The organism is Flavobacterium hauense (genome assembly GCF_054457175.1).
The window spans coordinates 1-57,671 of the sequence record NZ_JBTKVX010000023.1 but is presented as its reverse complement, the minus strand read 5'-3'; the positions used below and the strand labels follow the sequence as shown (position 1 = coordinate 57,671).

Sequence of the window (57,671 nt, the reverse complement as noted above, 5' to 3'; positions counted from 1 at the left end):
TAATATCGGTTACAGCGTTTGTAGTGTTTACCGTGATACCTGCCACAACCATGTTTATGGTGTTCGACTGCGAAGTACAGGTTCCTCCGGTCACGATAAGATAATAGCTGCCACCCTCGCTAACAGTAAGCGAAGGCGTAGTTGCTCCCGCTACGGCAATGGTGTTTTTATACCATTGGTAGGTATAGCCCGGATTTGTTACATTTGACGTTATTGCTACTGTCGATCCTTCACAAAGTCCCGATGCATTGGTAATAACCACTGCTTCTGCAGCAAGGTTTACCACAATATTGTTAGAAACGATCACACCAAAAGAAGGCACGGTAGCCTCAAGCCTGTAAGTGCCGTTCTGCGAAGCGCTGCTGATAATTAGCGAAGCCGATGTTGCCCCGGCAACAGCCACATTGTTCCTGTACCACTGATAGGTATAACCAAGCCCGGCAACGTTTACGTTTCCTGATGGTGTGGTAGCCGTAAAAGTAGTAAGGCTCACTGTAGTGATCGTGCTGCTGCATGATGTATAAGCTGCATCCACAGCTATTGCAAGGCTGAACGCCGATGGGTAATTCAGTACAAAAGTGCTTTCGGCAGTTGCCGCACAACCTGACCCCTGGGTTATAACCACTTTATAAGTACCGTCCTGTGTCGCGCTATATGTTGCCGAAGTGGCACCCGGTATCACGACACTGTTTCTGTACCATACAAATGTTGGCGCAGCAGCATTAGTGGTAACAGTTATGGTTTTAGGCTGACCCGGCAGTATCACGTCGGTAGCCGTTACATTAAGATTGATCGAGATGGTAGCTTCCTGAAGCGCAAACACAGGAGATTGTGTAGAACACGTACCTCCCGTTACAGCAACATAATAGTTGCCAACAGTATTTGCCGTATAGGCAGCAGCCGTTGCGCCCGGTATCAGAACCGTATCTTTATACCACTGATAGGTATAAGCAGAACTGTTTACGCTAGCCGACAACACCACCGATGACCCTGTACAGAACACACTGTTACCGCTAACGGTTATAGGCTCCATAGCAAGGTTAATTATATAATCGTTAGATGTCACAACCGGCACATTAGGTATAGTCGATACAAGTTTATAAGTACCATTAAGAGATGAGCTGTTGATTGTAAGCGTGGCACCAGTTGCTCCCGGCACGGCAACGTTGTTCCTATACCATTGGTAGGCATAACCCATTGCGGCCACATTTACGTTTCCTGATGGGGTCTGTGCTGTAAAGCCTGTTATGTTAAGAGTTGCTGTAGTGCTTGTACAGGCGGTATAGCCCGGAATAGGTGCTATAGTAAGAGTAAAGCCTGATGGGTAGTTAAGCACAAAACTTGCATTATTGGTAGCATTACAGCCTATAGACTGGGTTACCTGTACTCTATATGTGCCATCCAGTGTTGCCGTATACGATGCCGAAGTGGCACCCGGTACTACCACATTGTTCCTGTACCATACATACTGAGGGCCTGCGGCACTTGTAGTAACGGTTAATACTTTCGTTTGTCCCGGAATGATAACATCCGTCGAAGGGTTTGTACTGCTTATTGTTATTCCAATAACCGTAACATGTATTGTGTTTGACTGGGTTGTACACCCTGTAGAGGTAATTCTAAGATAATAATCACCGGCAGCATCTGCAGCTAGTGTTGGTGTCGCTATGGCAGGGATCAATACACCATCCTTATACCACTGATAGGTGTAAGATGCATCTGTTACCCCCGATGTCAGCGCTGCTATGGCTCCTTCGCAAATAGTTGTTGGTCCCGAGATCGTAGCATTGGCAACACCAAGGTTCACAACAACGGCATTAGAAGTGATCACCCCAAAATCCGGCAGGGTAACCCTAAGTGTATAACTGCCATTATTAATTGAATTGTTTACGATCAGCTGGTTGGTTGTAGCACCCGGAACCGCAACACCATCTTTGTACCACTGATATCCGTAACCGTAAGAATTACCAATAAGATTAGTAACTCCGGCTCCAATAACAGCCTCGAACTGAGAAATGTTCAGCGTAGCCGATGTACTGGTACAGGCAGTATAGCCTGCCGCAGTCTGTATGCCAAGGTTAAAGCTGTCAGGATAATTTACTATTACAGTATCTTCTTTTGTAGTATTACACGGGGTTGGGTCATTGACCGCTACTTTATAGGTGCCTGCCTGCGTAACGTTATAAGTCATTTGGGTCGCTCCCGGAATCTGGGCAGCACCCTTATACCATTTATAGTTTGGATTTACTGCATTATTGATTGCCGTAAGGGCTGTTGATTGCCCGGGAATGATGACCAGCGGCCCTGCCGGATCGGCATCCAGATTAAAATCTATAAGATCCAGATCAATATCGTTAGTCACAAAAATACAGCCGCCACCTGCGATCACGAGGTGGTAAATTCCGTCAAGGGTAGCATTATATGTATGCTGTGTCGCTCCGGGTATCACTATGTTATTCCTGTACCAGGTATAAGTAAAACTGGCATTCTGCACATCGCTTGTAAGCGTTTTTGTAGCCCCGGGGCAAAGTGTAGTTAATCCGTCATTAGTAGTTATGACGGGCGTAAGTATACTCTGTATATTAATAGTTACAATATTAGAATAGGAATTAAGGACACAGCTGCCATAATTAGTAACCACGTGGTAGCTGCCCGACTGGGTTATGGGCAAAGTAGCTCCGGTCTGTCCCGGTATCACCGCCATATCCTTATACCATATATAAGTAAGCTGAGGATAATACAGCGGCGATGCCGGTGTACCAGTATTATCTATACTTAGCGTAAAATTAGTTCCTGAACATACATTTACAGTACCTACGTTATTATTTATAGAGAATGGCTGGTTATGTATACCATAATAGGCAGGAAAAGCAATACTGGATGCGCTGGTCTTGGCAGGATTAGTGCTTCTTACCCTTATTCTGTAGTTTTCACCATAAACATTGGTAGGTACACCAAAACTTCCGTTCACGACCGTCGCAGTTGCATTAGGCAATGTCGCTACTGTCACAGGCGCAGTGAAGGTTCCTGCAGCGTTAGACATTTCTACGATAAATACATTATCTGCTGCAAGGTTTGCGATAGGCGCTACCGAAAAAGAAAAATTAAAGGTGTTAAATGAAGCAGATGCACACGCTTGTGTGAATCCGAAGGTAGGCTGGGTAATCGTAATTTGAGAATATCCGCATACGCTAAAGCCAAGCCCTACCAATAAGCTAAATATTAAATAAATTATTTTCATTCCTTTCTTCATTTCAATAATTGATGACGACACGAATATCAACTTTCGAGACTAAACCTATGTAAACAAATTCTTAACAAAAATTAAATTCGATAAACGGAAATAAAAATCCGTTAAAACTGAATCGATATTCATTTTGTAAATTATTTTTTTACAAATTTTTAGAATTTAATTAACAATTGCTTTTTTTTGCAATGTTATATTTGTAACACAATGTTGCATAAAAGCGTAAAAACTGTAAGTTTTTTATTCGGTCTGTTAAATTTCTATTTTTGAGCATTATGCCGGATTTCTGTTAAAATATTTAATATTTAAATAACTAACACCCCGAATATTTGTAAGATTTTTTAGCATAACGCATTAAAACAGTCAATCTCAACATAGCTATTACATCTAATTCTGTCGAGTTACCGACAAAGTTATTAACAATAAAAAACGTTGTTAATGAACGCTTTAAGCTTTAAAACATGGAGAACCTGCGAAAAAACGGGGGCATTTTTTGGGCAGAAAAGCTTTATACCAAGTTAATAATTTTTCAGAATTTTCTGCATAATTATTAATTAAAGTTTTTTAGTTGCTTCTTGACTATTGTTAACAATTAAAATGTGCATTTTAAAAATATGTTGATAAGTTTTCTTACACTTATGTTCATAGAAATATTTTAAATAATTTTTCCCACAAAAAAGCCGCTTCAATTAGCATCAAAATTCTTCTTACATACATAAAACCTTATTCACCTAAAATCAAATTAGTTATATAAAAAGTTCTGACAAAAAAGGTATTTCCCTCTATTCTATTTTCATTTTAAAAATAAATACGGTTATTAAATTTCATTTTGACAAAAATTGACCCTGATGCAAATTTTAACGTACAGGTAATTTAAAAATGGTATACATTTGCACCCGATGAATAAAACTGAATTGCATATAGCAAATATGTCACGGACAAACACACTGGCTCCCAGCCGGATCGTGCGGTAATACATACCGCTTACGTTTTTGTCCGAGTAATTCACTTTTATTTATTTTCCTGAATTGAAATCACAATCCTTTTTTATTGGGAAACCTGTATACACAGGTACCGTTATCATTACATCTCTTAATTTTCTTTTTAGTCCGCGGTCGTTCCGGCCCTAGGTCTGCATATTCCTTCCGAACCGTTCCGTACGGTTCCTACCCCATTTATAACACTGTTTTATAACTAATTACATTTTTTAAAAATGAATGTATCTATTGTGATTGCTCACGACGGGCATTACAAATTTGCGCAGCAGATATGCGACACCATGGAAGCTTCGGCGATTATCAGGGGGACAGGCATTGCCAAAAGGAGTCCTGATTATATCATCAAAAAGATGGAGAACCGCGATGCGGTAATCGCTTTGGCCAATGGAAAGTTTGCAGGTTTTTGCTACATCGAGAGCTGGTCCCACGGAAAGTTTGTGGCTAACTCCGGGCTGATCGTGCACCCCGACTTCCGTAATCTTGGCCTTGCCAAGAAGATAAAGGAACGCGTGTTCGACTATTCGCAGGAAAAGTATCCCGGTGCCAAGATATTTGGCATAACCACAGGCCTCGCCGTAATGAAGATCAACAGCGAACTGGGTTATAAACCAGTGCCTTTCAGCGAACTGACCAACGACCCGACCTTTTGGAACGGCTGCCGCGGCTGCACCAACTTTGACATACTGGAGCGCAAGGAATATAAAATGTGCCTTTGTACCGGCATGTTATATGACCCTGCCGACAAGAAGCAAAATGAAGAGAAATACAATTTTAATCAAAAAGTGCTGACCAGGCTTAAGAGCATTAAGCAGGCACTTTTCCTGAAAAAAGAAAAAGCATAATGAAAAAAGTAGTTTTAGCATACAGCGGAGGCCTTGACACCTCTTACTGCCTTAAATATTTAAAGAATGAGCTTGGTTATGAAGTACATACCCTGCTTATAAATACCGGTGGCTTTACTCCTGAAGAGCTTAGCCATATCGAACATAGGGCCTATGAACTGGGCTCGGCACAGCATACCAACCTTGACATTATTGACAAGTATTATGAAAAAGCCATTAAATACCTGGTATTTGGCAATGTGCTTAAAAACAATACCTATCCCCTGTCGGTAAGCGCTGAAAGGGTTTTCCAGGCACTGGAGACCGTAAAGCACGCCAGGAAACTGGGAGCCGATGCCATTGCGCACGGCAGTACAGGAGCCGGCAACGACCAGATCAGGTTTGACCTTGTATTCCAGACTATTGCACCCGAAATGCAGATCATTACCCCAATACGCGACCTGAAGCTTACACGCCAGCAAGAAGTGGAATACCTGCAGCAAAACGGTGTGGAGTATTCCTGGGAAAAAGCACAATATTCCATAAATAAAGGAATATGGGGCACGAGCGTAGGTGGAAAGGAAACCCTTACCTCCGGCCAGCCGCTACCCGAAGAGGCCTACCCTTCTCCCCTTCAAAACACAGGACATGAGAAGGTTACCCTTCATTTTGAAAAAGGGGAACTTACCGGACTTAACGGCACATTCGAAAAACCATCGCTGAACATCCAGAAACTGGAAGAGCTTGCTTCGGCCTATGCCATAGGGAGGGATATTCATGTGGGTGATACTATTATAGGCATTAAAGGGCGTGTAGGTTTTGAGGCTGCTGCTCCGCTAATTACCATAAAAGCACACCACCTGCTTGAAAAACACGTGCTTAGCAAGTGGCAGCAGTACTGGAAAGAACAGCTGGGTAACTGGTATGGAATGCTCTTTCACGAAGGGCAATACCTTGACCCTGTTATGCGAAATATAGAAACCTTTCTTACCGACACCCAAAAAACAGTAACCGGAACAGTAACCGTTACCCTCAAGCCCTATCATTTTTCGCTTGACGGCATCGAGTCGGCACACGACCTTATGAATACCGGTTTTGGCCAATATGGCGAAGTGAATAATGCCTGGACAGCCGATGATGCCAAAGGGTTCATTAAAATAGTGGGTAATGCCCAGAATATTTATGCTAACGTTAACCAGGAAACGTATGATTAACATTGGCATAATAGGAGGATCGGGTTATACTGCAGGCGAATTACTAAGGCTTTTAACATATCATCCTAAGGTAAAAATAGATTTCGTTTATAGTACGACCAATTCGGGCAGGCCGGTGGCTTCTGTTCATCAGGATTTGCTCGGCGAGCTTAACATTAAATTTACTGAAAACGTGAATCCTGAGGTTGATCTTGTATTTTTTTGCTTAGGCCACGGCCAGTCGAAAGCCTTCTTAAAGGACAATAACTTCTCAGAAAAAACGAGAATAATCGACCTTGGCAATGACTTCAGATTAAGAGCCGATGCCAGTTTTGAAGGCAAAGAATTTGTTTACGGACTACCCGAACTCAATCGAAAAAAGATTCAGCAGGCAAGCTATATTGCAAATCCGGGCTGTTTTGCCACAGCGATACAATTGGCTCTTTTGCCATTGGCTCAAAAAGGACTGCTGCAACATGATGTGCATATCAATGCCACCACCGGAAGCACAGGTGCAGGTGTTCAGCCCTCGGCAACCTCGCATCACCCGTGGCGCACAGGCAATATGTCGCACTACAAGGCTTTTGAGCACCAGCATCTTGGCGAGATCGACGAAAGCATGAAGCAATTGCAGCCGGATTTTGAGGGCGAGCTGCTTTTTATCCCTAATCGGGGCAACTTTACACGAGGCATATTTGCAACACTGTACACAAAGCTTTCAGGAGGTTTTGAAGAGGTCGTGCGCATGTATAAAGAGTACTATGCTAATGAGCCTTTTGTAAACGTAACTACTGATGCCATTAGCCTGAAGCTGGCCGTGCAAACGAACAAATGTTTCATCAGCCTGGAGCAAAAGGGCAAGTACCTGCTGATCACATCAGTAATCGACAACCTTGTAAAAGGAGCATCGGGACAGGCAATCGAGAACATGAACCTGATGTTTGGATTTGAAGAGACAACGGGATTGAAACTGAAACCGGCGGGGTTTTAAGAGTAATATTTATTAGTATCATAAAAATATCCTCACCCCTAACCCCTCTCCAAAGGAGAGGGGAGCGAGAAGTCTAAAGCTGGAGTGAAGCTGCTCCCTCTCCTTTGGAGAGGGTCGGGGTGAGGAAAACAAAAACAACAATGAGTAATTTATTTGACGTATATCCAATATATAATATAGCCCCGGTAAAAGCGCTGGGGGCAAAAGTGTGGGACGATAAAGGACAGGAATACCTTGACTTTTATGGTGGACACGGCGTGATTTCGGCAGGGCATTCGCATCCTGATTATGTACAGGCATTAAGCGAACAGGTGGCCAAGATTGGATTCTATTCTAACTCAATAGCCAACCCAATTCAGGAAGCATTGGCCACAAAACTGACGCAGCAGTCAGGCTATCCCGACTATACGCTTTTCCTGTGTAACTCAGGAGCTGAAGCCAATGAGAATGCACTAAAATTGGCATCATTCCATACACAGAAGAAGAAAGTGATTGCCTTTAAAAAGGCCTTTCACGGAAGGACTTCGGCAGCCGTTGCAGCAACAGATAATCCATCGATAGTAGCCCCGATCAATGCAGGACATGAAGTAGTTTTCCTTCCGCTGAATGACTGTGCCGCTTTTCAGGCTGAGATTTCCAAAGGCGATACCTGTGCCGTGATCATCGAAGGGATACAGGGTGTTGGCGGACTTGACGAAGCCACGACAGACTTTTTTCAGCATATAGACAAAGCCTGCACTGCAACCGGAACCATATTGATTCTTGATGAGATACAGAGCGGCTACGGACGTTCGGGCAAGTTCTTTGCGCACCAATACCATGGCATTAAGCCGGATATCATCAGCCTTGCCAAAGGTATGGGGAACGGTTTTCCGATCGGGGGCATCCTGATCTCGCCAAAATTCAAAGCTTCCCACGGATTGCTGGGCACCACCTTTGGCGGTAACCATTTAGCATCTGCGGCAGCATTATCGGTGTTGGAAATTATAGTAAACGAGAATCTTATTGCTAACGTAAACGAGATAAGCGCTTACTTTAAGGAGCAGGCAGCCCAGATTCCGCAAGTTAAAAACCTAAAAGGACGCGGACTGATGCTGGGCCTTGAATTTGACTTTGAAGTCGGAGAACTGAGAAAGAAACTCATTCATGAGGAACACATTTTTACCGGCAATGCTTCGCAAAAGAACCTACTGCGCATACTGCCACCTTTATCGATAACCAAAGCAGATGTTGATGTGTTTTTTAAAGGTTTGAAGAAGGCTATTGAGGCTGTGAGCCTTACAGTCGTATAATTAATTCACTAACGGAAAAAAAGGTATGGAGTGGTATCGCGTAGCGATTGAATGTTGGTAGAAATGCGGTATCATGAAGTAGAATTTTTCCGTAGGGAATAAATAAACGCTATATCTAAACCTACAAGGTTTTGGAAACCTTGCAGGTTGGTTAACGTTGATTAAAAAATGAAAAATAATGAAAAAATTCACAACTGTTGATGACATTCAGGATCTTGACGACCTGATCTCATTGGCAAAAAACATAAAAACGGCTCCCTTTGCCCATCCCGAAAAAGGGAAGAACAAAACTCTTGGGCTGTTGTTCTTTAACCCTAGCCTAAGAACAAGGCTCAGTACCCAGAAAGCAGCACTTAACCTGGGCATGAACGTCATAGTAATGAACTTGAATACCGAAGGCTGGGCACTCGAATTTGAAGACGGTGCCGTGATGAATGGCAATAGTGTAGAGCACGTTAAGGAAGCTGCACAGGTGGTTTCGCAATATTGCGACATCATTGCCATAAGAAGCTTCCCTACCCTGACAGATAAGGAAAAAGATGAGGCCGAATATGTAATAAGTGCTTTTCTAAAGTATGCATCAGTTCCTGTAATAAGCCTTGAGGGCTCTACAGAGCATCCTTTACAGGCTCTTGCCGACGCCCTTACTATAGCCGAGTACAAGACTGTGACACGACCAAAAGTGGTGCTTACCTGGGCTCCACACCCCAAAGCATTACCACACGCCGTGCCGAATTCATTCGTGAAAATGATGAAAAAAGCCAATGTGGATTTTGTGATAACCCATCCTGAAGGCTATGCACTGAACCCCGAATTTACTGAAGGAGTATCCATTACCCATGATCAGGAGGCCGCTTTTGACAATGCTGATTTTATTTATGCCAAGAACTGGAGCTCCTATGGCGAATACGGACAGATAGTGAGTAAAGACCTTTCGTGGACGGTTACACCTGAGAAAATGGCACTGACCAACAATGCTAAATTCATGCACTGCCTACCGGTGCGACGAAACATGATCGTAAGCGATGCCGTGCTTGACAGTGAAGCATCTATAGTGATACCGCAGGCTAACAACCGTACGTTTGCGGCACAGGCAATACTTACCAAAATACTTGAAAATGAGTAGTAAACCACCGCTTACCGTAGTAAAAATAGGAGGCAACGTAATAGATGACCCTGTTGCCCTTGACAGTTTCCTGAAAGATTTTGCCGCCATCAGGGGGGCTAAAATTCTGGTGCACGGTGGCGGAAAAATGGCTACCAGAACTGCCGAAAGCCTGGGCATTACAGCCGTTTTTCATGAAGGGAGAAGAATTACCGATGCCCCAATGCTCGAGGTGGCAGTAATGACCTATGCAGGATGGATCAACAAGAATATCACGGCTAAACTTCAGGCATTGGGCGATAATGCCATGGGCTTTACAGGAGCCGACGGAAACCTGATACAAGCTAAAAAAAGAGAAAACGCAGCTGTAGATTTCGGCCTTGTAGGCGATGTGGTTTCGGTAAATACCGAACTGCTGAAAACACTTTTAAAGCAGGATGTTGTACCCGTATTTTGTGCTGTAACACATGATGGAAACGGACAACTCCTGAACACCAATGCAGATACCATTGCCAGTCCATTGGCAGTGGCCTGCACTGGTCATTATGAGGTAAAGCTGCTGTACTGTTTCGAGAAAAAGGGCGTACTGCTTGATGTAAATGATGAGGATTCAGTTATAAAAACTCTTACTTTTGAGAGTTATAACACTCTAAGGGAACAAGGCGCCATACATAGTGGCATGCTGCCAAAACTCGAGAATTGCTTCAATGCTTTAAATCAGGATGTTGTACAGATAGGTATAGGCAGTCCCGCCATGATAAAAGGAGAGAGCTATACCATAATAACCAAATAACACAATTATGGCCAACAAATCCATACAGATACTGACCCAGGAGGCCATTGCGCTGCTCAAACAGCTGATTGCGACACCTTCTTTTTCTTCTGAAGAACAGGGTACTGCATTGCTTATAGAGGCCTGGTTTACGGCTAATACCATACCTTTTGAGCGTGAGAACAATAACATCTGGGCGTACAATAAGCATTACAATGAAGCTCTGCCTACTCTGCTGCTCAACTCCCATCACGACACCGTAAAACCCAATCAGGGGTATACCATCGACCCATTTGACCCTATAGTAAAAGAGGGCAAACTATACGGACTTGGAAGCAATGATGCGGGGGGTTGCCTGGTGTCGCTAATTGCCACGTTTACTTACTTTTATGAGGCGGACAACCTTCCTTATAATATTGTTATTGTGGCATCTGCCGAGGAAGAAAGCAGTGGTCCCAACGGCCTGAACAGCGTTCTCAAACACCTGCCTGCGCTGGATTGTGCCATAGTTGGCGAACCTACCGAAATGCAGTTGGCTATTGCCGAAAAGGGCCTGCTTGTGCTTGATGTAGTTGTAGCCGGAACACCCGGACATGCCGCCCACCCTAACGATAACGTATCGATTTACAATGCATTAAACGTTGTAGAATGGTTCAGGGACTACCGTTTTGAGAAGGTAAGCGAAGTGCTCGGGCCTGTGAAAATGACCGTTACGGGCATCAGTGCAGGCAAGCAGCATAACGTTGTCCCTGCTGAATGCCATCTGGTTGTAGATGTAAGGGTTAACGATTGCTATACCAATACTGAAGTACTGGAAATCATACAACAAGGGCTTGAAGGCAAAGCAATCGTAAAAGCACGTTCGCTGCACCTAAACTCCTCATCCATAGACAAAAATCACCCTATAGTGCGGGCAGGGATAGCGTTAGGCCGGACTACCTATGGCTCGCCTACGCTGTCAGACCAGTCGGTACTGTACTGCCAGTCACTGAAGCTGGGGCCGGGCAGCTCGCCACGCTCCCATACGGCAGATGAATTTATATATATTAACGAAATTGAAGAAGGAATTAGCCTGTATATCAACATACTGAGGAAATTCCTGAATCAGGAAATACCACAGGAAGCATAGCTTCCGCACTTAAAAGAATTACCATGAAACTCTGGGAAAAAGGAATACCTACCGATGTAAAAACCGATATTTTTACGGTGGGAAACGATCGCGAACTCGACTTGTTACTTGCTGAATATGATGTAGTTGGATCGATGGCCCATGCCAAGATGTTAGGCAGTGCAGGCCTGCTTACCAATGAAGAAGTACAGGATCTTGTAATGGCTTTGGAAGATATACTCACTGATATTAAAAAAGGCGACTTTTTTATTGAGCAATCATTTGAGGATGTGCACAGTAAGGTAGAATACCTGCTTATAGAAAAACTGGGCGATACCGGCAAAAAGATACATACCGCACGCTCCAGAAACGATCAGGTTTTAGTCGATGTACACCTGTTCTTAAAGGCGGAACTAACCGCTATCAAACAGCAGGTCAGCGGGTTATTTGACCTGCTCATGGCTAAAGCCGAGGCACATAAAGACATCCTGATGCCGGGTTATACTCATTTTCAGGTGGCCATGCCGTCATCATTTGGAATGTGGTTCTCGGCGTATGCCGAAAGCCTTGCAGATGACGTAGTTATGCTTAATGCAGCCCTTTCAGTAGCCGATCAAAACCCTCTTGGATCGGCGGCAGGATATGGCAGTTCGTTCCCAATAGACAGGTCATTCACTACTCAGGAATTAGGATTCAAAACACTGAAATACAATTCGGTAGCCGCACAAATGAGTCGCGGAAAGGCCGAGAAAACAGCGGCTTTTGCGATGGCTTCGGTGGCGGGTACGCTATCAAAATTAGCTATGGATATCTGCCTGTACCTCAGCCAGAATTTTAGCTTTATTACTCTGCCACAGCATCTTACAACAGGAAGCAGCATCATGCCGCACAAGAAAAATCCCGATATTTTCGAGCTTATTAGGGGGAAATGCAATAAAATTCAGGCATTACCCTATGAATTAACACTAATAACCAACAACTTACCAAGCGGCTACCATCGTGACATGCAACTACTCAAGGAAGGATTGTTCCCGGCGCTGCAAACTTTAAAATCGTGCATTGAGATGGCTGTTTTCAGCATTAAGGAGATCATACCTAACGAAAACATCCTTGACGATAAAAAGTATGATTACCTTTTTACCGTAGATGCACTCAACGAGCTGGTAACTAACGGAGTGCCTTTCAGGGATGCCTATAAAATAGTGGGTGAACAGGTCGAAAATAATTCTTTCCACTCCCCAAAAGCCACAAAACACACCCACGAAGGCAGCATTAACAACCTGTGCCTTAATGAGATAAAAGAAAAAATGAATACCGTTTTGGGCTTGTAATATTGCACTTTTGGTATGCCAAAACACGGTTTTTGTGCGTAATAATAGAGCAGTCTAACAGTCTGAAATCCAGTAATCTAAAAATTAATATTGCACTTTACGCTTTTGAGTGAACAGGTAAAATTTCCGGATTGAAAAACAGGTATTTTTACCTGTTTTTTTTTGATTGGGATGTTTTAGATTTGTCGCATCCCAACCAACCAATTTTTAAAAGTGCGGAGGTTATGTATCGCAATTTAAATTGACCGACACAATCCAATTATAAAATGAAAGCCCCTTTGCAGGGGCTTCGTTATTTTTATTAAGGATGGCTACTCAAAATTAAAGCTCAGTACAGCCCCAAGGCCAAACTGATAGAGCGCAACATAATCATAATAACCATAGTAGTAATAGCCATCGCTCACCGCGGCCGATGCCGATTGCATATAGGCATTCAGGTTTACAGAAACCACAGACTCTGTCTTGATCTTCAGGCCTACCTTAAGATCCCAGGCAAAGGTGGTGGCGTTTCCGCTTTGTGGCGACTCTATGATACCAACTCCAAGGCCGGCGCCTACATAAGGCAAGGCTGTCTGGGAGCTGCTCCCAAAGTAAGAGGTTCCGCCAACGAGTATGTAGTTTACAGCACCCTTATCATCGCCCTGGTTAAGCTGTGCACCCAAGGGACCATATACCGGCATGTGGTTATCTGTCCTCAGGTACTTCAGTTCTATCGAATTATTTTGGTAATAGAAATATTCAAGCCCCCCGCCATACTGAAAGGCTTCTTCTACATACCCGTATGAATTGTTATAATCTACCCTGTCAGAGAAGGTATAGCCACCATAGAGGTTAAGTGACATCGTACCGCTGTCCTGGGCAAATGCCATTGGCGACAGCAGTAATGCGAAAAGTAAAAGGCTGAAATGTTTCATGCTAGTGGTTTTTGATTTACAGTTTAAAATTAGGTTTTTATAATTCAGAGCACTGTTTTGTAGCCGTTTAAGATGTTGCATTTTATAATATGGAACAAAACACTCGCTCTCTGGATTTTTTTTATTGGGTTAAAGTTTCAGGTTTTTGGAAATATATGTAGCAAATTATAAGATGCTACATCATATAACACCATGTCTATCAACACATAACCTAATTCATTGTAATTTTATTTCTGATACGTTAAAAACACAGGATTAATCCTGCAAGCAATTCGCGAGAAAAAAATCAAAGTTTTGGGATCATCACACTAATTATATAATGCTTATAACTATGAGAGTACTAAAAATTACATTGAAAGTTGTCCTTCTGCTCTTTGCAGCAAATATGCTGCCCGTAATGAAAGGATCAGCACAGTCTGACCCGCGACAAGTGAGGAAAGAAAATTTTAAGGGAGTGATAAAACTCGATGTCCGCGATTCAAAAGCAGACTGGGCACCTTATACTCCAAAAAAAGCACCCGAAGGGGCACCAAACGTATTATTTGTACTATATGATGATACAGGGCTTGCCGCATGGTCACCTTACGGAGGGGCAATCAACATGCCTACCCTGCAAAAACTGGCCGATAATGGAGTTATGTATTCACAATGGCATACCACAGCTCTATGCTCACCAACCCGTTCTACTTTATTGACCGGACGTAACCATCATTTAACCGGTAATGCAGCCATTACTGAAACAGCAAATGGTTTTCCGGGTGCACATGGACGCATACCGGAGCAATGCGCAACCATTGGACAGGTATTGCAGGAAAATGGATGGAGCACCTTTTGGATAGGAAAAGACCATAATGTACCTGAGCAGGATGTCGCATCGGGAGCGAGCCGCAAGCAATGGCCGTTGCAATTAGGCTTTGACCGTTATTATGGCTTTCTTGGTGGTGAGACCAACCAATGGTATCCTGACCTTGTAGAAGATAATCATTTTATTGAACCTCCATACAGCCCAGAAGAAGGATATCATCTTTCTAAAGATTTGGCCGACAAGTCAATTGAATACATACGTGACCAAAAAGCAACAAACCCCTCTAAACCATGGTTTCTGTGGTTCTGCCCGGGTGCTAACCACGCACCTCACCATGCACCGGCAGATTATATTGCCAAATACAAAGGTAAATTTGATGAGGGCTATGATGCTTATCGCAAATGGGTATTGCCCCGCATGATCGCGAAAGGAGTTTTACCGGCAGGTACAAAACTGACGGACTTTAACCCATTACCTCCTAACGTATCGAATCCGGCAGATTATGTTCGCCCCTGGAATGAACTGAAACCCGATGAGAAAAAACTGTTCTCAAGGCTTGCCGAAGTTTATGCAGGCTTCTCTGAATATACTGATGCACAGGTAGGACGAATTGTTGACTATCTGGAACAAAGCGGACAGCGCGAAAATACTGTAATTATTTATGCAGCAGATAATGGAGCGTCGGGCGAAGGTTCGCCAAACGGATCGGTTAATGAGAATAAATTCTTTAACGGCTACCCTGATGAGCTTGCCGAAAACCTTAAATATCTGGACAAGATGGGTGGGCCTGATACATACGAGCATTATCCGACAGGATGGGCAGCCGCTTTCTCTACTCCGTTTAAGATGTTCAAAAGGTATAGTGAATATGCAGGAGGCACCTGTGACCCGCTTATCATTTCATGGCCTAAAGGGATTAAAGCAAAAGGACAGGTGCGCAACCAATACCATCACTCTACCGATATTGTTCCTACAATACTCGATATCTGCGGACTTGAAATGCCTAAAGTACATAATGGTGTAGGACAGTATCCGTTATCAGGGGTGTCTATGCGTTATAGTTTTGATGCACAGCCGGATGCACCAACCCAAAAACACGTGCAGTATTATGCGATGCTGGGCAGCCGTGCCATCTGGAAAGACGGATGGAAAGCAGTGGCTTTGCATGCCCCTCTTGTTGGTAAAGGAAATTTTGATAAAGATGTCTGGGAATTGTATCATGTAGATGTAGACCGTTCTGAATCTAAAAACCTTGCAAAAGAAAACCCTGAAAAACTAAAAGAGCTTATTGCAGTATGGAATGAGGAGGCTGACAAGAATCTTGTACTTCCACTTGACGACCGCACAGCTATTGAGATTATTGGCCTTGAACGCCCTTCGGAAGAAGCTCCCCGCGAAAGGTACGTGTACTATCCAGGCACTGCGCCGGTACCTGAAGGTGTGGCTGTAAACGTTCGCGGTCGTTCTTTTAAAATCATCGGCGATGTAGATATTAAAGATACATCTGCTTCAGGTGTTATTTTTGCCCATGGATCGCGTTTTGGAGGACATTCATTATTTGTCAAAGACAAGAAACTTTACTATGTATATAATTTTCTGGGTATTAAACCCGAACAAAAACTGGTTTCTTCTGAAGACATCAAACCAGGTAAACATACCCTTGGTATGGAATTCATTCGTGAAAAAACAGGCGAACACGGAGAACAGATAGGTAAAGCTGTACTGTACATAGATGGCAAAAAAGTTGCCGAAGGCCCTATGAAAACACAGCCCGGTAAATTTACATTATCCGGAGACGGATTATGTGTAGGCTATGACAGCGGCGATGCAGTTAGCAGTGAATACAAAACACCGGGCACGTTTAAAGGTGGGACAATCCTTGGAGTAGGTGTTTCGGTAGAAAAAGCACAATACATTGACCTCGAAAAAGAAGCGCAGCGCGCAATGAAAAGAGATTAACCGTTAGTATCAAATAAAAACTGAGCCTCCCAATGGGAGGCTTTTTGTTGTCAGGCATCCTTAATTTACATAAGTATGTAGCAGATTATAAAATGAAACACGAAGGCAAATTATACCAATAAAAAACCCCGCATAGTAGGGCTTTTTATTGGTATAATTTGTAATCACCCTTAATAGAACAACTCCACATTTACCATCCATGCAACTCCTTTTGCACCAATAACAGTAGGGTAACTGGTATAACCAACAGGCGAATAGTGTTCGAACATCACCTCGGGATTTACGCGTAAAAACCTGTTCTTGAACGGAAACCAGTTTAACCCGCAGGTTACTTCCCAGGGTTTGCCATATTCGCCATCTATATAAGAATAAGTACCGTACAACTGCAATACTTTATTGAGAAGCATAGCCGATCCCTGCAATGCGATCCCTGAGTCATACAAGTTAGAAACCGGTATCGTACCGGCGGTTTCAAATTTATCAACCCAACGCATAAAATATTCCGCATCGAATGAAAAGCCTTTGTATTTAATACCTCCGTTAAAAGCTGCCATTTGATAACGGGCAGAAATCACCTGGGTATCGGGCGCAAAAGCATTAAGCCCAAAGACTCCCGTACCGTCTGACAGGCGTATCTGGGAATTTTCAGGTGCCTCTTCTCCGGGCTGCGACTGACGATTTTCGTCACTGGCAGTATATGAGCCTCCCAGTACTGTCGCTATTTTTTGGTGTTTTTCATAATCCCCGTAGGACAGTGTTCGCCCAAAATCATTGGTCGTCCACCACAGGGCAGTACTCCAGGTATTAAATCCATTATCGAGTTGGCCAGCATCTACCCCAAGCTGACTCAGGTTATTACCTATCATTGTTTTGTAGTACAGCCCATCGGTTATTTCTCCCTGTGCCCAAAGACCGGTCGTAAACGATCCCCTGAAATACTCTTCGGTCATAGGTCTCGCATCCTGCCTTAGCCAGAAAGGCCAATTCCCTATAAGGGAGCGGTTTGTTGGCAGGGCACCAATACCGGCACCAACATCAAGATATTTATTGATCTCATATTGCAGGTTTCCGGCAACGACCACCTGGGCTCCCTGTCCCTGGTTGGCGTTAGAAGTCCATACATATATAAAGTACCTGAATTTAGGATCACCAAGCCAGCCCTTGAAATACAAGGTCACCTTTTGAAACTGAAGATCATTACGCTTGTCAATCTCACGGGTTACCCCTTTATGATCGGTATAACTATCATCAAGCCCCATTTGGTCAAGATACCTGACCGTAATATAAGGTGAGAATATTAGCGTACCTTTTTCGCTTTCGATGATTTTAAATCCCGAACCCGAACGATGGGTCTCGATAGGTCCCGGGCCGGAAATGCTGTCTGCTTCTCTTGGATTAGATGGAATCTGAGCTAACAGATCTGTACAACAAAAAAAGCTTAAAAACACAAGTAGTAGTTTTTTCGGCATATATGTTTTGTTTAGGGTGTTCGTATTAGTAATTCAGTTCCAGGTTTATCATGCCAATTATCCCGTTTGAGCCTACCTGTGTAGGATAGCTCAGGTAACCAACAGGAGAATGGTCTTCAAACATAACCTCAGGATTTATACGGAAACACTTGTTTTTTAACGGAAACCAGTTAAAGCCTACGGTAAATTCCGATGGCTTGCCGTATTCTCCGTTTATATAAGCATATGTACTGTACATCTGCAGGGTTTTGTCAACGATCATTGCAGATGCCTGTAAGGAATAACCCGAATCAAAAAGCTCTGAAACAGGAATTACTCCTGCAGTTTTCTCGATAGATACCCAACGCATAAAATATTCCGCATCAAGCGAAAAACCGTTGTACTTAAGTCCTCCATAAATGGATGTCATTTGGTTTTTGGCATCTATAACCTGGGTATTGGGAGCAAATGCGCCTATAGCAAATATGCCCGTACCGTCAGATATACGTATCTGCGAATTTTCGGGAGCATCCGCATCGGGTTGTGACTGTCGGTTTTCGGTACTTGTTGTATAAGCGCCTCCTAAAACAGTAGCGATTTTTTTGTGCTTTTCATAGTCTCCATAGGTTGGTATATTTCCAAAACCATTGGTTACCCACCATACCGAGCTGCTCCAGGTATCCAGCTTATTATCGAGCTGTCCTGCATCTACACCCATTGTACTCATGTTATTACCTAGCATGGTTTTATAAAACACGTTGTCTGTAATTTGTCCCGACATCCAGACTCCCATTGTAAAGGAAGCCCTGAAGTATTCATCGGCAATAGGCCTGGAGTCAGACCGAAGCCATTGCGGCCATTGGCCTAAAATGGACCTCACAGACGGGAGACCGTTAACACCAACCCCCGCTTCTATGTACTTGTTGAATTTATACTGTACATTTCCTGCAACAGAAATCTGGGCACCCTGCCCCTGTGTAGCATTAGAGGTCCATACAAAAATGAAATACTTTAATTTAGGATCGAGAGCCCATCCCCTGAAATAGAGGTTTGATTTCTGGAACATTATATCGTTGCGTCTGTCTACATTAACGACATTTCCCAAATGATTTGTATAGGTATCATCCAAGCCCATCTGGTTAAGGTAACGGGCCAGTACATAAAATGAAAACGTCATCGATCCATGCTTGTTTTCAATTATTTTAAAGCCGCTGCCGCCAACATGTCCATCTTCCGGTGTTTTTGCAGCAAGAGTATCAGCGATAGAGTTAGTTACCTGTGCCAGGGAAGAGAGGGAACAAAATAGTAATGCTAATAATAAATATCTTAATTTCATGGGATAGTTTTTGGTTAATGGATTTTACACTATTGCTTAATATTGGCGGCCTCCCATGCCCTTACTTTTTTGCGTGCGGTATCAAAAAGGCGTTCATAGTTGCCTTTCCTCACCTTTTCGCTGGTTTCAGGCTTCAACGCCTTCCATAGCGGCTGGTACATATCGTATACCGCCATGTAAAATTTCTGGTCGGGGGGCGACACTACATCTGTGCCAAACAGGAAACGGTCAGGATACTTATTCATAAGTTCGGCCGTCGCCTTTATGGTCTGCGGGCTTGCTACAATATATTTGGCAACCTCATCCCATGAGATATCAAAGTATATGTTAGCCATGGCAGGGTCATCAAGTATCTGTTTCACAATATCAATATGGTTAGGCGGCCTTTCACTTGTGTTTTCAGAGCCATAGCCATAACCTACAGGGTGTACTATGCGGCCTAAGCCAATATGAGCCCAGATGATGGTGGTCTTAGAATGGCGTTTTACCAGGTCTTTCATATCGTTAAGGTAAACAGGAGCCGTACCTTTTTTAGCCATTGGCATATCCATGTCGTTATGAATAAGCACTATGAGCCCTGATTTTCCGGCAAAGTCCATAATGCTATCCAGTGCAGGATTGGTAAGGCTTGCGACCTCTCCCGATACTTTTGACGAAACAAATTCCTTGTGTATGGTAAACTCGCCTATACCCGTAAACACGCCCGGAAAAATTTTAAGCACGCGTTCTATGTGCTTTGCGGCATACATATCGGCCGGATTGAAACCCGTTATCATTGGGTCAAAACGTGCCTGCTGCTCTTTGGTGAGCGACTTGTACTGCATGGCGATATAGGCATCGGTAAACGAATAGTAGTATAAAGGGGCATCAGTCTGCAGGTAGTAGGTTGGCCCAAAATTTTTGGTATTCTGGTACGACCATTGCTGCTGCAGCGGAATGCCAAACAAGGTGGAACGCCCCACTTTATTCCCCATGATCTCAAGGAATTTCTGGGCAGTAATACCCTCCTGGATGTAATTGGTCAGGTGAAAATGGGTATCATTGAACAGGTAGCTGTCAGCCTGAGTTTTTGCCTGCCCAAATACATTTATCTGGGCAAGCAGTACACTCATCACAATAACTAACTTATATATTTTTAGAATCTTCATCTTTATAGCTTTAATAAAAGATTAGGCGAAGTGAGCTGTTATTTTTGCGGGGTAACAATAAAAGGGTTAGCACCAAGCTCTTTCACGATTTCATAGATCGTTTTCTGTGCTTTTACGCTATTCCCAACCTCATTAAGCGGAGGAGAAATTACCGCAATACCGAATTTGCCCGGGCATACGGCAATGATGCCACCGCCCACGCCGCTTTTTGCAGGAAGTCCCACAGCATACAGCCATTGCCCTGAATCGTCATATAAACCGGCTGTAGACATTACACCCATGGTAAATGCTGCCGTATCCGGCGATACCACTTTTACTTTTGTAACCGGGTTTGTACCTCCGTTGGCAAGTGTTGCTGCCATTACGGCCAGGTCTTTTGCATTTACATTTATTGCACATTGTTTAGTGTATACGTCGGTAGACTGTACCGGGTCGAAATACATACGCCCGTAAGCCAATAATAAGTGAGCAATGGCCTGGTTACGAAGATTGTCTCCCGCTTCGCTGATGTATACCGGCATATTAAGCTTCAATTTTGTGCCTGCAAATGCATTATGGGTTTCCAGTACGTTTTTCCATTTGGCTACAGAGTCATTCCCTTTTATAAGGCTCACCGCAGCGATAGCTCCGGGATTTACCAAAGGGTTGATCTCTTTACCTTTTTGCAGCTCTACCGCCACGATGGAGTTAAAGCGCAGTCCGGTCGCATCGACACCTATCTTATCGGCTACAGCCCTTGGCCCCTGCTCTTCGATAACTTTGGCAAGCGTGAATACTTTAGATATCGACTGGATAGACACCCGTGAAGTCAGGTCGCCTGCAGTATATACCTTACCATCGGCAGTTACGATGGCGATACCGTAGATGTTAGAGTCTACTGTTGCAAGCTCCTTAATATAGTCGGCATTTTTACCCTCTTTCAGGTTTTTATATTTGGCGTATGCCTTGTCTATTGCCCCCTGGTAATCCGGAGTTACTGATTTAGCCTCTTTTTTTTGCGCAACAGCGCTGTTGAATGATGCCGACAATACGGTTACTGCCAGCATCATGTATAGTTTTGTTTTCATCGTAAGGTTTTTATATTATTGTTTTTTGTAGAACACCTCTGAGAAGTTGTATTTAAATGAGAATTGAAGTTTAGTGATCGATGTATCCCATCCGTCGCTAAAGTTTTCGCGGCTACCGTACTGAAGCTCTACCCCTGCCATTACATTCTTTACAGGAGTATACAATAGATTCAATGCTGCATATTGTCCTTTTTTAAACGCATCGGGAGCCTGTCCGTCGGAGTTATCAATGTCAAGCATCGAATACCCTACGGCAGTGCTGAACTTTTCATTCCAGGTATGGTCAAGGAAAGCCACTACTCCAAGCACCGGAAGCGCAACCCCTTTTACAGGCGATGTGGGGTTCGAAAAATTATTCTGGATCCCGATATCTACCGGCGCGTCATTCATGTAGTTCTGAATACCTTCTCCATATACCACCTGACCCCTGAAAATATCTTTGCTTCCAAGCTTAACATTGGTACTTAAGTTAAGTCCCCAGCCCGTTGCATCACCGGATAGGTCAAGCCCGTCATCATTCTGGTCTTCCCATTCTATCCTTCTCAGCATACCCGCGATCTCTACATAACCCCATTTGGCACCGTGGCGGTATTCGACAGAAAGATCAGGAAGCGGAAAGTGCGTATTAACACCTTCCAGCTCTACACGGTTATCATAAATACCCTGGTCGGCACTGGCGCCCGGCCTTTCTAAGGCAATGGTCAATCGGGTATCGCCCTGTATCGGCATATAGCGTATCTGCACATTACGGAAGAACACCATACCGTTGGGTCCCCAGTATTCGAGTGTATTAGGGAATACATCAATATCCATGAATGGGCTCCAGGTTTGCCCGGCCCCAAATTTGCCCAGCTCGGCATAGGCGTGACGCAAACGGAAGGTTGTCTGGCCGGCATCTACACCGGTACCAAAAAGCTCAAATTCAAACTGGGTTTTCAATTCGCCTATTCCTGTGTCAAAATAATTTTTGAAGCCAAGACGGGTCTGACGAACGGAGAAATAGGTGTTCCCATCAGTACCATACTGGTCTTCGAACGATGGCAGCTGCGTAGGGCGCACCACATCGAACCAGTTTGGATTTATCTGGTCAAAATTATAACCTACATCGGTCATGATATGCCCATAGATCTCCATGCTCTTCGACTGGCCGTCGTCCTGAGCGTGGACTTTAGCACCGAAGGCTAAAGAAAATAGGATTGCCAGGGATAAGGTCCCGGCCTTTGAACGTAACATTCTTTTCATACTTATGGTTTTTATTGATTATTAATGCTCAAAAAATCTGTGATTTATTCCGGGGGGAATAATAAACAGGCAACCTAAAAATCTAAAAACAAGATCTGCGTAATGAAAATGAACGGCTGATAAAATTAATTCAGATGAAGTGAGGGGGCAATGCCCTTGATAATAGGTGTGGCATATATTCTGAAAGTGACCCAAAGGTATTAAATATTGAAAATCAGCACTTTTTTAAAAGGAATACGTTGTAGCAAATTATAAAATGGAACAATTTTGTTTAACCTTTAACTTGTAGCCAAACATCTACACCCAGTAGCCATAGGGGTTTATTTACAGACCATACCCGGATTGACATCTTTTAAAAAAAATTGTAATTCATCTATAAACTGTTAAACAAAAATTGTTTCTGTGATACTTCTTCATTTGTTTACACAGGCATAACACGGCGAATTATGTAGCAGATTATAAAATGGAACATCTTACAAGTATCTAAAAAACATAGCGCTGTTTAATTAGCATAACTTTATACTGAGTAAGTCCTTAGTGCTAACCCATATCCAATAACGATGAAAAAAACTATACTACTGTTCGCCTTATTTTTTGCAGCAACGATTGCTTATGGACAGGTATATTCCGATAAAGTTGTCGGGAAAAAGAATGCGGCGCTCAAAGACAGTCTTGAGATAGCCGATTATCCTTACATACTCCCTATCTGGGGTAAAAAAGCAACCGAAAAGGGCTTTCAGTTACCCTATTCGGCGGGGGTGTCGGTCAATTATTTTTGGTCAAAATCAGATATTGTGATCCAAAATCTTAAAGTAGGCTTTAATCACGGTCCAATGTATGACCTTGACGAGATTGTAAGGTTCAACGGTGCAGAGGCAGAGGCTTCTGCTGTTACCATAAGGCCGGATGTATGGATACTCCCTTTTCTTAATATTTACGGGATATTTGGCAAGGCCAAAGCCAGCACCTCCATAAATGCCGGTATATGGGTGCCGGATGGCAATAACAACTGGAGCGAAGTAACCTCTTTTCATACAAAAGCCAATTTTGATGCAGTAACCATGGGACTGGGCATGACACCTACCATAGGGATTGGCGGTGGCTGGCTCGCACTGGACATGAACATGGCCTGGACCGATATTGACGAACTGGACAAACCGGCCTTTAGTTATATTTTTGGTCCAAGGCTTGGTAAAACCTTTAAATTCAATAAACCCGACACCAATATTGCCGTATGGGTAGGTGCCTTCAGGGTACACCTGAAAAGTGGCACCAATGGAAGCATTAACCTGAGTGATGTTATTAATCTTGACGGCGCGCAGGAAAAAGTAGATAACGGACTGGCAACCGTAGCCCAAAAACAGCAATCGGTAGACGATTGGTGGGCAGGCCTAAGCACTGTTGACCAATCAAGACCTTCTAATATTGCCAAGCACAATACAGCAAACCGCGCTCTTGAAAGTGCCGGAAACCTTCTAAATTCTATTGACGGTGCCCTAAGTACTGCCGAATCGTCTTCGGTACAATACTCTCTTGAAAAAGCGCCTAAAGACATGTGGAACTTTATCATCGGTACACAATACCAGTTTAGCAGGCACGTAATGTTCAGGGCAGAAGTTGGATTCCTGGGAAGCCGCACCCAGGCTTTGGGAAGCTTACAGTACCGTTTCGGACTATAAAATCATCTACATGAAAAAGATACTCCTTCTGCTGTTTATGCTGTTGAGCATGACTACATCCCATTCACAGGTCCTGATTTCGCTTGTGTTTGGCGACAAACTCAATACGGGATCTATCGAATTCGGACTCGAAGGCGGAGCTAATTTTTCTACCTTATCCAATGTTGACGATGCAAAATATAATCCGGGATTCAACCTTGGATTCTATTTTGACTTCCTTATGAAAAAACATCCCGGCTGGATGATTAACACCGGAGTGATCGTAAAATCGCCACTGGGTGCCAACAACCTGCCGGTATACTCACTTAACAATGCCGAGCTTGACAACATATACCAGGGTGGGCATGTAAACAGGGAGATACGTTATTTTAACGTGCCCATACTCCTGAAATACCAGTTTAAAAACCACATTTTTGTAAAAGCCGGGCCGGAAGTGGCTCTATTGGCCAATGCTTTTGACGAATTCATAAAGGAAATAGATGATGACGACCTGCGCTACAAGAACAACATAAGGGACAAGATACATGTAATAGACGCCGGGCTTTGTTTTGGCACCGGCTACAGGCTTATGGGTGGTAATGGCATGAATATAGGGCTAACCTATTACCTCGGGCTTGTGCCGGTAATGAAAGGCGACGGCCCCAGGATATACAACCGCAGTTTTTATGTTACTGTCGGGATTCCCATAGGCAAAGGCAAGGCCATGAAAAGAGCCGCAGAGAAAAAAGCAGAAACCGAAAAAGCAGGTACCTTACCGGAACAGCCATAAGTACTTTATAATAAATTATAAATAGGCTATATTTGTGCATCACACACTATATGCCTTATGAAAAAGTTTTTTTTATTCCTTTTATTAGCACTTAATCTCTATACAATAACTGCCCAAACCAGAAAGGATTTTACCGGCTGGGGGGCAGTTTTTGCATCATATAAGCTCAATGATAAGCTGAGCATCCATTTTGACGGGCAGCTGAGAAGTTCTGACGAATGGGAGAAATTCCAGAACGTGCTGCTTCGCCCGGGGCTTAACTACCACATTAACAGCAAATCGATTGCCACTGTGGGATATGCCTTCGTGGGATCTAACAGGACCGTAAGCGACATTTCGGGGTGGATTCCGGAGCACCGCATTTGGGAACAGTACATCTACAACCAAAAATTTGCGCTTGATGCACGAAGCACTACACTACAGCACCGTTTTCGCCTTGAGCAGCGATTTATAGGCACGCCAATGGTAGAAGGCAGTGAGCTTACCACTGATAATTTTGAGTTTGCCCTGAGGCTGCGCTATTTTGTACGCATGATCATGCCGCTGCAAAAAACGGAAAGCTTTACCAATGGTGCATTTGTAGCCTTTCAGGATGAGGCTTTCTTTAACCTAAAGAACAACGATGTGGTAACCAACGGAAAAGTATTTGACCAAAACAGGGCTTATGTGGCTTTGGGCTGGCGTTTCTCTTCTAAGTTTGACCTTGAGGCAGGCTACATGAACCAGTATGTTTTAGGCAAAAGCATAGACGTTTCCAACAGCATCATACAACTGGCAGGATATGTGAGGCTGTAATTTAGAAATAATAAAAGAGGCATGAATTCGAGCATATATACTGATAAATTTAATGGACTCCTGATTACATCCAGATTTGAAGATTGGGAGGAAAAAATAAAATTAGGGATATTTCCTAATTTTGAATATGCTCAGATAGACATATTAAATCTTAAAAATAACATTCAAACAATAGATTCTGTTGCTTTTGATAAAGTTTCTTCTGATGACTTTAATCTTGTAAACTCTATTTTAAAACAACAGCGCCTTGGAGCAATCGCAATTCACGAAAGTGATATATCAAATTCTTCAGCACTTTATTGTCAACATCTGGTTATAGGTGACAAAGTGACACTCGACTTAAAAAATGAGATGCTTATTTCTGTCGAAGGGATGACTTTCTTATCTGTAAAAACTTATAAAGGAAAAGTAATTGATGATCTGAAAAACATTAAGAATCTTACAGTGTGGCATGATAAAGGATATGCAAATAGCTTATTCAAAAAAACTCCTGCTCTCGAATCCTTACAGCTTTATGACACAAATGTTGAAGTATTGGATCTTTCTTTGAATCCATATTTAAACTCAGTTGAATTTTACACGAGTAAAAATTTACAAAAAGTTCTTTTCTCAAAAGATAAACTACCGAAAAAAATTAATTATGAAGCATGTCCAAATCTGAATTTGCAACGTTTTCCCTTAAGAAAAGACCTCACTAAAGAAAGAAATCTACACCCGGACATTCTTAAATTGAAAGCAACTTTTGAATTATTCTTAGAAAAGAATTTGAATTACTCAACTATGTCTAAAATGACTTTTGAAGAATACAAGTCTTTTGTTTTTGTTGTATTTGATAGGCTAAATGAATTAAGGAATCTTGGCATTATTCGAGAAGATATTACCCCTTTTATTCAGGCTTTCTATTATAATGAATCATTCAATATAGATGATTCTGACATACTATTTGAAAGAAGGTTTTCAGCAATAGTCGAAGAAATTGAGGAGTTTTGCTCCGACCCCCATTTTTGGGAAACAGATTACGAAATATACCTCCAAAAATGGAATAGATTTTTTCAGTATGATTGGCTTAAAAAGATATAAAAACTGCTGGCATACCCATCGCTTGCGTAGCATCACGCTTGTGTCTAATCATAATTTTATATATTTGGCTAACCAAAAATCCAACCACTAAAAATGAAAAACCTAAACGAATTAACCGACCTGGAACTATTGCAGGAATCAAAAAAACTGAAAACGGCAGCTGTTATTAATGCGGTACTAATTGGGTTCATGTTTGGAATCGTATTTTACAGCGTTGTAAAAAACAGCTTGGGATGGTTTACCCTGATTCCGTTGTTTTTAGCGTATAAACTGATCAATAATTCGAAATACAAGACTAAAGAAATAGACAATCTTTTGAAGGAGAGGAATCTTAAATAAGTCTAAAAGCTGCCTTAACATTTATTATGTTTTGTCATTTCGACGATAGGAGAAATCTCTAATAATGAATCGTTTAGATTTTTTCGATTCCACTACGTTCGCTCACAATGACATCCCGGAGACAAACCCTCTACTATCTAAAAAGCCGCATACTGGTAGGCAAGCGAAAAAAGATTATACTTGAATCCCGTATGGGAAAAAGCCCCAACGTGAAACTGGAATTTTAAAGACTGTTTTGCATCGATTGGCGATGAAAAGGTTGCTCCCATACGCCAGTTATTAGCAAGATTTCCTGTAGCTACGCCGTCTACAAGTGTTTCTCCCCCTGTAAACCAGTTGCCGTTTACCCCAAACCACATATGGTTCTTTAGATAGTACGAAAGGTGTACCTGCGCGCTGAATACCGGTTCCTGCTTTTGGGTTTTGACAGAGAGGTATTCTTTATTTTCAGTGTAGAACCAAACCCCTGTATAGGCTTCGGCATAAACACGCTCAAATCGTTTTGATATACCTACCTCAGGTTTAAAGCCCCAGCGGTTAGTACCAATATTAAATAATCTGTCTTCAAAATATTGCCCTGTAGGTATGGATGTGACAAAACTGAACCCGATAATTGCCTTTTGCTGATAGTTACTGAATTCTTTTGCAGGCAGTGCCGGAGAGCCGGTAAGGTTTATCCCGAAGCGTATGCGTGTATCACCTAAGCCATTACGCGAAATAGTCCGGTATTCACCCAGATAATCGCCTTCCCCATGCATAAAAGTAATGGGCTGGGTAAGCTGTATCCTTGCCAGTTTTTTGAAAAACCCGAAGGTATGTACATAGCCTAATCCTATATTGTGCGAATTTAATTTGGCATCCTGGATGGGCTGTGCCGCATCTGAAATAATATTACCGTTCGAATAGCCGTAGACAACTGCAAATACATTTGCATTTTTAGGCAGCGCCGCATAGGCTCTTGGCTCAACCTCCTGGCCATAAACGCAATGATTCAGCAGCAAAAACAGGTATATCAGTGGTAGTCTTGATTTCATTGAAAACAACTATTTGGCATTTCGGACAATAGAGGCGGTCATTTTCAAATTTAAGAAAAGAGCAGCTACAGCAATTACCAACTCTGTAGCAGATTATAATCTGCTACATCAAAAAAAAGGCAGCCTCAACGGTTGCCTTTTATATGATTAACGATAGCGGTTACTGCTTATCCAGCGGAAAAGAAAAACCTACCGCCGCTGCACCTGAGAATTGCTCGACTGCATTATGGTAGTAATAGGTGAATTTTATCTCGGTCGCGTGCTTACGCCCTATTGCCAGGCCTAAAGAAAAAGGTATATGCAAAAGTGCTCCGCTCTTCTTAAGCTGTGTATATTGTGTATCGGTTTCAAAAGAACCTATAGACATCCCTACGCCAACTTCCACAAAAGGCGCAACATACGGAATGGGTGCCGCCAGGCGAACTTTTGCACCAAGCAAAGCCGCATTTGACTTGATGTATTCTTTTACTCCTGCTGGCATATCCTTTTCATCAGATTCTCCCGAAGCAACAACAAGGCCCACGTAAGGCCTCACGCCAAACCAGGTATTGGGAGCCCAGACATATTCTGCCTGTGCATAAAAACCATTTCCTGTTGTTTCCGATTCGTCGTAGGGTGCTGCCAGGCCGATACCTACCGAAGCATTGATGAATTCACCTTTTCTTGGCTGGGCAAATGACAGGCATGTAAATAATAATGTAATGACAGAAAAATAAAGTTTGCTCATGTAGTAATTTTTAGTGCGGCAAACTTATTAAAAAAAGTCGTAATCATCTTGTAATACTGCTGTGTTGCTGACCGGTTTCCGCAAATTGCGCCGGCGTAGGCTTTAATCATGTACGAACGGGCGGAAAGTACATGAGCCCGCTACAGCCTCCTCAACAGCCTGACGGCCCGTCATCTTCGTTATTACAAAAGATTACGACTTGTAGTATTTCCAAAATTATAAAATGAAAAAGACACAAAGTGACAAAGGAATCATAAGCTTATATTAATTTATTATAAAATTTTCTTACCATATTTGTTTTAAAACAACACGTTAACATATTATTTGTTATAAATTTACACAATCGACAATAATTAACTATATACTGTCTATTTTTAGCAGGATTTCATATACTTATGCAATCGCTAAAACCTAATTAAGCTATAAACTAACAAAAAAAATTCATGAATTTGTCAATTACTAATCTAAGGGGTAAATTAAAAAAAACGAGCTTGCTGCTGTTGTGCCTGGGGGCATGGCAGGCAGAAGCCCAGGAAACCATTACCGTTTTTGACGGTGTACTATATTATGACGGCTATGCCGGTTTTGTGGAAGGCGCTGATCTTTTAGAGCCTATTTCATCCGACATACTTCGTTTTAGCAATGCGGTGTATGCAAAAAAACTTACCGATGCACAGCTAGACCTTATAGGGAACACGCTTGACATAGACGTTAAGCTTGAAGCAGCCTGTGATAATTATGACCGTCTTGGACATGTTACCCTTGCTTTCACACCAAAAGGGGTAGAAACTTATGTGCAGTCTGAAGTGCAGCATATTGAGGTTTCCCGTTTCATTACTCCTTTTATGAACAAGAACAACAGCCCTAATAACGTTAATTACCACTTTAAGTCGGACAACGTGGCTGATATACTATCTAACACAGCCCTTCGCGAGCAGTATGATATATGGGTAGAGTTTGAGGTATTTGGTACTACAGGCGCAGGCCAGACACAGGTATCAGGCTGTTCAGGCCACAAAGATACCTTCAGGGCTACCTTAAAACTTACAACCTCAGAAGATTCTTCGATCGTTAATACTGACCCGTTGTTCTTCAAGCCAATTCTGAGCAGGGTAAACATGAACAACTATGACGCAACAGATGTACCTGGCGAAACTACAAAACTGATAAACTTTCACCTTGACACACAGGTTGAAAATTTAAAGCTGTTCCTTATCACTTCTAACCATGGTTCAAATAGTGGTGGCGAAGAATACATCCGCCGCCGCCATAACGTATACCTGAACAACACCCTGATCTATGCTTATGCACCGGGAGGAAAATCATGTGAGCCTTACCGTCAGTTCAACACTCAGGGTAACGGTATTTATGGAGTTAATCCAATGCCGGTTCGAGGGTGGATCTACTGGAATAACTGGTGCCCGGGCGACAGGATACCGATTCACGAAGTAAACCTTGGAACCCTGCCTGCAGGTGACTATACAGTAAAAGTTGATGTCCCGGATGCCGTATTTAATGGCAGTCAGGGTAACTTCCCAATTTCGGCTTACCTGGAGAACAGGGCGAGCGGCGATGTGCCTGCGTGTGTAATGCCGGTCAATCTTTCTGCTACTGCAACGAACTATGGTATAGATGTAAATTGGGACGAACTGGGCTCATCTGACGAATGGGAAGTGCTTTACGGAAAAGTAATCGTTAATGGCCAGGGACAAATAACCAATGCAAGTCTATTGGATGAAAACTATCATTCTGTTAGCGGTGAAACGGAAGGATCACTTAGCGAAAACCTGTTAACCAGCACACAGTACCAGATATTTGTAAGGTCTAATTGTGATGAAGAGAACAACAGCAACTGGTCGCTGCCAACTTACAGAACGACTAAGGCAACGATATTGACATTGGCTGAAAACACGATCAATCCGTTTACATACTACCCTAACCCGGTAGAAAACAACCTGTACATTAAATCAGACAACAGGGAAATCAATGGGATATCAGTTTATGACATGAACGGAAGACTGGTAATGACCAAAGAAATTACAGGTCTTGAAGGCATGGTTAACATGGAAAGCCTAACTACAGGAATCTACCTGCTAAAGGTAAATGTACAAGGAGAAGTGCAAACGTATAAGTTCCAAAAGAAATAAGCAGATAATACGGATCTGTAATCCGTATACTTTAAAATTAAAACAAGGCAGCCTAAGGGTTGCCTTTGTTGTTTTAGTATATTTTAAAGGCTATCTTTTTCTTGTAATTAGCAGCATTGGGAAGAGTAATTTTAGGTTTGAGATTCCTTGGTCATAATATAATCTATATGAAATCGTATACGATAACCTGCAAATAAAAAAAGGAAGCCTATAGCTTCCTTTTAGTACCTGGAGTGGGAATCGAACCCACACACCTAAGTACACGAGTTTGAGTCGTGCGCGTCTACCAATTCCGCCATCCAGGCTTGTTGATTGTGGTGTCAATCTATACAAAAACAGCTACAATGTTACTGTTTCGTGGGTGCAAATGTAAAAATAAATATTTAATTTCCTTGAAAATACATTGAAATTTCCTTTAAGAGTTAAATTAAATTCCTAAATTTGCACCCTCGTATACAGGTCTAAAGACTAACTAACTACAAAACAACAAATTAAAATGTCATACAACGAGCCCGAAGCAAAAATATTTGCATGTTCTCAAAGTGTGTACCTGGCCGAAAAAATAGCCAAAAGCTATGGCGCGGAACTGGGTAAAGTTACGTTCTCTACATATAGTGACGGCGAATTCCAGCCTTCATTCGAAGAATCAATCAGGGGATTAAGGGTTTTCCTTGTGTGCTCTACATTCCCGAGCTCAGACAACCTGATGGAACTTCTTCTTATGATCGACGCTGCCAAAAGGGCATCGGCAAGGCACATCACTGCTGTTATACCTTACTTCGGTTGGGCAAGACAGGACAGAAAGGATAAACCAAGGGTTCCGATAGGGGCTAAACTTGTTGCCAAGCTGCTTGAAACAGCAGGTGCTACAAGGATCATGACCATGGACCTTCACGCTGACCAGATACAGGGCTTCTTCGAGAAACCGGTAGACCATCTATTTGCTTCTACTATTTTCTTACCATACGTTAAAAGCCTGAACCTGGAGAACCTTACTATAGCTTCTCCTGATATGGGTGGCTCTAAGAGAGCTTACGCCTACTCTAAATTCTTAGGGTCTGACGTGGTGATCTGCTATAAGCAGCGTAAAGAAGCTAATGTAATCGAGACGATGGAGCTTATCGGTGATGTAACCGGAAAGAACATCATCCTTGTTGACGATATGATAGATACGGGCGGTACGCTTGCAAAAGCAGCCGACCTAATGATAGAAAGAGGCGCACTTAGCGTAAGAGCTATATGTACGCATGCTATACTTTCAGGTGGCGCTTATGAGAAGATAGAGAACTCTAAGCTTACCGAACTGATCGTTACAGACAGCATCCCTTTAAAGAAGCAGTCGCCAAAAATTAAAGTTATCACATGTGCAGACCTGTTTGCAGATGTAATGCACATGGTGCAAAACAACACTTCCATTAGTGGGAAGTTTATAATGTAAGTTTTTTTATTATTAATTATATAATTTATTTCAAATGAAATCAATTACGATCAAAGGATCTGAAAGAGAAAGCGTAGGTAAAGCGGCAACGCGTACGATACGTAATGCTGGAATGGTTCCTTGCGTGTTATACGGAGGAAATCAGCCAGTACATTTTACTGCAGAAGAAATAGCATTCAAAGGCTTAGTTTACACTCCAAACGTACACACTGTAGTAATTGACCTTGCCGGTACAACTTACAACGCTATCCTTCAGGATATCCAGTTCCACCCGGTATCTGACAAAATTTTACACATCGATTTCTACGAACTTGATGAGAAAAAAGAAATCACTATGGAAGTTCCTGTGAAAGTTACAGGTAATTCTCCAGGTGTTATGGCAGGTGGTGTTTTACGTCTTAACCAACGTAAACTTAAAGTTAGAGCTTTACCTGCTAATCTACCTGACTATGTTGAAGCAAGCATCAGCGAACTTCAGATGGGTAACAAACTTTATGTTACTTCTCTTCCAACTGAAAACTATAAGCTACTTCACCCGGACAACACTGTTGTTGCTCAGGTAAGAATTTCTCGTGCTGCTATGAAAGCTGCTCAGGAAGCTGCAAAAGCTGCAAAAGCTCCGGCAAAAGGAAAGAAAAAATAATTTATTATTTTTCCAGCATACAGAAAGCGCTCCCAAAAGGAGCGCTTTTTTTATGATCGGGATTGTTCGACTGCCGGATTTTTCGAATCACCTAAGTACCGAAACCGAAGTATCCAAAAATCCAACCATCAAATTATCAAATTATCAGAATCGAAACTTAAAGCTCAGCAAAACATATCTCGGCAGCAGCCTGAACGAATTTGTCGCATAGCCATAATCAGAAACACTATAGGTATCGAAAGTTTTAGTATTGAAAAGATTTCGCGCATCAAGCCCAATGATATATTTTTTATCCTTAAAAGAGTAAGCACTTTCTAAATCGGAGAAAAAATAATTATTATGCTCATCAAGTCCTCCAAAGTTATAATGCTCGGTAGTAAGCTTCATTGTAAAATTATCTCCTGTTTTATACAACAAGTCTAAAAAACTGGTTTTGGCACTGTTTTTAAAGGTAGTTTCAGATTTTGCCTGATTAAAGCTCCACACTGTACCGATATTAAAATCAAAATCGCCCTTCAAATCGCTTCGCCACCCAAAGGTATAATTCTGGGCATAGGATGTGTTTTTACGCAAACCCGAATCGTTTATGATGTTATAGTAAGCCCTCATATCAGCTCTTATGCCTAGCTGAACACTCCCTTTTAATTTCCTGACCACAAAATGCGAGTTGAACTTCCCACTAAAACTGTCACCACCTTTCATAATAAAAGCTTCTGAAAGAGAACTATTCTGATCGAGTTCACTGCGATAGCTCACAACGTCATTCTGTTTTGAATAATCAACCCCCCAGGAGAAACTGTAGCGGTTCAGGTAATGCTTGGTAGAATAATTTAGCCCGGCAAAAGAACTCTCCAGCTGCTCAAAATAGCCAAGCCCTTTAGCAAAACTACGCGAAGAGACAAGAAGATATGCATCGTTAACCTGTATCAGGTTCGTGTTGGTCACCCTATAGCTATAATTGGCCGAAAGCGTATTCTGCGGATTGAATTTATACGACGCAAAAAGGCTTGGGGTTACATAAAAAGGGTTCTGTTTTTTGGTGCTGCCGTTCTTATTCTCAAAGCTATTAAAGAGCTGGTGCACGCTGGCATTTGCCGTAACCGAAAATTTACCCACGTTCCAGGTATAAGCACTACTGGCATATAGATCGCCCACATTAAAAGCCGAACGTGACTGAAAGTCTTCGGGCAATATAGTTCCCGAATCGGAGTACAGGCTGAAACGGGTAGCAAGATCATCATGGTTATTCTCATAACCCACCGTAAAAGCTATGAGGTCGTTGTTTTTCTGTTTCAGTTTAAAATCGGCCTCCAGGCCCATGTATTGTTTTTTGTTTTTAATAGCATTGCCAATAGCGTTGATACCATCATACGGAAACAGGTCGCCCATAAGATAATCATTGATCCCGTACTGCTGCGGCAGCCTGTCACTCAGAAAACGTCCTTTAAGCAATACGACATTACGTTTATCCCACTGATGGGTATAGGTTAATTTTTGGTCGAAATAACTGTTCTGGGTATCTAGCTTTTCCCTGCTGCTTGTACCGTTAAAAATAAGATCGTTCCTGAAATCATCACTCCCACTATTAAGGGTTGTAGACGATTGCAGCATTTGCGTAGCCGATACATCATAATTGAAGTAGGCGTTGATGTAGCCTCTTTTCAGGTAGTTTTTTGAGCTGTTACTTTGTATATTCTCAAAGTAAGTCCTGGGTATATCTACGACCGAATACGAATTATTCCACGCACTCAGTTCATCAAAACCCAAAAAGCCTTTTAACGTAAGCTTTACCTTTGAACCTAACGGAATTATAGTGCTCAGCGAAACCATCTCGGCATTGTTGAAATTAGAACGCTTTTCATCAAGCCGTGGCACGCTGAAGCTCATATCCATAAGTGCCGTAGCATTGACACTCCTGCCCACAGACTCCAGTTCACTGGAATTATAGATCATATCGTTAATAGCTCCTGTTTTATCATACCCGGCATTGTTCAGGTTACAGGTCAAAAAGTTTTTATAGGCCTTGCTGAAATTCATAAGGTTACCACCTGCATTATAGCGGTTATCATTGCCATAAGCCAGCGACACATCGCCAAACCACAGATTTTTGAATTTCTCATCAACCGTTAAATTAAGCGCCACCCCATCAGAATCCTCAATACCTTTAAGGAGTTTATTATTAGAATAATTCCGCAGTACCTCAACTTTATCCAAAGGCTGGGTAGGCATATTGCGGGTTAGCAGTGAATACCCTTTATTGAAGAGGTCGTCTCCATCGACCATAACCTTTTCTATCTCGTTCTCGCCATAAAATATTTTACCGTCTTTCTGCACGGTAACACCAGGTATATTCTTCAGCAGGTCTTCAACCACTACTTCGTGGCCGGTAGCTAGTTTCTTTGCATCATATACAAGGGTGTCACCTTTCAGTTTCACAGGCGCTTCGGCCTCTATAATGACCTCTTTAAGCACCTCCTGCGACTCTTTCAATATAAAGTTTTGTGTAATATCCTTACCCTCAGTAACCGAAATTTTATGGCTTTGCTTTTCATAACCCAAAAAGTTAGCCTCGAGGATATAGTCGCCCGCATCCTTTACCGTTATGGTATAATTACCATTTTCCTGGGTAATGCCATAGGCTATAAACTTTCCTTCATTATTTTTTATAATGACAGAAGCCCCGGGTAATGTCTCACCCGAAGCTGCTTCTATTTTACCCTTTATGGCCGTTTGTCCAAATACAGGCAATGATATTATAAAAAATAAGGCAAATACAAGTTTTTGAAGCACTAGTTAGAATCAATTATTTATTGTTCCCATTCATATTTTAGTTCGTAGCCGCCTCTTGACACTTTTACGGATTCACCCATTCCGGGATTTGCCTGCCTCATCTCAGCTTCCATATTGGCTTCAAACTCATCTTGCTGCTCAATAGACTGTCTTTGTGATATTGGCTCTTTATTACTTGTTTCAACTAATGTGGCAAATTCTTTGTCAAATATAGCATCTCTTTTAAATTCTATTTTTTCAACTACCCATGTAAATTTTTCACCCGCATCATGGGCTTCTATGATTAATCCCGGAAGTCCATGCAGCTTCCATGGGCCGTATGGCAACGCTATATCAGGTGTAAACCATACAATCCAGTCCATGCCCCGATATGAAGTTGTTGCTTTAGTACACTGATAATTACCAATGACTTTTTTCTCTTCAGTTATATTCCACTTGAGATTATTATAATCATCTTTCACCAAAACCAGGTTAAACCCTAAAGTCTCAAATGAAAGAATTTCTTTCTTTTTATGATCTATTTTTAGATATCGCCAATCAGGGATTACTCTTTTGTTTTGTTTTCTTTCCTCCGTTTGATTATCATTTACCTGAGTCGAGTATTTTGGCAGGTAAATGGTAACTGCCTTATTCACAAACAAACTGGCATTTAAAGAATTCGGAATATCTGTATTATTATGAATTCTATACTCAACCACAGCATTGTTTTCCTTTGGCTTTTGAGCAAAAGCAGACACAAAAATCAGATTCAGAACTATATATATAATTGCTTTCATTCATTATATTTTAAAAACAGGTGAAAACTAATTGTTCTCACCTGTCATATTAATCAGCACTCTACATTCTTATCTACATCCCGGAAGATCGTGTGTAGCAGTATAACCTGACATTGGATTAAGCATGTTAGACTGAGCAGTAACTTGAGAATCAGCCCATTCACAACACGATTGTGCAGTAGGAGCTGTTCCATTGTAAGAGATTTTTTTCACAACCTCATTTCTTACATTCCTGATAAAGATGGTAAATCCACATGGCAGGACATCTTCATTGTCTGTACACTCAGAAGATTCTTTGGCAGCCGGCTCATTTTTTTTGGTTTCTTTTTCAGAACCTTCAGCGAAGGAAATTGAAGTCATTGCAAAGCACATGATAGCGCTTAATAGAACTTTTTTCATAATTAATAATTTTAAAATTGGTTTGTAAATAAATTAACAATAATACAAGCTTGCTTATTACCTTTACTGAGACACAACCTAATGTGAATCAATTTATTACTAAAAGTGCAGCAGGAAAGTAGTAGTTACTGCACTTGTTAATTTTATTTTTTATTAAGTCAAACTTAACAAGATAAAGATCAAAAAAAACTTAAAATTTAGTTAATTTTTTACAAACCCTTTTTTATATTAATTTACAGCTTTTCCCATTCAAAACTCAGCTCTTCTCCACTACGGGGCACAGGTGTTCTTGTAATAGTACCACCCATACCTTTCAGTTTCTGCGCTATTTCTGCATGGGCATTATCCATCGCTTCTTCATTGTCCTGCAAAAATTTTTGGTAGCTCATTGGCTTACTATTCATGGTTTCATAGATCTTCGTGAAATCTTTAGAAACCATATCGCTTTTTTTATACTCTACTTTTATGGCTTTCATAGTATACTTATTGGTACTATCATAGGCTTCAAGTATAATGCCCGGCAATCCCTGCAGTTTCCAGGGGCCAAAGGCAAGTGGCACTTCGGGAGCAAACCATGCTATCCACTCCCTCCCCCTGAAATTAGTAACCGCTTTTATGCACGATAACCCCGCCACTGTTTTAGTTTCATCCGTTATCTGCCATATAAGCTCGGGATAGGTATCTCTCACAAGCATTTTATTACTCATGATATTATCATAAAAGAGTACCTCTTTTTTGTTCCGGTCTATTTTATAATAATCATCATCGGCAACAGTTGCCTTAGTTGTAGAAGTATAGGCTCCGGGCGGCAGAGGTTCCTGGGGCTTTACTTTTTCTGTCCATTCTTCTTTGGTACTGTACTTTTCACGATATACGGCCACATTACCGCTTACATATAAGGTGGTATACATTTTCATAGGCATATGGGTATTAAAAAAAGCCTGGTATTCTACCTGCACATCGCTGCCCTGTGCAAATGTTAGCACTGTATTGAGCAGTAACAAGAACGCTGCAATTTTTTTCATGGTAATTATTTTAGTTGTTTGATAGTCAATTATTGTTTTTTCCAGTCATACACCAGTTCCATACACTAATATTTGTAACCTTAATGCCAGCCACAGCAGCGTTTTTCAAAATCCCTTTCAGCTAATAAATAAAAATGCGGCGGGTGTTTTCATAGCTATATTTATACCGGATCGTACTCAAAATTAACGACATAACGAATCAAAAATTAGAATCAATTTGTTAAAATAAGGTTAAAATTCTTACAGCATGCTGTTTACTGCTACCTGTTGTCAAATTATCTTACCATAGAATAATGGAATTCTCCAAATCAAACAAATAATCTTATTTTTGCCCCATGAAATGGTTAACCTCCCTCTTTAGTAATACAGCAGAGGAAAAAGAACATACAGATCCCATGAAAAAATACCTTATCGTTGGCCTTGGCAACATAGGCGCAGAATATGTAAATACCCGCCACAACATAGGCTTTAAGGTAGTAGACCGCATCGCACAACAGGAAGGTGCATCATTTGAGACTGCTAAACTGGGTGCCATGGCCAAAGTGAGCGTAAAAGGCAGAACGCTTTTCCTGCTTAAGCCCAACACCTACATGAACCTTAGCGGAAAAGCCATAAAATACTGGCTCGAGCAGGAAAAGATCCCGATGGAGAATCTGTTGGTAATTACCGATGACCTCAACCTGCCGTTCGGGACCATCCGCATCAAAGCAAAAGGCAGCGATGGCGGCCATAACGGACTCAAAAGCACACAACAAGTGTTGAATACGGCCGACTATGCCCGTTTCCGTTTTGGGATCAGTGATGATTTTAAAAAGGGTAAACAAGTAGATTATGTGCTTGGCGAATGGGATGCCGAAGAAACCGCAAAACTATCCGAACGCCTTGACATGTCGTCTGAAGCTGTGAAGTCTTTTGTCCTGTCCGGACTTGCCAATACCATGAGCAGCTATAACGGAAAGTAAAATGGTTAGCCACGAATTAGTATAATTCGTGGCTGCAATAAACAAAAAGGGACGCTTACGCGTCCCTTTTACTATTCTATGATTATCTTTTTAATGACTATATTGTCTCCATCATGAATGTTTACAAGATAAACCCCTGCCTGCGCATGGGATAATGATATTGGCTGCTGTATAAGGCCTGTATTGGCAAACGTTTCGTTCAGCAGTCGCCTTCCCCCTATATCATATACAGCAATCTGTATATCATTACCTGTAACCGATGTAAACTGTACCATAAAGTCGCCCCTGTTAGGGTTTGGCGATACTGTAAGTCCTGCAAAAGACTGCTCAGCAACACCCGATACAGGAAGTTCTCCGGTACTGCAAATATTTAGTCCCCAACTCACCAGCTGTCCACCAACGCCGGCAGTAGTATCACTCACGGTAAGCGTCCATGTTCCTTGCGGCGTCTGTCCGTTCAGCACGCTCAATGGCGATGCAGGCATAACGTGGTATCCTCCTATCGCAGGGTTTGTACCGCAATCCATCAGTGCATGTCCATAATCATCGAAAAACGTTGCTATATTCATAGCACCATCGTGACAAACGTTCTGGAAAAGCGTTATCTCCGTACCGGCAGGACTCTTAAGCACAGCAGTAAGATCCTTTACACGATTATGGTTTATCGTAAGATATACCATTACCTTGTCTATTGGGTTAGTACCTGTTGCCATAACAGCAGAGGTTATTGCAGCTTCTTCGTCGCTGGAAATTGTTGCAGGGACATCTCCTGACATATGATCATTACAGGTCGTTACTCCTGTCGTAAAGCTGAAGACTTCGCTGCTGTTACCAGTACAGGTAGCATTAACCGGCTGTATCTTCCAGTAATATGTGGTATTATTTTCAAGGTAGTCCATTGATCGGTTACCTATTCCTACTGCATGCAAAACAATATTTTCAAATTGCTCGTCGGTAGCTATCTGAATGATATAACCTCCTGCATCTTCTATAGCATTCCACTCAAAATGAACTATACTGGGTATATCTGTAACGCCATTAGCAGGTTTCATAAGTACAATCTCACCAAAACTACTATCAATTATCTCAAGGTAAACCGAAACCATCTTACTGATACTACCCGACGTAGCCGTAACCGTCATGGAGTAAAAACCGGGAACTGCATTTGCGGGCGTTGCAACTGTTACATCTACACCGTCTGTTTCCGAAATTGTATTCGGGGTAAAAGTCACTACTGAGCCTTCGGGGGCACCCGTAAGTGCAAAGGTAGTTTCCCCTGTAAATCCTGACAGCGCCTGATAAAGCATATTATAAGTCACCTGGCTGCCAATACAGCCAACCCTGTTTTGCAGGCTGACAACAGATATCGCCATTGTAGACGGCGCCGACGTGACCGTAAAATTACTATTCGAAATATCGTAGAAAATATGGTCATAGCCTCTCACCATTATCCTTTTATTGTTACCGTTGCCTGTAGGCACCGTTATTATCTCGCTGCCATCATTAGGCACTTTGGCTGCCAATACTACCGGATAGGTAAGCCCTCCGTCGTTAGACATCAATATATCTACGTAAGCAGCATCAACGCCATTGGCAGTAGTTCCAGCAACATTCCAAGTTATGGTCTGGTTGCTGCCTGCCTGCCATGACACATTAGTGTTAGGCGAGGTAACCAAGAATGGCCCAGCCACACCCGACACATGCACCAGTACATCGTCATAGGCCGTTTGTCCGCCAAGAGGATCATTATCCCTTACCGTAACTACAAAATTAAAATCGCGCTCAACATTAGAAACAACCTCCCATGTTGGTGCAAGGTTATTAGCAAGTACCGAACTAAGTGATGGCATATAGCGCACGGGAGAAGTTGTTGGAGGCAGCGAACGGAAGTTTGGTCCTTCCGTAGCATCGGCCACGGGTGGCTGAAGCGATATTTCAAGATCCATCTGCTCCCAGCAATAGGTCAGTGCGTTTGGTATAACACTAACATCACCACCTGTTGCTTTAAGCATAAAAGGTGTTCCTTTGGGTATCGTACGGTCAGGCCCTGCATCGACAGTTGGCTCAAGGTTACCGGTTTGTACATTTACAGAGCAATCGCCCCAGCCCTTAATGAAATCCGTTATCTCAACAATGCTGTGCTTGTGGAAATGTGCATCAGAATGGTCCTGCACATTCGGGGAACAAACGCCGGCATAAGCCATGATCGTGCTTCCGCTTCCCGGCTCATAGGCTGTTTCATCGCTACGGTTACCGCCACATTCGTTATTAAAGGTATGGTTACCACCAAACTGATGGCCCATTTCGTGTGCTACGAAGTCAATATCATACGGATCGCCCACCGGTGCCCCAAGCCCCGTGATGCCTCTTGCCTTACTGTCTGAGCATGGCGACCATAACTGCGCCACACCGCCACCACCGGTACTCACCACGTGGCCGATGTCGTAGCTGTCAAAGCCTACTATACCATCAATAACGCCCTGGCTTGCATTAAGCAATGCATTATCTGTGTTTTCATTATCATAAGTATCAGCCGTAATAAAGATAAGCTCATCGTTATTATCTATCAGCTGCAGTGAAACTGCAAAATCTTTTTCATATACACTGTTTACCCTTGTTACGGTAACCACCATTGCCGCAAGCACGGCCTCAGTCTGTTCTTCAATGGTTCCGGCAGTAAGATCTGCCTCCTGAATATGGAAAGCCGCATATTCTACAGTACACGACATTGCTAGCCTGTAGGTGCGCAGCTGCCCATCGGTAGCCGTAACGCTGAAAGGAGCCATTTGCGGTTCCCTGTCTTTTTTAGACACTTCGGTAACATCGCAACGGAAAGTCCTGGGTGTTACTGCCGCCCTTTTATACGATATGCTTGTAAGTCCGTCTTTGGTATAAGGATCGGTATAGGCTGTACCTTCGTCGGTAGAGAGCATGGTATGCAGACCATAGCGGGTAATGCTCAGGCGGATAACCTGCGACGGGTTCTCTATCCCCTGCCCTACGTATGATTTTGAGTTCGGATATTTTGCCGCAAGGCCCGGCTGCATAACCGGAGCTTCATAAACCTTAAAACTTTTCAGCTGTCCATTACCGTCCGGGAACTGTATCACTACAGCCGAAGACACATTGCTGCCTCTCATAGGCGCATTGGCCAGCTTTGATTTCAGACCCTGAAGATCAAGACTGAATAAATGATACTGCGAAGGCACTGATGCCCTGTCCATAAGGGCAGACTGTGGTATGCTTTTGCCATCAGCCCTGTTCCAGATAGCATTCTGGGTATATCCCGCACTGAAAAACATGGCCGAAGCCATTACCATAAGTAAGCGTTTTTTCATAAATTTTTCTTTTTAACAGAAGACGAAGATACTAATTTAGACTACATGACATAATTTTAACATTGTGATATGGTTATCATTATTCCGAAATTGCTTATGAATTTTTGTGGTAAAGGAATTTTCGTACCTTTCGTTTATGAAAAAAATATGCTTACTGCTAATTGCCTCGTTATTTTTAGTTTGCTGCAAAGCCGGAAAAGAAACTGTCTCCGAGTCCATGAAGGGTGCCGAAGTAACTTCTCCCTGCCCTGAGAGGGCTGTTTGCAACTTTGAGATACTGAAGGACAAGAGCCTTGACATAAAGACTGACGATACCGGCCATACCTACTTTAACCTGAAGGATGCCCCCGGCAAAACCGTATTTAAATATACCCACAAGAAAATTACAGACCCTAACCTTATGGATGCCGGCTACAGCGAAACCATCATTTTTGAGACTGATGGCAACGCCAAAAATCTCAACTATTCAGGTGCGGATATCCAAAAAGTAAAGATGCTTCTTAACGTGCAGTGCTATTGCCCCGGCAAAGCCGGAATTTATATCATAAAAGAAGGCACCCTTAACTATAAGGACAACAAACTGCATATCGAGATACCTCAAATTGTTCACGGACAAAAGACAAAAATTGTGGATGTTGTGGTGAGGTAGCTGGATTATTGGATTATTAAATGACGTCGATTGCAATTCCCCATCCAGACACTACTAAATTCCAGAGAAAATTATGAAAAAAATAATTTTAATAGCAATCCTTTTTTGCGCTTGTAGCCCCAAAGAAAACAACCTGAAATATTTGATTTGTAAGGATTCGATTCAATATTGGAACTATGAATGGCCAAGAGTTCGATCTGAATATTATGGTTTTACTTTTAGCTTCGATAAGAACGGTAAAGTAGTCAAATATTCATATGACAAGGAAAAAAACATAAGAAGGCTTTTTACTGACGGAATTGATATGTCTAAGGAAAAATGGAGTATATCAGAGGATTCAATTTTTAAATTTATGAAAGACTCTGAGAAAATTATCAAATTTAATGAAGATACTATATTTGCAATTGATTTATTGACGAAGCAAAAGGTTTATTATGTTAGAGTAAAAGGGGATCTAAATATAGTTCCAAATCCTGTTTTTAAAGCAAGGGATAAAGATTCTATTGATTATAAAATCATTGATATATAATTTTCTTTCACGCGAACGCGAGCGTCACGCACCAGATGGCTCGGATATGTTGTAAATATCTCGCGTACGATAGCGCGGATTTGCAATCCGTGCCGGTAAAGACAAAAAAGATTTATCAGTTTTAAATCTTAGATATTTATAAGTTACACGGATTGAAAATCCGCGCCATCGGCTACCGGTAATCACGAATTTGCCCACATCAAACAAGGTAAACGTATCTGCAACATCAGAACTTTATAATAAGATAGGTGGTACGATGGTAATTCCATGTACAGATATTAATAGTAATAAATATAAAAGAACAAAAGATTAAAAATGAAATATCTGTTAATATTATTATTGTTTTTCTTCTCGTGTAAAAAGATAGAAGTAAAATATTTAGAAATATATTACATGAAAGAAAACGCATTAACTTCTTTCAGTATACCATGTGATATTGTCAAGCCAAAAATTTATGGCACAAAAAGCATGCATATTCAAGATGAGAAATTTATTAAAAAATTTATGATCTTATATCATGAACTGAAAGATTCCGAAGAAACAAGGAGTATTGATACTAGAATCAGAATTGTCTATCATCATGGAGATATTACCGATACAATTTGTATGGGCGAGCATTTTACAATTTTTGTCAATGGACAGATTAAGGAAGATTCTCCGGAATTGCTAAAACTCATTAAGGACAAGATTTACCGAAACAAGGGGTGATTATAGATGGATGATATGATACATTTTTTTCGGAGAATCGTTGTCCAATAGCGCGGATTTGCAATCCGTGCCGGTAAAGACAAAAAAAGGAATTGTCAGTTTTTAAAAACAATCGTTCAAAACTAATGAAGTTATGACACACAAAAATAGTTGCGCAATTGGGTTATTGCTGTTTACATTGAGCTATGTAATGTTCTCGCAGGGCGCTAAACTGTCCTGGTTTCAGGAGCCGATAGATTTTGCACACTGGTTCAATTTAACAGGCGCAGTATTACTGTTTTCCTTTAATAACGTATTCCCGAAGAACAAGCTTAATTCCGTGGCGTCTGTTGTAACCACTTTAGGCATTATCGCCCATATAGGCCTCTGTACCATTGACTTTATAATGTGGAGTTTTGGCAATGATGAAGCAGCCAAAGAACAATTAAGCGAACACATAAGCAATACCCCGTCAATCTTATATCCTTTTATCATTATTGGCCCGTCTTTGCTTTTTTTCGGACTGGCATTACATGCCGCAAATTTCATTAAAACCAACACCATAAGTTCCTTAATGGTCATACTTGGAGCGCCCGCTGTAGGCTTCTCTTTTTTTATACTGAAAAACGGAATACTCATGGTACTAAGCTGCGTAATCTTTGCTTTGGGACTGGCTTTGCTTCTTTACAGGAAAGAAAGCGGCAAAATAGCTCCGCCGATGCGAGCGTGACACAACAACACGGATGGCACCTGAGGGCTTCGCCCGAACCGACAAAGTAAATCCGCGCCATCAGGTAAATTTACCAAACAGCCTTATACTTATTTTGTATCTGTTTATTTTTATACTTTATGTAAATATATTCACTATTGCTCCTGGAGTTTAATACAACGAGAGTATCTCCTTTGATCTCAATTTTGTTCGATTTGATTCCTAAATGATATAATTCATTAATAGGCACCGCCATATCCAGTACCCTTTCATTTTTCTTTACAAATGATACACCTCTGTACCCCCTCACTTCGGGATCGAGTTCGGGCAGCTGTTCCAATTGATTGTTTCCTATAAAAAATTCATTAACACATCCGTTGGGGTAAAATTTGATTACTGACAACAGCTGCCCTTCCCTGTCTTTTCCCTGCTCAAACACTTCTCCCCCGAAACCTACATAATAGCGTTCTACATAAAGGGCTGTAGTATCTGCCCCCTCAGGCATGCTCACATTATATTTATCTCTGTACTGTTTATCAAAGAAAGTAGCGTCTCTGGGAACTTTTGTAATTCCGTCACTAAGCAGCCTGTATTTTATAGATGCAATACTGCAAACAGCCAACACCAGAACTAAAAAGGATTTTGCCATATCGTGAACAGATTAAGTTAAATGTTGAATCAGAAGATTATATCAAAAATATATCCACCAAATTAATTCTTTTATTATAACATTGTATTTCCTTACTTTTAAATTTTCACATATCTGTTGCCACAATTGCCGTGCTCCGTTGCCTTCACTCGCAGTTAATACACAGAACCCACCATTGTGACCTCCGACAACCATCAACCTACAACCAACAACAAAAAAAACCAAAGAAGATAATTTAATTGGATTCAGATAGTTAAATTTGCGGAACATATAGAATAGGTTTGAAAATTTTCAATTCAATACAGGAGTTTACCTCAACCACAAGGACCATTGTTACCCTGGGTACTTTTGACGGCGTGCATAAAGGCCACAAAAGCATACTGGAAAAACTCATAAACAGCAGCAAATCATCGGGGTGCGAAAGCGTTGTGCTTACTTTTTTCCCGCATCCGCGAATGGTTCTGCAGCAAAACAGCGACCTTAAATTACTCAACACCATAGATGAAAAGGCGGCCCTGCTTGAAAAAGCGGGTATCGACAACCTTATCATCCACCCGTTCGACATGGTCTTTTCCAGGCTTACCGCCGAAGAATTTGTAAAAGATATTCTGGTAGACAGCCTGAACATCTCTAAAATAATCATAGGCCACGATCACCGTTTTGGCCGTAACCGCACTGCCAACATAGACGATCTTATCCGTTTCGGGCAGGAGTATGGTTTTGAAGTAGAGAAGATATCGGCACTTGAGATCAACGAGGTATCGGTAAGTTCGACCAAAATACGCACAGCACTTAATGAAGGGCATATAGATGTTGCCAACGATTATCTTGGTTACCCATACTTCATTAACGGCACCGTGGTTCACGGCAAACAGCTGGGCAGGACCATCGGTTTCCCTACGGCTAACATTGAACCAACAGAAAGCTATAAGCTTATCCCCGCCAATGGCGTTTATGTGGTATCATCAGAGATTAACGGCAAGACCGTTCAGGGCATGATGAACATTGGCACCCGGCCTACTGTTAGCGGCGTGGGCACTACCATTGAAGTGCACTACCACGACTTTAACGAAGACCTGTACGGTAAAAAGATAACCGTGAGCCTGCACCACAGGCTGCGCGACGAAATAAAATTCGAATCGTTTGATGCCCTGAAACAGCAGCTGGAACAGGACAGGCAGGATTCGCTCGCTTATTTTAAGACCCATAGCCTATGAAACAGCGCCTGTTCCTCCAAATAGATAACGCCCCGTTAATTATTTTCAGGATCTTTTTAGGTTTCCTGCTGGCCTGCGAAACCTTTGGCGCCATACTTACCGGTTGGGTAAAAAGCAATTTTATAGACCCAACCTATACCTTTTCGCATATTGGCCTTGAGTGGCTGCAGCCGCTTCCCGGTTATGGCATGTATGCTTACTTTGTCGTAATGGGAATTTTAGGCGTGCTGGTCATGATCGGCTACAAATACCGCTGGACACTGGGACTATATACATTGCTTTGGGGCGGTGTATATTTTATGCAGAAGACCTCCTACAACAACCACTACTACCTTTTGCTGCTGGTATGCCTTATCATGCTTTTCCTTCCTGCAAACCGTTATGCATCGGTAGACGCTAAACAAAACCCATCCCTTCAAAAGCTTACGATGCCCGCGTGGTGCTCGTGGGTAATGATCCTTCAGGTAACCATCGTATATTTTTATGCTACCTTGGCCAAATTTTATCCGGGATGGCTGAGTGGCACTTTTGTACACGACCTGCTTGACCGGTCGGTTACCAACCCCACGCTGAATGAGATCATGACGCAAAAGTGGTTCTACCTGTTCATCACTTACTCGGGTATGGCGTTTGACCTTCTTGTAGTTCCGCTTATGCTGTTTAAGAGAACGCGCACCATAGCGTTTGTGGCTTCCATCATTTTTCACATCTTCAATTCGATTACCTTACAGATAGGTATCTTCCCGTTTTTTGCCCTGAGTTTTGCCGTTTTCTTTTATCCGCCGGATACCATTAGGAAAATTTTCTTTAAAAAGAAACCCTTCGCAGAAGACGCAGGGCAACCAACTACAGAAGGAAAGAACATACTGCTGTATTTCTTTGTTCCCTACCTTATCCTTCAGCTGTTACTGCCGCTGAGGCATTACCTTATTAAAGGCGATGTGCTGTTGACCGAAGAAGGCCACCGCCTGAGTTGGAGGATGATGCTGCGCTCCCGTGGCGGATCGACAAACTTTAAGGTGGTTAACAAAGCCAATGGCGAACTGTTGTTCTTTGACATCCACAAGGCTTTTACCTACAAACAGATAAGCAGCATGGAAACCAAACCCGATATGATCTGGCAGGCTGCCCAATACATACACAGGCAGTTTGCATCACAGGGTAAAGATGTAGCAGTGTATGCCGACACCCGCGTGAATATAAACGGCGGGCCTTATGTTACCCTGATAGATCCTAAAACTGATCTGGCAGCCGCCAAATGGGATTATTTTTTCCATTGCGACTGGATACTTCTTCCTGAAAATAAATAAAACACAACCGATAAGGCAATTTGCCAATTTTATCTTAATTGTTTTATTAAATTTTTATTAATCTTCATCTACATGTGCCGTTTTATGCCTAAATTCGGGTATAAATACATCACGGCCCATAGCGTGTTTGTGGTGTATTTTTAACCAATATATTGTCACACAATTTATTAACTGAATATAAACACAAAACAATAAAAACTATGAATTTTTCAAGAATCACGATAAACGGTTTTATCATTTATGTGGGTATAGCTTTATTTTTTCTGCTTGTAGAAATGATAGGCTGGTCGGACCAGATCTATGTAAGGCTTCTAAACTTTGTATTTGTTATCTATGGTGTAAACAGAACGATAAAAGGCAACTATGAGGAACATATTTATGGATATTTCACGAACCTTGTTTCGGGTATCTTTACAGCGATCATTAGCCTTGCGCTGGGACTGTTCAGCTTTATCGGCTACATAGAATACATGGGCAAGGATCATGGAGGCGCTAACGAATACCTGCAAAAATATGCGGGCAGTTACATATTTGGCGGAGAACCATCACTGTACCAATTTGTCACCGGACTTACGGTAGAAGGTGTTGCAGCATCGGTAATAGTATCGTTTGCACTGATGCAATATTGGAAAGACAAGGTAGAAAAAATCAACAAAGTAGACGACGTTGCGCATAACAGGCATTAATCTTTACTGCAGATATTTCTGTACATAAGAGGAATTTGCTACTTTTGACGCAATTTAATTTACCAATATGACAACAAAAAGGCACGACTGGACTAAAGAAGAAATTATAGCCTTATATAATAAACCGATGATGGACCTTCTATATGAAGCGGCATCGGTACACAGGGTAAACCATGACCCTAACGTGGTACAGGTTTCGACATTACTGTCTATAAAAACAGGAGGATGTCCCGAAGATTGCGGTTACTGCCCTCAGGCTGCCAGATACCACACCGGTGTAGAAGGCAATGACCTTATGGCGGTTCAGCAGGTAAAAGCTCAGGCACTTCGTGCTAAAGCAAGCGGATCATCACGTGTTTGTATGGGTGCTGCATGGAGAAACGTAAAAGACGGACCGGAATTTGACCAGGTACTGGAAATGGTGAGAACCATTAACAAACTGGATATGGAGGTTTGCTGTACTCTGGGCATGATTACCGAAAATCAGGCAAAACGCCTTGCAGAAGCAGGACTGTATGCTTACAACCACAACCTTGACACCTCTGAAGAGTATTATAAAGAAGTTATCTCTACACGTGGTTTCGAAGACCGCCTGCAGACCATTGAGAACGTAAGGAAAACTAACGTTACCGTATGCAGCGGCGGAATCATAGGTATGGGAGAGAGTGTTGCAGACAGGGCAGGAATGCTTGTTGCGCTTGCTTCGCTTAACCCACAGCCGGAATCAGTGCCTATCAACGCGCTTGTAGCTGTAGAAGGTACTCCGATGGAAGATGAAAAACCAGTTGAGATATGGGAAATGATACGTATGGTAGCTACTACCCGTATCGTAATGCCTGACACCCAGGTAAGACTATCAGCAGGTCGCACACAAATGAGCCGTGAAGGCCAGGCGATGTGTTTCTTTGCTGGAGCCAATTCTATTTTTGCAGGAGACAAGCTGCTTACTACCCCTAACCCGGATGTAAACGAAGACATGAAAATGTTCGAGATGCTTGGCCTTATCCCGCAAAAACCATTTACAAAAGTATCACAGCCTAAGACGGTAGAAGCTGAAGATTCTGAGTTTGCACCGCTTGGCGAAAAGCCAAAATGGTCGCGCCCGGGACACAAAATTGAGCGTAACCTTGAAGCCTCTGGCAAAAAAGCATAATAAAACATTTTAAAAAAAGCCCTTCACTTTATCGCGAAGGGCTTTTTTTATTGCTGAAACTTATTAACTATCTTTGAACTGAAAAAAGATTTTTTTGCGTGAGTATACATAAGCATTACCGGCACACCAAAGCAGCAGTAACTCTGCTGTTATTACTGTTTTTATACATGCCGGCTCAAGCCTTTACCATAGCCCAATGTGACTCCCTTATCGTAAAGGGGGTTGATGCCATGTGGAAGAAAGACCACGTGAAATCACTGGAACTGCTTACCCGCGCACGCTCAATGGCCGAAAAGAACCATTGGCATAAACAGTTATTCCTGGCTACAAATAACATAGGTGCCAACTATTTTGAAATGCTGGACTATGGCGAAGCGCTTAATTATTATTTGGAAAGCTATAATATCGCGCTGCGATACCTGGAACCTACCTCTGAAATGGTAGTTTTGAATAATATTGCTATTTTATATTCTAAAGAGAACAATCATCAGAAGGCCAGGGAATATTTTAAAAAAGCATACGACATTGCTAAAGAAAACAAAGACTCTATAAAAATTGGCCTCTATGCCATGAACCTTGGCAGTGTACACAATGAGATAGGCGAAGCCGCTACAGCAAAAAAATACATACTCGAATCGCTTCCTTACTTTAAGAACGAACCCAACCTTTTTAATATGGCCCAGATAACACTGGTCCAAAACGATTTGCTTACGGGCAATGCCCGCCAGGCAAGAGAAAAGGCACAAGACCTTTACAAGACTGTTCCCGACAGGAAATTCAACAACATTGGTACCCAGCTCCTGCTGGTTATTGTTGAAGCCTATCTGAAAGAAGGCAATTATAAGCAGGCCGAAACCGAAGCAAAGAAGATACTTGCCGATGCTGCCAACCCCGAAACCAAAAAAACTGCCTTCGGGTTTCTTTCTCAGGCATACGCCAAAACCAAACAGTTTGACCTTGCGCTACAATACAAAGACTCTGTAATGAAAGCCGAGGAGAACCTGAACAACATTAAAAACGGAAGGCTCTTTGAAAACAGCAGGGTAAAATTTGAGATACAGGACTATAAGAACCAGATAACCATTAACCGCGAAAAACGCACCAGCGAACGCAGGCTGTTTTACTACATCATAGGTTTTATTGTAATAAGCGTAACTCTTGTTATTCTGAGTTTACGCAATATGCTTGCCAAGCAAAAGCAAAAAAAGGTAATTGCCGAACGCAATGAACAGGTAATCGCCCTTGAGCTTGAAAAAGAAAAAACAGAACATCGCGAAAAAGAAACTGCAGCCCTGCTTGAAGAAGAACGCCTTAAAAACGAGCTCGAAGCACGTAACCGTAAACTGTCGGCCAAAGCCCTGTATTTATCAGGCAGGAATCAACTGATAGAAGAAGTGATAAACACACTTTCCGGTTCGCCCGAGGTGGTAAAGAATAAATCGCTCGCAACACAAATTAAAATGCTGGAAAGCCACCTGAAAACCGATGACGAATGGGATAGCTTCATTACCCATTTTGAAGAGGTGAACCACGGTTTCATAAGCCAGCTGAAAACACTGCACCCATCGCTTACTGCAAACGATATACGCTTCCTGTCGTACATCTACATGAACCTTAGCACTAAGGAAATTGCATCGATGCTGAACATAACTGCCGAAGCATGCCGCAAAAGAAAAGAGCGCATCGCTTCTAAAATGAGCCTTCCCGAGAACACTTCGCTATTCGACTACATTTCAGCGCTATAAAAAACCTGTCGCTGTTTTTAGGGTTTTATGTCACACTAATTCCATGTTATTTTTTTGCTTTCGACGCAACTTTAAGACAACCTTAGCACCTACAAACAAATACTTAGGTGCGGGTGTTTTCATTTTGAAGCGCTCATGCCTTTTTGAACTAACAAAAAGCTATGAAAAAACTTATCTTATTCATCACCTTCTTTATTCTATCCGTGTGCTGTAAAGCGCAGCTGGCACAAGAAGGATTTGAGGGTACCTGGCCACCGGCAGGATGGGGCATTACCGACAATGGTATAGGCACCAATGTTACCTGGGCAAGAAGCCCTGCAAACAACGATTTTTTACCACCATATACAGGAACCTATGCCGCTTACCTGAACAGGGAGAATGTATCTGTAGGTATTCCCGAAGACTGGCTTATAACACCACAATTTACTGTTCCGGCAAATGCACAGCTACGCTTTTTCTCGCGGCTGACCATGACCCTGGATCAGGGGAGTATTTATGAGGTGAGAATATCTTCGGCTCCGGGACAGACCACAATGGCGAACTATTCGCTGCTGCAAACCTGGACTGAAGACGAAATTAATCCAGGACTGCCCGATTATAAAGAGCATATCATAAACATTCCGGAAGAGTTTGAAGGCAGCAATGTTTATATTGCTTTTATAATGAAAGGCGACAACATGGACCGCTGGCTGTTAGACGATATAAGGGTAGCCGAAAAATGCCTTATGCCCGAAAATCTTAATGCTTCTGACATTACACTAACAACGGCCAACCTGACCTGGGATACACCTTCGGGTTCTACACAATGGGAAATACAGGTGTTACCGGCATCTGAAGTACTTACAGAGACGGGCGAGCCCTACAACGGCACCCTGCCTTATCATGCCGACGGACTGACCGAAGGCACACCATACAAATTTTATGTAAGGGCAATATGTACAGGAAACGTACCAAGCGACTGGGCAGGGCCTTTCCTGTTCAACACCGTGATTACGGGAGCAACCTGTAATGTACCTAAGCTGGTTAACGTTATGCCTTATACCGATGCCGGAAATACTCTGGCCTATGGTAACGACTATTCCGGCAGCACGGGTACAAGCTGCGGCACACCTGACTCTGAAGAATACCTGAGCGGCTATGAGGTAGTATATGCATATACACCTGATACCGATAAAATAATATCGGTTAGCGCAAATGATCTTAGCGGTACGTATGCCGGTTTATTTATATATGATAGCTGTGCCAATATAGGCACCGAATGTTATGCAGCTGCTTTTAACGGAGACTCAACGGCAAACCTTTCTATAGGACAGATAAATGTTACTGCAGGAACAACTTACTACATAGTAATTTCGACATCATGGGCTACTGAAAACACTGCCTATACATTGAACATAAAGGAAATTTTATGTCCTTACCCTGTAGCTGTACAGGCCGTTGATGCGACAACTCAAAGTGTAAACATCAGCTGGTCTGAGTATGGTAATGCTACATCGTGGCAGTACGTACTGCAGCCTGCCGGTACTGGTATACCTTCGGGCGGTACAGATACCAGTTTTCAGAGCTACAACGCCAGCGGTCTTGACCCGAACACACCTTATGAGTTTTATGTAAGGGCGAACTGTGGGTTCATGTTTAGCGAATGGGTAGGCCCTGTAACATTTTCTACATTATGCCCTGCCATAAATGCTCCTTTTACCGAAACTTTCAATAGCGATTCTGCAACGCAGGGCTGCTGGGTAACAAGAAATGTGAGCGGTGCCGCTGTGTGGAATCTTGACAATGTAAGCCAGCCTTTTGAAGGTGATGAAGCAGCTGCTTTAGATCCCGAATTTGTAAATGGCAATATCGACTGGCTTATAACCCCTCAAATTGTAATACCGGCTAATCAGCGCCTGCGCTTTCATCAAGCCGTTAACGGATTTTGGGGTGCTAACAGCCGCTTTAAGGTAATGCTTTCGACCACAGGTAACGATCCTGACGATTTTACCACTGAGCTTTTGCCTTCGGCTACATACAGCAATGGCAATTATCAAGAATATGAGATTTATATGAATACCATACCTGCCGGCAGCACCATACATATTGCATGGATAGCCGAAGGAGGTATAGGCACACTGCTTATAGATAATGTTATTATTGACAACATACCGCCATGCCCCGAGCCTGATGCCCTTACCGCAGGTAACATCACGACGACCTCGGCACAGTTGGGATGGACTGCAGGATTTATGGAAACATCGTGGAACATAGTTGTGCAGGCACCCGGAAGCGGAGTACCAACAGGCAACGGTGTAACAACTACTAACCCGTATAACGCTAACGGACTAACCGCCAACACACCTTATGAATTCTATGTAAGGGCTGCTTGTGGCGGAACGAACGGCAACAGCGAATGGGTAGGCCCGTTTGCTTTTGCCACAGCCTGCAACCCTCTTGATGTACCTTTCCATGAAACATTCAACAGCGATTCGTCGACTACCAACTGCTGGAAGATTTTTGATGCTAACGGCGGCGATGACGGATGGCAGCTAAGCAATCCTGAGAAACCATTTGAAGGTGATGCATCGGCACGTTTCAATGCCAACTTCAGTCCTTTTAACGATGACTGGTTAATATCTCCTGCACTTAACCTTACAGGTAACGAAAGGTTGAGCTATGAATACAGGGCAAACGAAAATATTTATCCTACTGCAATCGAAGTACTGCTTTCTACAACCGGTACAAATCCGGCCGATTTTACAGCTACTTTGGTTCCTGTGACTATATACAACAACAGTTACTACATTAAGCAGGTGGTAGACCTGAGCGCATACAGCGGAACAGTTTATATTGCTTGGCATGGCCCGACAATTACTGAAAACGGCTCAGGGATGTTTATTTATATTGACGATGTAAAGGTAGAAGCTGTTATTGGCTGTACCGACCCTTATAACCTGGCTGTAAACAACGTTACAACCACATCGGCACAGCTTTCATGGACTGCGGGCAACAATGAGACCCAATGGGAAATCGTAGTACAGCCTACAACCCTGGGAGCTCCGTCCGGACCAGGCATCATAACGTCTGACAACCCATATACTGCGACAGGACTGCTATCGGGAACGGCATACAGTTTTTATATCAGATCGGTTTGTGGTACTGCAAACAGCATCTGGAACGGACCGTTTAAGTTTACCACAGTTATAACCAATGATGATTGCGAGAATGCCATTCCGCTTACCATCAATAACGGCATAGACTGTACGATCCTGACGGGGGCTACAGTAGCAGGTGCTGTAGCATCTACATATCCGGGTATCTGTTTTTACGATTTCCCTAATGATGTATGGTTTGAGTTTGTTGCAACACAGAAAACACACAATATTACATTCCTTAATATTTCTGACATGACAACCCTTCATTTTGGGTTATACAAAGGAGATTGTGATACATTGGAATTTATGGGTTGTAACGAATACAGCCAAACCTATAACGCCGAAAATCTTATTATAGGCCAAAAGTATATGCTGCGTGTATTTACCGAACCGGGTAAGACAACAACATTTGACATTTGTATCCGTAACATACTGCCTCCAATTGTAGTTGACAACACCACATATACCGTTGAGCAGCTGGTTAACGATGTGCTTATAAACTCTGAGTGTGCACAGATAAGCAATATTACCTATTCTACAGGAACAGCATTTACCAATGAATTTGGAGAAGTTGGCCCTAACGGGATTGCTTATTTTGAAAAGAATGGTTCATCATTCCCTATCGAAAAAGGCCTTCTTTTAATGACTGGTGATGCCATGCGCGCGCCCGGACCTGAAAAAAGCTCTATTGAAACGGGTGATAAATCATGGACAGGTGATGCCGACCTGGATGCCCTTGTACTTGCACAAACGGGAATTCCTATGAATTCTACCAATGCTACAATACTGGAATTTGACTTTGTACCGCTGATTGACGAGATGAGTTTTGACTTCCTTTTTGCATCAGAAGAATACGGAACTTTCCAGTGTGATTTCTCTGACTCATTTGCATTCTTGCTGACTGACAACGAAGGCAATACCCGCAACGTGGCACTGGTTCCGAACACGACAATACCGGTTTCGGTAGTTACTATCCGAGACAGGCAATTTAACAACCAGTGTTCTTCGGAAAACGTTGAATACTTTGGAAAATACAATGAAGGAGTACTTAACGGTCCCGTAGCGGCTACTAATTTCCTTGGTGAGACCATACCTATGACAGCAAGGGCATCTGTAGTACCTAATACTACTTATCATATTAAAATGGTAATTGCCGACAGAGGCGGAGACTTTGAGGATACAAGGCTGGATTCGGCAGTATTCCTTGCGGCAGGAAGCTTTAACATAGGCAGTACAACCCTTGGCCCGGACCTTACCGTTGCTGACGGTACAGCAATATGTTCTTCGGCAAGCCACACCATAGAAAGCGGCCTGAGCCCTTCTGTCTTTACTTTTAAATGGTATAAAGATGATGTTGAAATCGTAGGCGCAACAGCTGCTACCCTTACGGTAACCCAAACAGGAACTTACAGACTGGAAGCGCAGGTGTCGGGTGCTAATTGTATCGCCGGAGACAGCGTGCTTATTGAGTTTTATGCTCCGGTAGAGAGTATTGTAAAAGCTCCCGAAAATCTTGTAGAATGTTCTGAAGACGGAACAGCTCAGTTTGACCTTAGTTCGAACGACAGCATAATAACAGGAACACTTAACCCCGAAGACCTGACAATAACGTACCACCTGACGCAGGCTGACGCGAACTCGGGTGCTAACCCATTGGCCTCTCCTTATGATACGACAGTAGCTTTGCAGACTATATATGTACACATAGTTTATGAGCCTACAAACTGTACCGGATTACTTTCGTTTACTGTAACCAGGAATGATTCGCCATCTATAGACGTGACGCAGGGATGCGATAACGGAAAATATACACTGGAAGTTATACTTGATAGCGAAGGTATTTATACTCCAGATAATGTAACCGTTGAATGGGTGGACAGCAACGGAACTACTAAAGGCACCGATGTAACACTTGTAGTGAATGCTACAGGAGTATATATGGTTACCGTAACCCCCATTACCGGTAACGGGTGTCCTGCTAAAGGAGAAGCTATTGTTGATGTTATTTCGTGCGACATCCCTAAAGGTATTTCGCCAAATGGCGACACTATGAACGATGAGTTTGACCTTAGCGGCTTTGATGTGGCTAAACTTAGCATCTTTAACCGATATGGCCAGGAAGTATACAGCAAAAGCAACTATACTAAAGAATGGCATGGCCAGGGTAAAGGTGGCGAAGAGCTGCCAACAGGCACCTATTACTATTCTATTGAGCGTACTAATGGAGAAACCAGGACAGGATGGGTCTACATTAACAGGCAGGAATAGTTAATTTTTAAATATTGATTAAACCTTCTGAAGTAAATTCAGTCTAATAATTGTTGCTGCTGCCCGATAACATAGTTGAAGGTAGCAGCAACAAATGTCTTAGACCCTATTTGACTAACTAAACTGACTGACTACCAATGAAGAAACTTTACCTTGCAGCACTATTGGCTCTTGGCGGCCTTGCTGACGCTACGGCCCAGCAGGATCCTCATTA

The 57,671-nt window shown here is 42.4% G+C and carries 43 protein-coding genes and 1 tRNA gene (1 of these 44 running past the window's edge); 28 read left to right on the top strand and 16 right to left on the bottom strand.

Annotated elements, in window-relative coordinates; genetic code table 11:
• A protein-coding gene (locus ACX0HA_RS15200; protein ID WP_458846155.1) for a T9SS type B sorting domain-containing protein crosses the window boundary here: on the bottom strand, nt 1–3,241 show its start. It extends 3,506 nt beyond the left edge of the window; only the first 3,241 of its 6,747 coding nucleotides appear in the window; the start codon lies at nt 3,239–3,241; the stop codon falls past the left edge of the window.
• A 1,219-nt stretch (nt 3,242–4,460) separates the two neighbouring features.
• Between ACX0HA_RS15200 and ACX0HA_RS15195 the strand changes: the two genes are divergently transcribed.
• From ACX0HA_RS15195 to argH, 8 genes are all read left to right on the top strand, one after another.
• On the top strand, nt 4,461–5,087 hold the full coding sequence (locus ACX0HA_RS15195; RefSeq protein WP_458846154.1) for a GNAT family N-acetyltransferase: 627 nt from the start codon (nt 4,461–4,463) through the stop codon (nt 5,085–5,087).
• Nucleotides 5,087–6,280: an argininosuccinate synthase gene (locus tag ACX0HA_RS15190; RefSeq protein ID WP_458846153.1), complete on the top strand. Its 1,194-nt coding sequence runs from the start codon at nt 5,087–5,089 to the stop codon at nt 6,278–6,280. The genes ACX0HA_RS15195 and ACX0HA_RS15190 overlap by 1 nt, the downstream gene beginning before the upstream one ends.
• Complete coding sequence (gene argC, locus ACX0HA_RS15185) at nt 6,273–7,250, top strand: N-acetyl-gamma-glutamyl-phosphate reductase (RefSeq protein ID WP_458846158.1); 978 nt, start codon at nt 6,273–6,275, stop codon at nt 7,248–7,250. Before ACX0HA_RS15190 ends, argC begins: the two co-directional genes overlap by 8 nt.
• A gap of 140 nt (nt 7,251–7,390) precedes the next feature.
• Nucleotides 7,391–8,542, top strand: a complete 1,152-nt coding sequence (locus ACX0HA_RS15180) for an aspartate aminotransferase family protein (protein ID WP_458846152.1) — start codon at nt 7,391–7,393, stop codon at nt 8,540–8,542.
• A 178-nt stretch (nt 8,543–8,720) separates the two neighbouring features.
• Nucleotides 8,721–9,668, top strand: a complete 948-nt coding sequence (locus ACX0HA_RS15175) for an N-acetylornithine carbamoyltransferase (RefSeq protein ID WP_458846151.1) — start codon at nt 8,721–8,723, stop codon at nt 9,666–9,668.
• The gene (gene argB, locus ACX0HA_RS15170; RefSeq protein ID WP_458846150.1) at nt 9,661–10,440 is read left to right on the top strand and encodes an acetylglutamate kinase; all 780 of its coding nucleotides are present in this window, start codon (nt 9,661–9,663) and stop codon (nt 10,438–10,440) included. The genes ACX0HA_RS15175 and argB overlap by 8 nt, the downstream gene beginning before the upstream one ends.
• Before the next feature lie 7 nt (nt 10,441–10,447).
• Complete coding sequence (locus ACX0HA_RS15165; protein WP_458846149.1) at nt 10,448–11,548, top strand: M20 family metallo-hydrolase; 1,101 nt, start codon at nt 10,448–10,450, stop codon at nt 11,546–11,548.
• 23 nt (nt 11,549–11,571) lie between these two features.
• Entirely contained in the window at nt 11,572–12,858 is a 1,287-nt protein-coding gene (gene argH, locus ACX0HA_RS15160) for an argininosuccinate lyase (protein ID WP_458846148.1), read from the top strand.
• 311 nt (nt 12,859–13,169) lie between these two features.
• Here the strand turns inward: argH and ACX0HA_RS15155 are convergent, their stop codons facing one another.
• Nucleotides 13,170–13,772: a porin family protein gene (locus ACX0HA_RS15155; RefSeq protein WP_458846147.1), complete on the bottom strand. Its 603-nt coding sequence runs from the start codon at nt 13,770–13,772 to the stop codon at nt 13,170–13,172.
• 331 nt (nt 13,773–14,103) lie between these two features.
• Here ACX0HA_RS15155 and ACX0HA_RS15150 point away from each other — a divergent pair, with 331 nt between their 5' ends.
• On the top strand, nt 14,104–16,536 hold the full coding sequence (locus ACX0HA_RS15150) for an arylsulfatase (protein ID WP_458846146.1): 2,433 nt from the start codon (nt 14,104–14,106) through the stop codon (nt 16,534–16,536).
• A 170-nt stretch (nt 16,537–16,706) separates the two neighbouring features.
• Here the strand turns inward: ACX0HA_RS15150 and ACX0HA_RS15145 are convergent, their stop codons facing one another.
• From ACX0HA_RS15145 to ACX0HA_RS15125, 5 genes are read right to left on the bottom strand one after another with little or no spacing between them, the layout of a single operon-like run.
• Entirely contained in the window at nt 16,707–18,005 is a 1,299-nt protein-coding gene (locus tag ACX0HA_RS15145; protein ID WP_458846145.1) for a hypothetical protein, read from the bottom strand.
• A 25-nt stretch (nt 18,006–18,030) separates the two neighbouring features.
• The gene (locus ACX0HA_RS15140) at nt 18,031–19,320 is read right to left on the bottom strand and encodes a hypothetical protein (RefSeq protein ID WP_458846144.1); all 1,290 of its coding nucleotides are present in this window, start codon (nt 19,318–19,320) and stop codon (nt 18,031–18,033) included.
• 29 nt (nt 19,321–19,349) lie between these two features.
• The gene (locus ACX0HA_RS15135) at nt 19,350–20,468 is read right to left on the bottom strand and encodes an amidohydrolase family protein (protein WP_458846143.1); all 1,119 of its coding nucleotides are present in this window, start codon (nt 20,466–20,468) and stop codon (nt 19,350–19,352) included.
• A 38-nt stretch (nt 20,469–20,506) separates the two neighbouring features.
• The gene (gene glsA / locus ACX0HA_RS15130) at nt 20,507–21,535 is read right to left on the bottom strand and encodes a glutaminase A (RefSeq protein WP_458846142.1); all 1,029 of its coding nucleotides are present in this window, start codon (nt 21,533–21,535) and stop codon (nt 20,507–20,509) included.
• Between the two features lie 15 nt (nt 21,536–21,550).
• Complete coding sequence (locus ACX0HA_RS15125) at nt 21,551–22,777, bottom strand: DcaP family trimeric outer membrane transporter (protein ID WP_458846141.1); 1,227 nt, start codon at nt 22,775–22,777, stop codon at nt 21,551–21,553.
• A 560-nt stretch (nt 22,778–23,337) separates the two neighbouring features.
• On the opposite strand from ACX0HA_RS15125, the gene ACX0HA_RS15120 reads away from it, so the two are divergent.
• The 5 genes from ACX0HA_RS15120 (at nt 23,338) to ACX0HA_RS15100 (ending at nt 27,439) form a co-directional block, all read left to right on the top strand.
• The gene (locus ACX0HA_RS15120; RefSeq protein ID WP_458846140.1) at nt 23,338–24,456 is read left to right on the top strand and encodes a hypothetical protein; all 1,119 of its coding nucleotides are present in this window, start codon (nt 23,338–23,340) and stop codon (nt 24,454–24,456) included.
• A 10-nt stretch (nt 24,457–24,466) separates the two neighbouring features.
• Complete coding sequence (locus tag ACX0HA_RS15115; RefSeq protein WP_458846139.1) at nt 24,467–25,225, top strand: porin family protein; 759 nt, start codon at nt 24,467–24,469, stop codon at nt 25,223–25,225.
• Between the two features lie 57 nt (nt 25,226–25,282).
• Complete coding sequence (locus ACX0HA_RS15110) at nt 25,283–26,020, top strand: DUF2490 domain-containing protein (RefSeq protein ID WP_458846138.1); 738 nt, start codon at nt 25,283–25,285, stop codon at nt 26,018–26,020.
• 21 nt (nt 26,021–26,041) lie between these two features.
• Nucleotides 26,042–27,100 carry a hypothetical protein gene (locus ACX0HA_RS15105; protein ID WP_458846137.1) on the top strand — a complete coding sequence of 353 codons (1,059 nt, stop codon included), beginning with the start codon at nt 26,042–26,044 and terminating at the stop codon, nt 27,098–27,100.
• 93 nt (nt 27,101–27,193) lie between these two features.
• Nucleotides 27,194–27,439: an FUSC family protein gene (locus ACX0HA_RS15100; protein WP_458846136.1), complete on the top strand. Its 246-nt coding sequence runs from the start codon at nt 27,194–27,196 to the stop codon at nt 27,437–27,439.
• Between the two features lie 137 nt (nt 27,440–27,576).
• On the opposite strand, the gene ACX0HA_RS15095 is transcribed toward ACX0HA_RS15100, so the two are convergent.
• Nucleotides 27,577–28,473, bottom strand: coding sequence for a transporter (locus tag ACX0HA_RS15095; protein WP_458846135.1), 897 nt, complete (start codon nt 28,471–28,473; stop codon nt 27,577–27,579).
• A 160-nt stretch (nt 28,474–28,633) separates the two neighbouring features.
• Complete coding sequence (locus ACX0HA_RS15090) at nt 28,634–29,200, bottom strand: hypothetical protein (RefSeq protein WP_458846134.1); 567 nt, start codon at nt 29,198–29,200, stop codon at nt 28,634–28,636.
• A 443-nt stretch (nt 29,201–29,643) separates the two neighbouring features.
• On the opposite strand from ACX0HA_RS15090, the gene ACX0HA_RS15085 reads away from it, so the two are divergent.
• On the top strand, nt 29,644–31,347 hold the full coding sequence (locus tag ACX0HA_RS15085) for a peptide-N-glycosidase F-related protein (protein WP_458846133.1): 1,704 nt from the start codon (nt 29,644–29,646) through the stop codon (nt 31,345–31,347).
• Between the two features lie 225 nt (nt 31,348–31,572).
• On the opposite strand, the gene ACX0HA_RS15080 is transcribed toward ACX0HA_RS15085, so the two are convergent.
• A tRNA-Leu gene (locus ACX0HA_RS15080) sits at nt 31,573–31,652 on the bottom strand.
• Between the two features lie 191 nt (nt 31,653–31,843).
• On the opposite strand from ACX0HA_RS15080, the gene ACX0HA_RS15075 reads away from it, so the two are divergent.
• Together ACX0HA_RS15075 and ACX0HA_RS15070 are read left to right on the top strand one after the other, a co-directional pair.
• Nucleotides 31,844–32,785: a ribose-phosphate pyrophosphokinase gene (locus ACX0HA_RS15075; protein WP_458846132.1), complete on the top strand. Its 942-nt coding sequence runs from the start codon at nt 31,844–31,846 to the stop codon at nt 32,783–32,785.
• A gap of 34 nt (nt 32,786–32,819) precedes the next feature.
• Nucleotides 32,820–33,428: a 50S ribosomal protein L25/general stress protein Ctc gene (locus tag ACX0HA_RS15070; RefSeq protein WP_458846131.1), complete on the top strand. Its 609-nt coding sequence runs from the start codon at nt 32,820–32,822 to the stop codon at nt 33,426–33,428.
• A 144-nt stretch (nt 33,429–33,572) separates the two neighbouring features.
• On the opposite strand, the gene ACX0HA_RS15065 is transcribed toward ACX0HA_RS15070, so the two are convergent.
• The 4 genes from ACX0HA_RS15065 to ACX0HA_RS15050 all read right to left on the bottom strand — a co-directional run bounded on the left by ACX0HA_RS15065 (nt 33,573) and on the right by ACX0HA_RS15050 (nt 38,418).
• Nucleotides 33,573–36,218: a carboxypeptidase regulatory-like domain-containing protein gene (locus ACX0HA_RS15065; RefSeq protein ID WP_458846130.1), complete on the bottom strand. Its 2,646-nt coding sequence runs from the start codon at nt 36,216–36,218 to the stop codon at nt 33,573–33,575.
• Between the two features lie 17 nt (nt 36,219–36,235).
• Nucleotides 36,236–36,994 (bottom strand): GLPGLI family protein, encoded by a 759-nt coding sequence (locus ACX0HA_RS15060; RefSeq protein ID WP_458846129.1) that lies wholly within the window; start codon nt 36,992–36,994, stop codon nt 36,236–36,238.
• A 69-nt stretch (nt 36,995–37,063) separates the two neighbouring features.
• Entirely contained in the window at nt 37,064–37,393 is a 330-nt protein-coding gene (locus ACX0HA_RS15055) for a hypothetical protein (protein ID WP_458846128.1), read from the bottom strand.
• A gap of 233 nt (nt 37,394–37,626) precedes the next feature.
• Nucleotides 37,627–38,418 carry a GLPGLI family protein gene (locus tag ACX0HA_RS15050; protein WP_458846127.1) on the bottom strand — a complete coding sequence of 264 codons (792 nt, stop codon included), beginning with the start codon at nt 38,416–38,418 and terminating at the stop codon, nt 37,627–37,629.
• 335 nt (nt 38,419–38,753) lie between these two features.
• Here ACX0HA_RS15050 and pth point away from each other — a divergent pair, with 335 nt between their 5' ends.
• Complete coding sequence (pth, locus tag ACX0HA_RS15045; RefSeq protein ID WP_458846126.1) at nt 38,754–39,380, top strand: aminoacyl-tRNA hydrolase; 627 nt, start codon at nt 38,754–38,756, stop codon at nt 39,378–39,380.
• A 71-nt stretch (nt 39,381–39,451) separates the two neighbouring features.
• Here the strand turns inward: pth and ACX0HA_RS15040 are convergent, their stop codons facing one another.
• Nucleotides 39,452–42,718, bottom strand: coding sequence for a reprolysin-like metallopeptidase (locus ACX0HA_RS15040; RefSeq protein WP_458846125.1), 3,267 nt, complete (start codon nt 42,716–42,718; stop codon nt 39,452–39,454).
• A gap of 136 nt (nt 42,719–42,854) precedes the next feature.
• Between ACX0HA_RS15040 and ACX0HA_RS15035 the strand changes: the two genes are divergently transcribed.
• The 4 genes from ACX0HA_RS15035 to ACX0HA_RS15020 all read left to right on the top strand — a co-directional run bounded on the left by ACX0HA_RS15035 (nt 42,855) and on the right by ACX0HA_RS15020 (nt 45,313).
• Nucleotides 42,855–43,367: a hypothetical protein gene (locus ACX0HA_RS15035; protein ID WP_458846124.1), complete on the top strand. Its 513-nt coding sequence runs from the start codon at nt 42,855–42,857 to the stop codon at nt 43,365–43,367.
• Between the two features lie 73 nt (nt 43,368–43,440).
• Complete coding sequence (locus tag ACX0HA_RS15030) at nt 43,441–43,896, top strand: hypothetical protein (RefSeq protein ID WP_458846123.1); 456 nt, start codon at nt 43,441–43,443, stop codon at nt 43,894–43,896.
• A 393-nt stretch (nt 43,897–44,289) separates the two neighbouring features.
• Nucleotides 44,290–44,604 carry a hypothetical protein gene (locus tag ACX0HA_RS15025; protein WP_458846122.1) on the top strand — a complete coding sequence of 105 codons (315 nt, stop codon included), beginning with the start codon at nt 44,290–44,292 and terminating at the stop codon, nt 44,602–44,604.
• 133 nt (nt 44,605–44,737) lie between these two features.
• The gene (locus ACX0HA_RS15020) at nt 44,738–45,313 is read left to right on the top strand and encodes a hypothetical protein (RefSeq protein ID WP_458846121.1); all 576 of its coding nucleotides are present in this window, start codon (nt 44,738–44,740) and stop codon (nt 45,311–45,313) included.
• 70 nt (nt 45,314–45,383) lie between these two features.
• Here the strand turns inward: ACX0HA_RS15020 and ACX0HA_RS15015 are convergent, their stop codons facing one another.
• A complete protein-coding gene (locus ACX0HA_RS15015; RefSeq protein ID WP_458846120.1) occupies nt 45,384–45,941 on the bottom strand; it encodes a hypothetical protein in 558 nt (185 codons plus the stop codon).
• A gap of 281 nt (nt 45,942–46,222) precedes the next feature.
• Between ACX0HA_RS15015 and ACX0HA_RS15010 the strand changes: the two genes are divergently transcribed.
• The 6 genes from ACX0HA_RS15010 (at nt 46,223) to ACX0HA_RS14985 (ending at nt 57,457) form a co-directional block, all read left to right on the top strand.
• Nucleotides 46,223–47,158: a bifunctional riboflavin kinase/FAD synthetase gene (locus ACX0HA_RS15010; RefSeq protein WP_458846119.1), complete on the top strand. Its 936-nt coding sequence runs from the start codon at nt 46,223–46,225 to the stop codon at nt 47,156–47,158.
• Nucleotides 47,155–48,468 carry an HTTM domain-containing protein gene (locus ACX0HA_RS15005; protein ID WP_458846118.1) on the top strand — a complete coding sequence of 438 codons (1,314 nt, stop codon included), beginning with the start codon at nt 47,155–47,157 and terminating at the stop codon, nt 48,466–48,468. Before ACX0HA_RS15010 ends, ACX0HA_RS15005 begins: the two co-directional genes overlap by 4 nt.
• Before the next feature lie 200 nt (nt 48,469–48,668).
• Nucleotides 48,669–49,154, top strand: a complete 486-nt coding sequence (locus tag ACX0HA_RS15000; protein WP_458846117.1) for a hypothetical protein — start codon at nt 48,669–48,671, stop codon at nt 49,152–49,154.
• A 67-nt stretch (nt 49,155–49,221) separates the two neighbouring features.
• Nucleotides 49,222–50,307 carry a biotin synthase BioB gene (bioB, locus tag ACX0HA_RS14995; RefSeq protein WP_458846116.1) on the top strand — a complete coding sequence of 362 codons (1,086 nt, stop codon included), beginning with the start codon at nt 49,222–49,224 and terminating at the stop codon, nt 50,305–50,307.
• A 98-nt stretch (nt 50,308–50,405) separates the two neighbouring features.
• A complete protein-coding gene (locus ACX0HA_RS14990) occupies nt 50,406–52,052 on the top strand; it encodes a tetratricopeptide repeat protein (RefSeq protein WP_458846115.1) in 1,647 nt (548 codons plus the stop codon).
• 161 nt (nt 52,053–52,213) lie between these two features.
• The gene (locus ACX0HA_RS14985; RefSeq protein WP_458846114.1) at nt 52,214–57,457 is read left to right on the top strand and encodes a choice-of-anchor J domain-containing protein; all 5,244 of its coding nucleotides are present in this window, start codon (nt 52,214–52,216) and stop codon (nt 57,455–57,457) included.
• The last annotated feature ends 214 nt before the right edge of the window (nt 57,458–57,671 follow it).

Bases quoted from the DNA above. Each gene is read 5' to 3' on its own strand.
- ACX0HA_RS15195 (WP_458846154.1), top strand. From the start codon at position 4,461: ATGAATGTATCTATTGTGATTGCTCACGACGGGCATTACAAATTTGCG.
- ACX0HA_RS15190 (WP_458846153.1), top strand. From the start codon at position 5,087: ATGAAAAAAGTAGTTTTAGCATACAGCGGAGGCCTTGACACCTCTTAC.
- argC (WP_458846158.1), top strand. From the start codon at position 6,273: ATGATTAACATTGGCATAATAGGAGGATCGGGTTATACTGCAGGCGAA.
- ACX0HA_RS15180 (WP_458846152.1), top strand. From the start codon at position 7,391: ATGAGTAATTTATTTGACGTATATCCAATATATAATATAGCCCCGGTA.
- ACX0HA_RS15175 (WP_458846151.1), top strand. From the start codon at position 8,721: ATGAAAAAATTCACAACTGTTGATGACATTCAGGATCTTGACGACCTG.
- argB (WP_458846150.1), top strand. From the start codon at position 9,661: ATGAGTAGTAAACCACCGCTTACCGTAGTAAAAATAGGAGGCAACGTA.
- ACX0HA_RS15165 (WP_458846149.1), top strand. From the start codon at position 10,448: ATGGCCAACAAATCCATACAGATACTGACCCAGGAGGCCATTGCGCTG.
- argH (WP_458846148.1), top strand. From the start codon at position 11,572: ATGAAACTCTGGGAAAAAGGAATACCTACCGATGTAAAAACCGATATT.
- ACX0HA_RS15155 (WP_458846147.1), bottom strand. From the start codon at position 13,772: ATGAAACATTTCAGCCTTTTACTTTTCGCATTACTGCTGTCGCCAATG.
- ACX0HA_RS15150 (WP_458846146.1), top strand. From the start codon at position 14,104: ATGAGAGTACTAAAAATTACATTGAAAGTTGTCCTTCTGCTCTTTGCA.
- ACX0HA_RS15145 (WP_458846145.1), bottom strand. From the start codon at position 18,005: ATGCCGAAAAAACTACTACTTGTGTTTTTAAGCTTTTTTTGTTGTACA.
- ACX0HA_RS15140 (WP_458846144.1), bottom strand. From the start codon at position 19,320: ATGAAATTAAGATATTTATTATTAGCATTACTATTTTGTTCCCTCTCT.
- ACX0HA_RS15135 (WP_458846143.1), bottom strand. From the start codon at position 20,468: ATGAAGATTCTAAAAATATATAAGTTAGTTATTGTGATGAGTGTACTG.
- glsA (WP_458846142.1), bottom strand. From the start codon at position 21,535: ATGAAAACAAAACTATACATGATGCTGGCAGTAACCGTATTGTCGGCA.
- ACX0HA_RS15125 (WP_458846141.1), bottom strand. From the start codon at position 22,777: ATGAAAAGAATGTTACGTTCAAAGGCCGGGACCTTATCCCTGGCAATC.
- ACX0HA_RS15120 (WP_458846140.1), top strand. From the start codon at position 23,338: ATGAAAAAAACTATACTACTGTTCGCCTTATTTTTTGCAGCAACGATT.
- ACX0HA_RS15115 (WP_458846139.1), top strand. From the start codon at position 24,467: ATGAAAAAGATACTCCTTCTGCTGTTTATGCTGTTGAGCATGACTACA.
- ACX0HA_RS15110 (WP_458846138.1), top strand. From the start codon at position 25,283: ATGAAAAAGTTTTTTTTATTCCTTTTATTAGCACTTAATCTCTATACA.
- ACX0HA_RS15105 (WP_458846137.1), top strand. From the start codon at position 26,042: ATGAATTCGAGCATATATACTGATAAATTTAATGGACTCCTGATTACA.
- ACX0HA_RS15100 (WP_458846136.1), top strand. From the start codon at position 27,194: ATGAAAAACCTAAACGAATTAACCGACCTGGAACTATTGCAGGAATCA.
- ACX0HA_RS15095 (WP_458846135.1), bottom strand. From the start codon at position 28,473: ATGAAATCAAGACTACCACTGATATACCTGTTTTTGCTGCTGAATCAT.
- ACX0HA_RS15090 (WP_458846134.1), bottom strand. From the start codon at position 29,200: ATGAGCAAACTTTATTTTTCTGTCATTACATTATTATTTACATGCCTG.
- ACX0HA_RS15085 (WP_458846133.1), top strand. From the start codon at position 29,644: ATGAATTTGTCAATTACTAATCTAAGGGGTAAATTAAAAAAAACGAGC.
- ACX0HA_RS15075 (WP_458846132.1), top strand. From the start codon at position 31,844: ATGTCATACAACGAGCCCGAAGCAAAAATATTTGCATGTTCTCAAAGT.
- ACX0HA_RS15070 (WP_458846131.1), top strand. From the start codon at position 32,820: ATGAAATCAATTACGATCAAAGGATCTGAAAGAGAAAGCGTAGGTAAA.
- ACX0HA_RS15060 (WP_458846129.1), bottom strand. From the start codon at position 36,994: ATGAAAGCAATTATATATATAGTTCTGAATCTGATTTTTGTGTCTGCT.
- ACX0HA_RS15055 (WP_458846128.1), bottom strand. From the start codon at position 37,393: ATGAAAAAAGTTCTATTAAGCGCTATCATGTGCTTTGCAATGACTTCA.
- ACX0HA_RS15050 (WP_458846127.1), bottom strand. From the start codon at position 38,418: ATGAAAAAAATTGCAGCGTTCTTGTTACTGCTCAATACAGTGCTAACA.
- pth (WP_458846126.1), top strand. From the start codon at position 38,754: ATGAAATGGTTAACCTCCCTCTTTAGTAATACAGCAGAGGAAAAAGAA.
- ACX0HA_RS15040 (WP_458846125.1), bottom strand. From the start codon at position 42,718: ATGAAAAAACGCTTACTTATGGTAATGGCTTCGGCCATGTTTTTCAGT.
- ACX0HA_RS15035 (WP_458846124.1), top strand. From the start codon at position 42,855: ATGAAAAAAATATGCTTACTGCTAATTGCCTCGTTATTTTTAGTTTGC.
- ACX0HA_RS15030 (WP_458846123.1), top strand. From the start codon at position 43,441: ATGAAAAAAATAATTTTAATAGCAATCCTTTTTTGCGCTTGTAGCCCC.
- ACX0HA_RS15025 (WP_458846122.1), top strand. From the start codon at position 44,290: ATGAAAGAAAACGCATTAACTTCTTTCAGTATACCATGTGATATTGTC.
- ACX0HA_RS15020 (WP_458846121.1), top strand. From the start codon at position 44,738: ATGACACACAAAAATAGTTGCGCAATTGGGTTATTGCTGTTTACATTG.
- ACX0HA_RS15015 (WP_458846120.1), bottom strand. From the start codon at position 45,941: ATGGCAAAATCCTTTTTAGTTCTGGTGTTGGCTGTTTGCAGTATTGCA.
- ACX0HA_RS15005 (WP_458846118.1), top strand. From the start codon at position 47,155: ATGAAACAGCGCCTGTTCCTCCAAATAGATAACGCCCCGTTAATTATT.
- ACX0HA_RS15000 (WP_458846117.1), top strand. From the start codon at position 48,669: ATGAATTTTTCAAGAATCACGATAAACGGTTTTATCATTTATGTGGGT.
- bioB (WP_458846116.1), top strand. From the start codon at position 49,222: ATGACAACAAAAAGGCACGACTGGACTAAAGAAGAAATTATAGCCTTA.
- ACX0HA_RS14985 (WP_458846114.1), top strand. From the start codon at position 52,214: ATGAAAAAACTTATCTTATTCATCACCTTCTTTATTCTATCCGTGTGC.